At 71.5% G+C, this 55794-nt stretch carries 54 protein-coding genes (1 of these 54 only partly in view); 34 read left to right on the top strand and 20 right to left on the bottom strand.

What is annotated here, in order from left to right; translation table 11 throughout:
- The 3 genes from lptE to JR065_RS16850 all read right to left on the bottom strand — a co-directional run.
- Positions 1–6, bottom strand: partial view of an LPS assembly lipoprotein LptE gene (gene lptE / locus JR065_RS16860; protein WP_429001879.1) — the 5' portion only. Its footprint begins 573 nt before the window's first position; the window shows 6 of its 579 coding nt (coding positions 1–6); its start codon is at positions 4–6; its stop codon lies off the left edge, out of view.
- 145 nt (positions 7–151) lie between these two features.
- Positions 152–2794 carry a leucine--tRNA ligase gene (gene leuS, locus JR065_RS16855; protein ID WP_206235468.1) on the bottom strand — a complete coding sequence of 881 codons (2643 nt, stop codon included), beginning with the start codon at positions 2792–2794 and terminating at the stop codon, positions 152–154.
- Between the two features lie 264 nt (positions 2795–3058).
- On the bottom strand, positions 3059–3682 hold the full coding sequence (locus JR065_RS16850) for a DUF998 domain-containing protein (protein ID WP_241093698.1): 624 nt from the start codon (positions 3680–3682) through the stop codon (positions 3059–3061).
- A gap of 192 nt (positions 3683–3874) precedes the next feature.
- Here JR065_RS16850 and trxA point away from each other — a divergent pair, with 192 nt between their 5' ends.
- From trxA to JR065_RS16835, 4 genes are all read left to right on the top strand, one after another.
- Positions 3875–4738: a thioredoxin gene (gene trxA, locus JR065_RS16845; RefSeq protein WP_206235466.1), complete on the top strand. Its 864-nt coding sequence runs from the start codon at positions 3875–3877 to the stop codon at positions 4736–4738.
- Between the two features lie 154 nt (positions 4739–4892).
- Positions 4893–6581 carry a FecR domain-containing protein gene (locus JR065_RS21565; RefSeq protein ID WP_241093697.1) on the top strand — a complete coding sequence of 563 codons (1689 nt, stop codon included), beginning with the start codon at positions 4893–4895 and terminating at the stop codon, positions 6579–6581.
- On the top strand, positions 6578–8212 hold the full coding sequence (locus tag JR065_RS16840; protein ID WP_343237291.1) for a CHASE2 domain-containing protein: 1635 nt from the start codon (positions 6578–6580) through the stop codon (positions 8210–8212). Before JR065_RS21565 ends, JR065_RS16840 begins: the two co-directional genes overlap by 4 nt.
- Before the next feature lie 319 nt (positions 8213–8531).
- Complete coding sequence (locus JR065_RS16835) at positions 8532–8981, top strand: DUF4442 domain-containing protein (protein ID WP_206235463.1); 450 nt, start codon at positions 8532–8534, stop codon at positions 8979–8981.
- Between the two features lie 62 nt (positions 8982–9043).
- Here the strand turns inward: JR065_RS16835 and JR065_RS16830 are convergent, their stop codons facing one another.
- A complete protein-coding gene (locus tag JR065_RS16830) occupies positions 9044–10366 on the bottom strand; it encodes a hypothetical protein (RefSeq protein ID WP_206235462.1) in 1323 nt (440 codons plus the stop codon).
- An 84-nt stretch (positions 10367–10450) separates the two neighbouring features.
- On the opposite strand from JR065_RS16830, the gene JR065_RS16825 reads away from it, so the two are divergent.
- From JR065_RS16825 to JR065_RS16815, 3 genes are all read left to right on the top strand, one after another.
- Positions 10451–11128, top strand: coding sequence for a DUF502 domain-containing protein (locus tag JR065_RS16825; protein ID WP_206235461.1), 678 nt, complete (start codon positions 10451–10453; stop codon positions 11126–11128).
- A 4-nt stretch (positions 11129–11132) separates the two neighbouring features.
- Positions 11133–11906, top strand: a complete 774-nt coding sequence (locus tag JR065_RS16820; RefSeq protein ID WP_206235460.1) for a queuosine precursor transporter — start codon at positions 11133–11135, stop codon at positions 11904–11906.
- Positions 11907–12268: 362 nt separating this feature from the next.
- Positions 12269–14143 carry a DUF885 domain-containing protein gene (locus JR065_RS16815; RefSeq protein WP_206235458.1) on the top strand — a complete coding sequence of 625 codons (1875 nt, stop codon included), beginning with the start codon at positions 12269–12271 and terminating at the stop codon, positions 14141–14143.
- A 276-nt stretch (positions 14144–14419) separates the two neighbouring features.
- Here the strand turns inward: JR065_RS16815 and mmuM are convergent, their stop codons facing one another.
- On the bottom strand, positions 14420–15382 hold the full coding sequence (gene mmuM / locus JR065_RS16810) for a homocysteine S-methyltransferase (protein ID WP_206235457.1): 963 nt from the start codon (positions 15380–15382) through the stop codon (positions 14420–14422).
- Between the two features lie 161 nt (positions 15383–15543).
- On the opposite strand from mmuM, the gene JR065_RS16805 reads away from it, so the two are divergent.
- From JR065_RS16805 to rnfB, 6 genes are all read left to right on the top strand, one after another.
- Entirely contained in the window at positions 15544–15909 is a 366-nt protein-coding gene (locus tag JR065_RS16805; protein WP_206235456.1) for a VOC family protein, read from the top strand.
- Between the two features lie 2 nt (positions 15910–15911).
- A complete protein-coding gene (locus JR065_RS16800; protein WP_429001880.1) occupies positions 15912–16319 on the top strand; it encodes a VOC family protein in 408 nt (135 codons plus the stop codon).
- A 249-nt stretch (positions 16320–16568) separates the two neighbouring features.
- On the top strand, positions 16569–17015 hold the full coding sequence (locus tag JR065_RS16795; RefSeq protein WP_206235453.1) for a DUF2147 domain-containing protein: 447 nt from the start codon (positions 16569–16571) through the stop codon (positions 17013–17015).
- A 388-nt stretch (positions 17016–17403) separates the two neighbouring features.
- A complete protein-coding gene (gene metG, locus JR065_RS16790) occupies positions 17404–19470 on the top strand; it encodes a methionine--tRNA ligase (RefSeq protein WP_206235452.1) in 2067 nt (688 codons plus the stop codon).
- 98 nt (positions 19471–19568) lie between these two features.
- A complete protein-coding gene (locus JR065_RS16785) occupies positions 19569–20171 on the top strand; it encodes an HAD family hydrolase (RefSeq protein ID WP_206235451.1) in 603 nt (200 codons plus the stop codon).
- Between the two features lie 43 nt (positions 20172–20214).
- Complete coding sequence (gene rnfB / locus JR065_RS16780; RefSeq protein ID WP_206235450.1) at positions 20215–20625, top strand: Rnf electron transport complex subunit RnfB; 411 nt, start codon at positions 20215–20217, stop codon at positions 20623–20625.
- A 249-nt stretch (positions 20626–20874) separates the two neighbouring features.
- On the opposite strand, the gene JR065_RS16775 is transcribed toward rnfB, so the two are convergent.
- Together JR065_RS16775 and JR065_RS16770 are read right to left on the bottom strand one after the other, a co-directional pair.
- Positions 20875–21219: a RidA family protein gene (locus JR065_RS16775; protein ID WP_206235449.1), complete on the bottom strand. Its 345-nt coding sequence runs from the start codon at positions 21217–21219 to the stop codon at positions 20875–20877.
- Entirely contained in the window at positions 21216–21926 is a 711-nt protein-coding gene (locus JR065_RS16770; RefSeq protein ID WP_206235448.1) for a DUF998 domain-containing protein, read from the bottom strand. The genes JR065_RS16775 and JR065_RS16770 overlap by 4 nt, the downstream gene beginning before the upstream one ends.
- A 251-nt stretch (positions 21927–22177) precedes the next feature.
- Between JR065_RS16770 and mprF the strand changes: the two genes are divergently transcribed.
- Positions 22178–24742 carry a bifunctional lysylphosphatidylglycerol flippase/synthetase MprF gene (gene mprF, locus JR065_RS16765; RefSeq protein WP_206235447.1) on the top strand — a complete coding sequence of 855 codons (2565 nt, stop codon included), beginning with the start codon at positions 22178–22180 and terminating at the stop codon, positions 24740–24742.
- A 111-nt stretch (positions 24743–24853) separates the two neighbouring features.
- Here mprF and JR065_RS16760 read toward each other — a convergent pair whose 3' ends face one another.
- From JR065_RS16760 to JR065_RS16740, 5 genes are all read right to left on the bottom strand, one after another.
- Positions 24854–26305, bottom strand: coding sequence for a virulence factor family protein (locus tag JR065_RS16760; RefSeq protein WP_206235446.1), 1452 nt, complete (start codon positions 26303–26305; stop codon positions 24854–24856).
- Between the two features lie 130 nt (positions 26306–26435).
- The gene (locus JR065_RS16755; RefSeq protein ID WP_206235445.1) at positions 26436–26624 is read right to left on the bottom strand and encodes an oxidoreductase-like domain-containing protein; all 189 of its coding nucleotides are present in this window, start codon (positions 26622–26624) and stop codon (positions 26436–26438) included.
- A 70-nt stretch (positions 26625–26694) separates the two neighbouring features.
- Positions 26695–27303, bottom strand: coding sequence for an HD domain-containing protein (locus JR065_RS16750; RefSeq protein WP_206235444.1), 609 nt, complete (start codon positions 27301–27303; stop codon positions 26695–26697).
- Entirely contained in the window at positions 27300–27923 is a 624-nt protein-coding gene (thpR, locus tag JR065_RS16745; protein WP_206235443.1) for an RNA 2',3'-cyclic phosphodiesterase, read from the bottom strand. Before thpR ends, JR065_RS16750 begins: the two co-directional genes overlap by 4 nt.
- A gap of 213 nt (positions 27924–28136) precedes the next feature.
- Positions 28137–28592: a PA2169 family four-helix-bundle protein gene (locus JR065_RS16740; RefSeq protein ID WP_206235442.1), complete on the bottom strand. Its 456-nt coding sequence runs from the start codon at positions 28590–28592 to the stop codon at positions 28137–28139.
- 569 nt (positions 28593–29161) lie between these two features.
- Here JR065_RS16740 and JR065_RS16735 point away from each other — a divergent pair.
- Positions 29162–30241 (top strand): tetratricopeptide repeat protein, encoded by a 1080-nt coding sequence (locus JR065_RS16735; protein ID WP_206235441.1) that lies wholly within the window; start codon positions 29162–29164, stop codon positions 30239–30241.
- Positions 30242–30244: 3 nt separating this feature from the next.
- Here JR065_RS16735 and JR065_RS16730 read toward each other — a convergent pair whose 3' ends face one another.
- Together JR065_RS16730 and JR065_RS16725 are read right to left on the bottom strand one after the other, a co-directional pair.
- Entirely contained in the window at positions 30245–31462 is a 1218-nt protein-coding gene (locus JR065_RS16730; RefSeq protein ID WP_206235440.1) for an MFS transporter, read from the bottom strand.
- A gap of 413 nt (positions 31463–31875) precedes the next feature.
- On the bottom strand, positions 31876–33156 hold the full coding sequence (locus JR065_RS16725; protein WP_241093696.1) for an amidohydrolase family protein: 1281 nt from the start codon (positions 33154–33156) through the stop codon (positions 31876–31878).
- A 174-nt stretch (positions 33157–33330) separates the two neighbouring features.
- Here JR065_RS16725 and JR065_RS16720 point away from each other — a divergent pair, with 174 nt between their 5' ends.
- Positions 33331–33513 carry a hypothetical protein gene (locus JR065_RS16720; RefSeq protein ID WP_241093695.1) on the top strand — a complete coding sequence of 61 codons (183 nt, stop codon included), beginning with the start codon at positions 33331–33333 and terminating at the stop codon, positions 33511–33513.
- Between the two features lie 325 nt (positions 33514–33838).
- On the opposite strand, the gene JR065_RS16715 is transcribed toward JR065_RS16720, so the two are convergent.
- Positions 33839–34738: a LysR family transcriptional regulator gene (locus JR065_RS16715; protein ID WP_206235439.1), complete on the bottom strand. Its 900-nt coding sequence runs from the start codon at positions 34736–34738 to the stop codon at positions 33839–33841.
- A gap of 109 nt (positions 34739–34847) precedes the next feature.
- On the opposite strand from JR065_RS16715, the gene JR065_RS16710 reads away from it, so the two are divergent.
- The 3 genes from JR065_RS16710 (at position 34848) to JR065_RS16700 (ending at position 38481) form a co-directional block, all read left to right on the top strand.
- Positions 34848–36056, top strand: a complete 1209-nt coding sequence (locus JR065_RS16710) for a serine hydrolase domain-containing protein (protein WP_206235438.1) — start codon at positions 34848–34850, stop codon at positions 36054–36056.
- Positions 36053–37264 (top strand): MFS transporter, encoded by a 1212-nt coding sequence (locus JR065_RS16705; RefSeq protein WP_206235437.1) that lies wholly within the window; start codon positions 36053–36055, stop codon positions 37262–37264. Before JR065_RS16710 ends, JR065_RS16705 begins: the two co-directional genes overlap by 4 nt.
- Positions 37265–37677: 413 nt before the next feature.
- Positions 37678–38481, top strand: a complete 804-nt coding sequence (locus JR065_RS16700; protein ID WP_206235436.1) for a hypothetical protein — start codon at positions 37678–37680, stop codon at positions 38479–38481.
- A 52-nt stretch (positions 38482–38533) separates the two neighbouring features.
- Here JR065_RS16700 and JR065_RS16695 read toward each other — a convergent pair whose 3' ends face one another.
- Complete coding sequence (locus JR065_RS16695; protein ID WP_206235435.1) at positions 38534–38875, bottom strand: zinc ribbon domain-containing protein YjdM; 342 nt, start codon at positions 38873–38875, stop codon at positions 38534–38536.
- Positions 38876–39003: 128 nt separating this feature from the next.
- Here JR065_RS16695 and JR065_RS16690 point away from each other — a divergent pair, with 128 nt between their 5' ends.
- The 11 genes from JR065_RS16690 to JR065_RS16640 all read left to right on the top strand — a co-directional run bounded on the left by JR065_RS16690 (position 39004) and on the right by JR065_RS16640 (position 46828).
- A complete protein-coding gene (locus JR065_RS16690) occupies positions 39004–39966 on the top strand; it encodes a cation diffusion facilitator family transporter (RefSeq protein ID WP_206235434.1) in 963 nt (320 codons plus the stop codon).
- A 123-nt stretch (positions 39967–40089) separates the two neighbouring features.
- Positions 40090–40560 carry an FKBP-type peptidyl-prolyl cis-trans isomerase gene (locus tag JR065_RS16685; protein ID WP_206235433.1) on the top strand — a complete coding sequence of 157 codons (471 nt, stop codon included), beginning with the start codon at positions 40090–40092 and terminating at the stop codon, positions 40558–40560.
- 138 nt (positions 40561–40698) lie between these two features.
- Positions 40699–42057, top strand: coding sequence for an Hsp70 family protein (locus tag JR065_RS16680; RefSeq protein ID WP_206235432.1), 1359 nt, complete (start codon positions 40699–40701; stop codon positions 42055–42057).
- Positions 42058–42357: 300 nt separating this feature from the next.
- On the top strand, positions 42358–43038 hold the full coding sequence (locus JR065_RS16675; RefSeq protein ID WP_206235431.1) for a methyltransferase domain-containing protein: 681 nt from the start codon (positions 42358–42360) through the stop codon (positions 43036–43038).
- Entirely contained in the window at positions 43035–43367 is a 333-nt protein-coding gene (locus JR065_RS16670) for a YkgJ family cysteine cluster protein (RefSeq protein WP_206235430.1), read from the top strand. Before JR065_RS16675 ends, JR065_RS16670 begins: the two co-directional genes overlap by 4 nt.
- Positions 43368–43383: 16 nt before the next feature.
- On the top strand, positions 43384–43581 hold the full coding sequence (locus tag JR065_RS16665; RefSeq protein WP_206235429.1) for a hypothetical protein: 198 nt from the start codon (positions 43384–43386) through the stop codon (positions 43579–43581).
- 95 nt (positions 43582–43676) lie between these two features.
- Positions 43677–44474, top strand: a complete 798-nt coding sequence (locus JR065_RS16660; protein ID WP_206235428.1) for an EAL domain-containing protein — start codon at positions 43677–43679, stop codon at positions 44472–44474.
- A gap of 93 nt (positions 44475–44567) precedes the next feature.
- On the top strand, positions 44568–44933 hold the full coding sequence (locus JR065_RS16655; protein ID WP_206235427.1) for a DUF6152 family protein: 366 nt from the start codon (positions 44568–44570) through the stop codon (positions 44931–44933).
- A gap of 13 nt (positions 44934–44946) precedes the next feature.
- Positions 44947–45423, top strand: a complete 477-nt coding sequence (locus JR065_RS16650; RefSeq protein ID WP_206235426.1) for a DUF6644 family protein — start codon at positions 44947–44949, stop codon at positions 45421–45423.
- Between the two features lie 406 nt (positions 45424–45829).
- A complete protein-coding gene (locus JR065_RS16645) occupies positions 45830–46426 on the top strand; it encodes a mechanosensitive ion channel family protein (protein WP_206235425.1) in 597 nt (198 codons plus the stop codon).
- A 126-nt stretch (positions 46427–46552) separates the two neighbouring features.
- Positions 46553–46828 carry a DUF2789 domain-containing protein gene (locus tag JR065_RS16640; RefSeq protein ID WP_206235424.1) on the top strand — a complete coding sequence of 92 codons (276 nt, stop codon included), beginning with the start codon at positions 46553–46555 and terminating at the stop codon, positions 46826–46828.
- A gap of 22 nt (positions 46829–46850) precedes the next feature.
- On the opposite strand, the gene JR065_RS16635 is transcribed toward JR065_RS16640, so the two are convergent.
- Both JR065_RS16635 and JR065_RS16630 read right to left on the bottom strand, forming a co-directional pair.
- A complete protein-coding gene (locus JR065_RS16635) occupies positions 46851–47117 on the bottom strand; it encodes a DksA/TraR family C4-type zinc finger protein (protein WP_206235423.1) in 267 nt (88 codons plus the stop codon).
- A gap of 211 nt (positions 47118–47328) precedes the next feature.
- Complete coding sequence (locus tag JR065_RS16630) at positions 47329–47865, bottom strand: DUF2058 domain-containing protein (protein WP_206235422.1); 537 nt, start codon at positions 47863–47865, stop codon at positions 47329–47331.
- A gap of 109 nt (positions 47866–47974) precedes the next feature.
- Between JR065_RS16630 and JR065_RS16625 the strand changes: the two genes are divergently transcribed.
- Both JR065_RS16625 and JR065_RS16620 read left to right on the top strand, forming a co-directional pair.
- Positions 47975–48490, top strand: coding sequence for a YgjP-like metallopeptidase domain-containing protein (locus JR065_RS16625; RefSeq protein ID WP_206235421.1), 516 nt, complete (start codon positions 47975–47977; stop codon positions 48488–48490).
- Between the two features lie 166 nt (positions 48491–48656).
- On the top strand, positions 48657–49370 hold the full coding sequence (locus tag JR065_RS16620; RefSeq protein ID WP_206235420.1) for an rRNA pseudouridine synthase: 714 nt from the start codon (positions 48657–48659) through the stop codon (positions 49368–49370).
- Between the two features lie 111 nt (positions 49371–49481).
- On the opposite strand, the gene JR065_RS16615 is transcribed toward JR065_RS16620, so the two are convergent.
- Positions 49482–50252 carry an SGNH/GDSL hydrolase family protein gene (locus tag JR065_RS16615; protein ID WP_206235488.1) on the bottom strand — a complete coding sequence of 257 codons (771 nt, stop codon included), beginning with the start codon at positions 50250–50252 and terminating at the stop codon, positions 49482–49484.
- A gap of 227 nt (positions 50253–50479) precedes the next feature.
- Positions 50480–51631 (bottom strand): sensor histidine kinase, encoded by a 1152-nt coding sequence (locus JR065_RS16610; RefSeq protein WP_241093694.1) that lies wholly within the window; start codon positions 51629–51631, stop codon positions 50480–50482.
- 327 nt (positions 51632–51958) lie between these two features.
- Between JR065_RS16610 and JR065_RS16605 the strand changes: the two genes are divergently transcribed.
- Together JR065_RS16605 and JR065_RS16600 are read left to right on the top strand one after the other, a co-directional pair.
- A complete protein-coding gene (locus tag JR065_RS16605; protein ID WP_206235419.1) occupies positions 51959–53593 on the top strand; it encodes a PQQ-binding-like beta-propeller repeat protein in 1635 nt (544 codons plus the stop codon).
- A 652-nt stretch (positions 53594–54245) separates the two neighbouring features.
- Positions 54246–55637, top strand: coding sequence for a trypsin-like serine peptidase (locus JR065_RS16600; RefSeq protein ID WP_206235418.1), 1392 nt, complete (start codon positions 54246–54248; stop codon positions 55635–55637).
- The last annotated feature ends 157 nt before the right edge of the window (positions 55638–55794 follow it).

Raw genomic sequence — 55794 nt, 5'->3', positions numbered from 1 at the left:
GGTCATGGACACAGTCTGGAGGAGCCGGCAGGGCGCGGCAACAGGCGGCTAGCCTGACCGATGCCGCGTGAACAGGGGTTGAGACGCGCAGCGGCGGCGCCGGACCCGGCCGGGCACGTGCCGCCGCCCGCGGCACGCAGGCGGCGCGGCTTCACGCCGCCACCAGGTTCACGATCTTGCCCGGCACGATGATGATCTTGCTGAGGCTCAGACCTTCCAGGAACCTGGCGGCGTTGGGCTCGGCCTGCGCCAGCGCCTCGATCTGCTCGCGCGCCGCATCGGCCGGCACCTCGATGGTGCCGCGCAGCTTGCCGTTGACCTGCACCGCCAGGGTCAGCGCGTCGCGCACCAGCGCCGATTCGTCGGCCCGCGGGAACGGCAGGTCTTCCAGCAGCGTGGGCGCGTGGCCGAGCACCTGCCACAGCGCGTGGCTGGCGTGCGGGGTGATCGGGTTGAGCAGCAGCACCGCCGCTTCCAGCGCTTCCTGGCGCACCGCGCGCGCCTGCGCGCCGGCGTCGTCGAACTTGGCCAGCACGTTGGTCAGCTCCATGACCGCGGCGATGGCGGTGTTGAAGCTGTGGCGGCGGCCGTAGTCGTCGGCGACCTTGCCGATGGTCTCGTGGGTCTTGCGCCGGATCGCCTTGTGCTCGGCGCTCAGCGCGGCCACGTCCAGCGCCGGCGCGGGGCCGTCGGCGACGTGCTTGTGCACCTGCGCCCACAGCCGGCGCAGGAACCGCGCCATGCCGTCGACGCCGGCCTCGTTCCATTCCAGCGACTGTTCCGGCGGCGCGGCGAACATCGAGAACAGACGCACCGTGTCGGCGCCGTACTTGTCGACCATCGCCTGCGGATCGACGCCGTTGTTCTTGGACTTGGACATCTTCTCGGTGCCGCCGATCTGCACCGGCGCGCCGTCGGCGATCAGGGTGGCGCCGACGATGCGGCCGCGCTCGTCGCGCTGCACGTCCACGTCGGCCGGGTTGATCCATTCCTTGCCGCCATCGCCCTGCTCGCGGTAGTAGGTCTCGGCGATCACCATGCCCTGGGTCAGCAGGTTGGTCGCCGGCTCGTCGCTGTCCACCAGGCGCGCGTCGCGCAGCAGCTTGTGGAAGAAACGGAAGTACATCAGGTGCAGGATCGCGTGCTCGATGCCGCCGATGTACTGGTCCACTGGCAGCCAGTAGTTGCCGCGCTTGTCGACCATGTCCTTGGCGCCGGGCGAGGTGTAGCGCGCGTAGTACCAGCTCGACTCCATGAAGGTGTCGAAAGTGTCGGTCTCGCGCTCGGCCGCCGCGCCGCACTGCGGGCAGGTGGTCTGGCGCCACTTCGGGTCGGTCTTCAGCGGCGAACCGGTGCCGCTGAGCTCGACGTTCTCCGGCAGCAGCACCGGCAACTGGTCTTCCGGCACCGGAACCGCGCCGCAGCTGGCGCAGTAGATCACCGGGATCGGGCAGCCCCAGTAGCGCTGGCGGCTGACGCCCCAGTCGCGCAGGCGGTAGTTGATCCGGCGCTGGCCCTGGCCCTTGCGCTCGAAACGCTCGGCCAGCGCCTCGAACGCACCGTGGTAGTCCAGGCCGTCGAACTCGGCCGAGTTGACCAGTTCGAATTCACGGGTCTTGTCGGTGTACCAGTCGCGCCACACCGTCGGCTCCCAGGTGCGCTCCTCGTCGTTGCGCGGCGACTTCAGCGCGATCACCTGGCGGATCGGCAACGCGTACTTGTTGGCGAACTCGAAGTCGCGCTGGTCGTGACCGGGTACCGCCATCACCGCGCCGGTGCCGTAGCCCATCAGCACGAAGTTGGCGACCCACACCGGCACCTTCTCGCCGCTGATCGGATGCACCGCCACCAGGCCGGTGTCCATGCCGCGCTTCTCCTGGGTCTCCAGCTCGGCTTCGGACACGCCGCCGTGCTTGAGCTCGGCCAGCAGCGCGGCCAGCTGCGGGTTGGACTTGGCCGCGTGCAGCGCCAGCGGATGCTCGCCGGCGATCGACACGAAGGTCACGCCCATCAGCGTGTCCGGGCGCGTGGTGAACACGCGCAGCGGGTCCAGCGCCGCGCCGCCGGCGTCGTGCACGTCGAACTGGATCTCCAGCCCTTCGGAGCGGCCGATCCAGTTGCGCTGCATGGTCTTGACCGATTCCGGCCAGCCCGGCAGCTGGTCCAGGCCGTCCAGCAGTTCCTGCGCGTAGTCGGTGATGCGCAGGAACCATTGCGGGATCTCGCGCTTCTCCACCAGCGCGCCGGAGCGCCAGCCGCGCCCGTCGATCACCTGCTCGTTGGCCAGCACGGTCTGGTCGACCGGGTCCCAGTTCACCACCGCGTTGCGCCGGTAGGCCAGGCCCTTGCGCATCAGCCGGGTGAACATGCGCTGCTCGTGCACGTAGTACTCGGGCCGGCAGGTGGCGAACTCGCGCGACCAGTCGATCGCGTAGCCCAGCGACTTGAGCTGGCTGCGCATGTGCTCGATGTTGGCGTAGGTCCATTTCGCCGGCGCGGTCTTGTTCTTGATCGCCGCGTTCTCGGCCGGCAGGCCGAACGCGTCCCAGCCCATCGGCTGCAGCACGTTCTTGCCGGTCATGCGCTGGTAGCGGCTGATCACGTCGCCGATGGTGTAGTTGCGCACGTGGCCCATGTGCAACGCGCCGGACGGGTACGGCAGCATCGACAGGCAGTAGAACTTCGGCTTGTCGGAGCTCTCCTTGACCTCGAAGGCGCGGGAGGCGTCCCAGAACTGCTGGGCGGACGATTCGACCTGCTGCGGGTCGTATGCGGTGGGTTCGACGGCGGACATGGAGACGGGCTAGGGCCAGGCGGCAACAAAGCGGCAAAGGGTACCGCAGCGCAGCAAGCCGCTCCAATCCTGGCGACGAGCGGCGCGCGGCGCGGGCCCCGGCCCCGCCTCATGCGCGCCGGGCGAAACCCGCCTGCGCTGCGACAGGTGCCGGTAAAAGCCGCTTGTGGCGGCCGCCGCCATGCCGCTTCGCGGCCGCCGCGTCGCGCGCCGGCACCGGCGCCGGCGCGGCGTGCAGCGCCGTCCATTGCGCAGAATCGGCGCTCAGCCGCCGCGCGCGACGGCAACCGGCCCACGCCGGCAGGCCAGCCATGCCAGCCACGCCCACCACAGGCCGAACACCAGCCGCTGCGCGATCGCCGGCGACACCAGCGCATCCAGCGCGAACGCGCCCAACGCCGCCAGCACCGCCACCGCCCACGCCGCCTGCGCCCAGCGGCGCGCACCCGGCACGCGCCAGGCGCCGCGGCCCAGCAGCGCCGCCGCCGGCACCAGCGCCACCACCCACAGCAGCCAGGCCGTGGCATGCAGCCGGGTCGCGCGCGCCTGCAGATCGGACGGATCCAGCGGCAGCAGTCCCATGCCGGCATACGCCAGGCCCGCCAGCACCAGCAGCTGGCCGCCCACGCGCAGCGACCAGGCCGCGCCGCGGCCGGCGCCGCGCAACAGCCGCAGCGCCAGCCCGAGCGCCAGCGCGCCGGGCAGCACGAAGACCAGCAGATTGAAGGCCCAGGCATGGGCGATGCCGCGCGCGCCGAGCAGCGCCAGCGGGTGCGACCACGGCAGGTAGCCGGGCAGCGCCAGGCCGAAGCCGGCCACCGCGGCCACCGCCAGCAGCGCCAGCCCCGGCCCGGCGTAGCGCAGCGCTCGTTCGTATCGATCGGCCAATCGGCTCTCCTTGGTTCGTCTGTCGCGCCGGTGCCGCGCGGGAAGGCGGCCATTGTGGCCGCTGCGCCCGTCGCCGGCACCTGCCGCACCGGCGCCGGGCGGTGCTTGCACGGCGGGCCGCGCCGGCGCCACGCCCTTGAGTCGTCCGCGTTTGGCACCATAGAGGCCTTCTTCGCCTTCACGATGAGCCCCATGTCCGACCATCCCCACGTTTTCGACGCCAAGACCGAGACCTTCGAGACCGAGGTGCTGCAGAAGTCGCTGCAGACCCCGGTGCTGGTGGATTTCTGGGCGCCCTGGTGCGGTCCGTGCAAGACCCTGGGGCCGCTCCTGGAGAAGCTGGCCGCCGAATACCACGGCGCGTTCGAACTGGCCAAGGTCGACGTGGACCAGGAGCAGCAGATCGCCGCCGCGTTCCAGATCCGCTCGGTGCCGACCGTGTTCCTGGTCAAGGACGGGCAGCTGGTCGACGGCTTCCCCGGTGCGCTGCCCGAGGGCCAGTTGCGCGAATTCCTCAAGCAGCACGGCATCGAGCCGCTGCCGGCGCCGGAACAGCAGGCGCCCGACGCGCCGGCCGCGCCGCTGGACCCGCACGCCGAGGTGCTGCGCCTGCGCGAGGCGATCGCCGCCGAGCCGGACAAGGCCGAGCTGAAGCTGGACCTGGCGCTGGCGCTGGTGAAGACCGGCGCGGTCGCCGAGGCCGAGGCGCTGATCGACGCCCTGCCCGCCAACCTGGCCACCGACGAGCGCGCGGTGCGCGCGCGGGCGCGGCTGGGCTTCGCCAACGCGCTGAAGGAGGCGCCGCCGATCGAGGCGCTGCAGGCGGCCATCGCGCAGGACCCGGCCGACCTGAAGGCGCGCTACCTGCTCGGGGTGCAACGCCTGGTCGGCGGCGACGACGAGGCGGCGCTGGAGCAGTTCCTGGACATGCTGCGCCAGGACCGCGCCTTCGAGGACGGGCTGCCCCGGAAATCGCTGATCGACGCGTTCCGGGTGATCGAGGACGAGGACCTGGTCGGGCGCTACCGGCGTAAGATGTCGGCCCTGTTATTCTGAGATTCATGTCACGGATGGGATCGGTTGGCCATGATTCCGCGGTTCGGCCACTCCGTGGCCCGGACGAGTCGTCCGGCTCCCTCCGCGACATCACGACCAGGGGAAACATCGGCCCGGCGCCCGGCGTCGCGCACCTGGTCCTTGCCAGGGCCAGATGTTGAGCAGCCAGAACCGCACCCCGTCCCGTCGTCGCCTTCCCCTGTCCGCGTACCGGCTCCTCGCCCTGCTGCTGATGGCCTGCGCGGGCCTGGCGGCCGCGCCGCTGGCCGCCGCCCAGGACTGGGTCTACCGCGTCCGCCCCGGCGACACCCTGTGGCAGCTCAGCGACCGCTACCTCAAGCCCAACCTGGACTGGCGGCGCCTGGGCCGGCACAACGGCGTGTCCGATCCCTATGCGCTGCCGCCGGGGCAGCCGTTGCGCTTCCCGATCGCCTGGCTGCGGGTGCAGCCGGCGCCGGCACGGGTGATCGCGCTGCGCGGCGCGGCCAGCGTGCAGGCCACGGGGGGCGCGGCGGCGGCACCGGTGCACGACGGCATGCTGCTGCCGATCGGCAGCGCGTTGCAGACCGGGGCCGACGCCAGCGTGACCGTGCAGTTCGCCGACGGCTCGCAGATGCAGGTCCGCGAGAACAGCCGCGTGCGCTTCGACCAGCTCGCCCGCTACGGCGCCACCGGCATGGTCGACACCCGCGTGCGGCTTGAACAGGGCCGCGCCAGCAACGAGGTGGTCCCGGCCCAGGGCCCGGCATCGCGCTACATCATCCAGACCCCGGCCGGCACCAGCAGCGTGCGCGGCACCCGCTTCCGCGCCGCCGCCGGCGACGAGGACGGCCAACTGGCCGCCACCGAGGTGCTGCAGGGCGTGGTGCAGGTCGGCAACCCGCGCGGCCAGCGCCTGCTGCATCCCGGCGAGGCCTCGCGCATGGCCGCCGACGCCGCGCCGCTGCCCGAGCGCCTGCTGCCGGCGCCGGTGCTCGACGAGCAGCGCAGCCGCCTGGAAAGCGCGCCGTACCTGCTGGCCTGGGAACCGTTGCCGGGCGCGGCCGGCTACCGGGTCGAAGCGGTGGACGCGCAGCAGCGCCAGGTGCTGCGCTTCGCGCGGCAGACCACGCAGGCGCAGATCGCGCTGGACGACCTGCCCGCCGGACACCTGCTGTTGCTGGTGCGCGGCATCGCCGCCACCGGGGTCGAGGGCGAGGATGCCGAGCGCGCGCTGCAGGTGTGGGCCACGCCGCTGCCGCCGCTGACGCTGCAGCCGTTGCAGCAGCAGCAATTGCGCACGCCGCATCCGCGCTTCGAATGGGCGCGCAGCGCCGACGCCGCCGCCTCGGTACTGCAGCTGGCGCGCGATGCCCAGTTCAGCGACCTGGTGTTCGAACGCCAGACCGACGCCACCCGGCTGCGCGCGCCGCTGCCGCTGCCCCCGGGCGAATACTTCTGGCGCGTGGCCTCGCGCGATGCGCAAGGGCGGCAGGGTCCGTTCGGGCAGCCGCTGCAGCTGCGGATCAGCGATGCGCCGCTGGACCCGGCGCTGCAACCGCCGCAAGCGGCCAAGGGCCAGCTGACGCTGCGCTGGCAACCCGGCGACCCCGGCCAGCGCTACCGGGTGCAGATCGCGCGCAAGCCCGACTTCGACGCGCCGCTGCTGCTCGACCGCACCCTCGACGAGCCGCAGATCTCGCTGCCGCGTCCGCGCGGCGGCACCTGGTACGTGCGCGTGCAGCAGGTGGACGACGACGGCTATGCCGCGCCGTTCTCGCCGCCGCAGGCGATCTCGCTGCCGTGCCGGGGCTGCTATCTCGGCGGCGGCGCCGGGGCGTTGCTGCTGTGGCTGCTGCTGTGAAGGCGACCGCGCCGCTGCGCTGGCTGGTAGCCGCCGCGGCGGCGCTGCTGGCCGCGGCGTTCAGCCTGTCGGACGGATTGTGGCGGCTGGACAACGCGCTGTACGACACGCTGGTCGCGCATTGGCCCTATCCGCCCGATTCGTCGGTGGTGCTGGTGGCGATCGACGACCGCAGCCTGCAGGCGCTCGGGCAATGGCCGTGGCCGCGCAGCACCCACGCGCGCCTGCTCGACCGCCTGAGCGAGGCCGGCGCCAAGCGGGTGGCGCTGGACCTGGTGTTCAGCGAACCGGACCAGGCCGATCCGGACAACGACGCGCGGCTGGCCGCGGCGCTGCGCCGCAACGGCAACACCGTACTGCCGGTGACCACCAGCAGCGCCGACGCCGGCGACATGCCGCAGGAACTGCTGCCGGTGCCGATCATCGCCCGCGCCGCGGCCGGGCTGGCGCATACCGACATCGAGATCGACGCCGACGGCGTGTCGCGCGGCATCTACCTGCGCGCCGGCCTGGGCAGCGCGCACTGGCCGGCGCTGGGCGTGGCGCTGGCCGGCCTGGCCCCGCCCTGGCCGGGCGTGGCCTCGGAGGCCGGACAGGCCGAGGACCCGATCCCCTACCGCTGGTATCGCAACGACTATGTCGGGGTCCGCTATGCCGGGCCGCCCGGCAGCTTCCCGCAGCTGTCCTACGTCGACGTGCTGGAGGGCCGGGTGCCGGCGCAGGCGCTGCGCGGGCGCCGGGTCATCGTCGGCGTCGGCGCCGCGGGCCTGGGCCAGCGCTTCCTGACCCCGATGTCGCACGAAAGCTGGATGAACGGCGCCGAGTACCAGGCCAACGTGGCCGCGATGCTGCTCGGCGGGCATGCGATCACGCCGTTGCCGGACGCCCAGCAGGCCGGCGCCTCGGCGCTGCTGGCGCTGCTCGCCGCGCTGGGCATGACCTATCCCGTGCGCCACCGGCGCTGGCCGTGGCTGGCGCTGCCGGTCACGCTGGCGCTGATCGCCACCGGCAGCCTGCTGTGGGCGCTGGCTAGCGGGCGCTGGTTCGCGCCGGCGGCGTGCCTGGGCGCGGTGACCCTGGTGTCGGCCGGCTGGCTGGGCCTGCGCGTGGCGCACTGGCGGCGCCAGGCGCACCGCGACGGGCTCACCGGGCTGGCCAACCGCCACAGTTTCGAGCTGGCCTTCCGCCAGGAACTGGCGATGGCGCGGCGCAGCGGCAAGCCGCTGACCCTGATCGTCGTCGACATCGACCATTTCAAGCGCTACAACGACACCCTCGGCCACCATAGCGGCGACCGTGCGCTCACCCTGGTCGCCGCGGCGGTCGCGCGCCACGCGCGGCGCCCGCACGATGTCGCCGCGCGCTTCGGCGGCGACGAATTCGCGATGATCCTGCCCGACACCGCGCTGCCCGGCGCGCGCGGCATCGCCGAGGCGCTGCTCGAGGACATCCGCCAGCTGACGATGCCGGGACCCCACGGCCCGGTGCCGATCACCGCCACGCTCGGCGTGCACAGCACCACGGTCGGCGCCGAGACCCGCGACCGCGATTTCTTCGCCCAGGCCGACGCGGCGCTGTACCGGGCCAAGACCGCCGGGCGCGACGGCTACGCCTGCAGCAGCCCCATCTAGGGCCTGTTAACGCTATCGGGATAGGCCGCGCCGTGCTTGGGCGCGTGCGGGGCAAGGAGAGGAAGGGCGCTTGTGCCGATAAGCGACCGAGCGATGGCGCCGCCCATGCGCGCCCAAGCGCGGCCCTTCGGGTTGCCCTGTCCGCCGCCCAGGCGGCCGCGCGCGGCTTGGACAGGCGGCCAGCCTGCCGCGATGCCACGCACGACCCCCTGGACGGCGGACATGACAACGTGGCCCATCCCGATAGCGTCAACAGGCCCCAGCCCACCATACTCATGCGAATGGTAAGCTCGGCGCTTCTTCCCGTCCCGCTCTTGCCATGAAAGCATCGCTGTTCCGCCTGGGCCTGAACCTGTGGCCGCCGTTCCTGTTCACCGGCATCCACGTGCTCGAACTGGACCAGGACTACCGCTACGCGCGGGTGGCGCTGCGCCTGCGCCCGTGGAACCGCAACTACGTCGGCACCCACTTCGGCGGCAGCCTGTTCGCGATGACCGACCCGTTCTGGATGCTGCTGGCGATGCACAGCCTGGGCCGCGACTACTACGTCTGGGACAAGGCGGGCAGCATCGAGTTCGTCAAGCCCGGGCGCAGCCACGTGGTCGCCGAGTTCCGCCTCGACGACGCCACCCTGGCCGAGATCCGCGACGCCACCGCCGGCGGCGACAAGTACCTGCGCTGGTTCGACAACGAGGTCCGCGACGCGCAGGGCGAGGTGGTCGCGCGGGTGCGCAAGCAGCTGTACGTCAAGCGCAAGCCGGCGCGCTGAGCGCAGCGTACGCGGCGGGTGGATCGCGCGCCGCGCCTGCCCGCGGCGCGCCGGCATCAGCGTCAGCGTCGCAGCCTGCTGCCCGGCAACGGCAGGCGCAGGCGGTCGCCTTCGCGCCCGGAGTAGGCCTGCACCTGCACGCCGCCCTCGGTCGCGGCCTGGATCGGGCGGGCGGACCCGCGCAACGGCGCCGGCAGCGCGGCCAGGCGCTGCGGCAACGGTTGCGCATCGGGATGCTCGCGCAGCCACAGCAGCGCCGCGACCAGGCGCGTGGCGGCGGCCGCGTCCTGCAGCGATCGCTGGTACGGTGCCACGTCGGGCGCCGCGGAGGCGGCCAGCACGCATCCCATCGCATTGGCCAGGCAGCCGACCGACCGCGACGCCGATGCCTGCGCCGGCGCCTCGACCGCCGGGCGATCGTGCAGCAGCGCGTCGCGCGCCGTGGCGCCGCAGGACCAGGCGTAGCGCGGCGCCACCATCGCCTTGCTGCGTTCGGCGTCGAACAGGCGCAGCAACGCCGCGTCGTACCAGCGCATCGGCGGTCCCGCGCCGCCGCCGAGTTCGTCGAACGCGGCGAACATCATCCGCGCTTCGCCACGCATCGCCCCGCACAGGCCGATCTCCTCGGCCGCCAGCGGCGCGAACGCCACCGCGCACTGCGCCGGCAGCGGCTGCTGCACCGGCAGTTCGGCCAGCATGCCGGCGAACAGGCGCGCATTGCCGCGCAGCATCGCCGCGCCGACCATCGGCACGATCAGGCTGTCGTCGCTGCGCAACAGGATCCGGCCCAGTTGCGCGTCGTGGCATACGCCGGCCAGCGCCGCGTCGGTACGGCCGTCGGCGAAATCCAGCGCATGGCGCATCGACCCGAGCCGCAGCAGGGAAAGCTCTGGCAGCGGCGTGTCGGCGCGCGCGTCGAACGGACTGCGGTAGTGCGCATCGGCGGGCAGCGCCGCTATCCGCGCCAGCACCGGCGCCTGCGCCTGCAGCGCGTCGGCATAGGCCTGGCGCTGCGCACGCACCTTGTCCAGGCAGTCGCTGTCGCGCCAGCTGCACCGCGGCAGCGTCGCCGGCCACGCCGGCGCGCGCGGCTGCCGCGCCAATGCGCTGCCGAACCCGCCCGCGGCGCGGGACTGGCGAAAGCGCTGCACGTCCTGCTCCAACAGCGCTGGCTGCTGCGCCGCCGGCACCGCGTACGGCAACGCCCACAGCGCCGCGAACAGGTTGGGCCCGCGCAGCGGCGCGCGCGGCTGCTGGAGCAACGCCAGCGCCTCGCGCTGCGCCGGCGGCACCGGCCACAGCCGCGACACCAGGTACGCCGCCAGCACCAGTGCCACCACGCCGCCGGCGCTCCACGCCAGCCACTTGCCGATCCTTGCGCGCATGTTTCCCCAACCGTCCCTGCACCGATGTCGGCCCATCTTAGCCGCATGCCGCCTGCGTGGCCGAGGCTCCACTACACTACGCGGATGTCGCCAGATACCCCCACCCCGCATGCCCGCCCCTCCCTGCAGCGCCTGTTCCTGACCGGCCTGCTGACCCTGCTGCCGATCTGGCTGACCTGGGTCGTGGTCAAGTTCGTGTTCGTGCTGCTGTCGGGCATCAGCAGCCCGTGGGTGGTGCCGCTGTCCGGGCGCATCGCCGCCTCGTTCCCGCAGGCGCTGGGCTGGATCAAGGCGCTGTGGGTGCAGAACACCATCGCGCTGATCGCCACGCTGGCGGTGATCCTGCTGGTGGGCGTGCTCAGCCGGCGCGTGGTCGGGCAGCGGCTGCTGCGCTGGTTCGAGGCGATCATGCGCCGCATCCCGCTGGCCAGCGTGGTCTACGACAGCGCGCGCAAGCTGCTGGACATCCTGCAGACCCAGCCGGGCAGCACCCAGCGCGTGGTGCTGATCGACTTCCCGCATCGCGACATGAAGTCGGTGGGCCTGGTGACGCGGGTGATCAAGGAACAGGGCAGCGGCCGCGAACTGGCCGCGGTGTACGTGCCCACCACGCCCAACCCCACCTCCGGCTACCTGGAGATCGTGCCGGTGGAGCTGCTGACCCCGACCGACTGGACCGTGGACCAGGCGATGAGCTTCATCATCTCCGGCGGCGCGGTGGCGCCGGAGAGCGTGCCGTTCACCCGCACCATGGACCGCTGACGGCATGCGCGACGGCACGCTCGACGACCGCGCCGTTCGCCTGTTCATCGCCCTGGCGGCGTTCTTCTGCGTCAACGCCGCGCTGGCCGAGTTCATCGGGGTCAAGATCTTCGCGCTGGAGGACACGCTCGGCATCGCGCCGCTGAACTGGAACCTGTTCGGCCAGACCGGCTCGCTGAACTTCACCGCCGGCACCCTGCTGTGGCCGCTGGTGTTCATCCTCACCGACACCATCAACGAATTCTTCGGCCGACGCGGCGTGCGCTTCATCTCCTGGCTGGCGGTGGCGCTGATCGGCTACGGCTTCGCCTTCGCCTTCGCCGCGATCGCGCTGGCGCCGGCGGGTTTCTGGGTGGGCGCGGCGCAGGCGCAGGGCGTGCCCGACTACCAGGCCGCGTTCGCCGCGGTGTTCGGCCAGGGGCTGTGGACCATCGCCGGGTCGCTGGTGGCGTTCCTGGTCGGGCAGCTGATCGACGTGACCGTATTCCACCGCATCCGCAACGCTACCGGCGAGAAGCACGTGTGGCTGCGCGCCACCGGTTCCACCGCGGTGTCGCAGCTGGTGGACAGCTTCGTGGTGATCTACATCGCCTTCGTGCTCGGGCCGCAGCACTGGTCGATCCCGCTGTTCCTGGCGGTGAGCACGCTCAACTACGTATGCAAGATGCTGCTGGCGGTGCTGCTGATCCCGCTGCTGTACCTGATGCGCCGCTGGATCGCCGGCTACCTGGGCGCGCAGCGCGCGCAGCGGCTGCGCGAGGAAGCGGCGGCCGACTAGGGCCTGTTAATGCGATCGGGACAGGCCACGCTGTCATGTCCGGCGTCCAGGCGGCCGTGCGTGGCGCCGCGGCAGGCTGGCGCCTGTCCAAGCCGCGCGCGGCCGCCTGGGTGCCGGACATGGCAACCCGCAGGGCCGCGCTTGGGCGCGCACGGGGCGGCGTCATCGCTCGGTCGCTTATCGGCATAAGTTCCCTCCCTCTTCCTTGCCCCGCACGCGCCCAAGCACGGCGTGGCCTGTCCCGATCGCGTCAACAGGCCCTAGCGCCTGCATAAACATTGCGCTCGCTCCGGCGCCGCCATGGGTGGCCGGATGCCGGCGGATCGGGCAAGCTCCCCGGTCTACGTGTGCTGGAGTCGCCGATGCTGTCCCGTCCTTTGTCCCGCCTGTTGTCGCTCGCCATCGCCTCGGCGCTGTTGCTGTCCGTGCCGCCGCCGGCCGATGCGGCCAAGAAGAAGGCCAAGCGCCCGGTCGCGACGCAGACCGGCGCCAAGAGCAAGCCCAAGCCGCGCGCGGTGGCCGCGCCGGTGAAGCAGGACAAGGCGGCGCAGTTGAACCGCCTCTACGACGAGTACTGGGACGCCTCGCTGCGGCTGAACCCGCTGCAGGCCACCTTCCAGGGCGACAGCCGCTACAACGACCAGCTGCCCAACTTCCTGTCGGCCGCGTTCCGCCAGCAGTCGCACGATTTCACCGTGCAATGGCTGGGCAAGGCCGAGGCGATCGGCAAGGACGGGCTCAGCGGGCAGGACCTGCTGAGCTACGAGATCTTCGTGCGCGACGCGCGCAGCGCGCTGGAAGCGGAGCAGTACCCGAGCTGGATGCAGCCGGTGAACCAGTTCTACAACGTCGGCAGCATCATGGTGATGCTCGGCTCGGGCACCGGCGCGCAGCCGTTCCGCACGGTCAAGGACTACGACAACTGGTCGCGCCGCTCGCTCGGCATCCCGGACCTGTTCGACCAGGCCATCGCCAACATGCGCGAGGGCATGAAGGCCGGCGTAGTGCAGCCGCGCGCGCTGATGGAGAAGGTGTTGCCGCAGCTGGACGCGATCATCAAGCCCAGCGCGGAGGAGAGCCTGTTCTGGGGCCCGATCCGCAACCTGCCGGCGGACATGCCCGAGGCCGAGAAGCAGCGCATCACCGCCGAATACAAGCGCATGATCGAGTACCGGATCCTGCCGGCGTACCGGCGCCTGCGCGGCTTCATCGCCACCGAATACCTGCCGGCCACGCGCAGCACCGCCGGCATCGGCGCGCTGCCCGGCGGCGAGGCGTGGTACGCGTACAACGTGCGCCAGAGCACCACCACCGAGCTGACCCCGGCGCAGATCCACCAGATCGGCCTGGATGAGGTGGCGCGCATCCACGGCCAGATCCAGGCGGTGATGAAGCAGGTGAAGTTCCGCGGCTCGATGCAGAAATTCTTCAAGTTCGTGCAGAACGACAAGCGCTTCACCTTCAAGAGCGAGGACGAACTGCTGGCCTACTACCGCGGGCTGGAGTCGAAGGTCGACGCGGCGGTGCCGAAGATGTTCACGCTCAAACCGAAGGCGGCGTTCGAGATCCGCCCGGTGGAGCCGTACCGCGCGCAGTCGGCGGCCGGCGGCTCGTACATGCGCCCCAGCGAGGACGGCTCGCGGCCGGGCATCTTCTACGTCAACACCTACGACCTGCCGACCCGCAAGACCTGGGACGCGGAGGACCTGTACCTGCACGAGGCGATCCCCGGCCATCATTTCCAGCTCGGCCTGCAGCAGGAACTGACCAACCTGCCCAAGTTCCGCCGCTTCGGCGGCGAGACCGCGTACATCGAGGGCTGGGGCCTGTACACCGAATCGCTGGGCAAGGACCTGGGCCTGTATCAGGACCCGTACAGCTACTTCGGCTACCTGCAGAACGAGCTGTGGCGCGCGATCCGCCTGGTGGTGGACACCGGCCTGCACAGCAAGGGCTGGACCCGCGAGCAGGTGATCGACTACATGCTGCAGAACTCCGCCAGCAGCCGCACCGACGCCGAGGCCGAGGCCGAGCGCTACATGGCCATTCCCGGCCAGGCGCTGGCCTACAAGATCGGCGAGATGAAGATCATCCAGCTGCGCGACTACGCGCGCGCGCAGCTCGGCGACAAGTTCGACATCCGCGAATTCCACGCCGAGGTGCTCAAGGACGGCTCGGTGCCGCTGGACGTGCTGCAGGAGAAGATCGAGCGCTGGGTGGCGGCCAAGAAGGGCTGAGCGGGCCGGCACGGCCACCCCACGCTGCGGCGTGGCCGCGTGCGCGGCTGCGATTCACCCAGCAGAGGCATCGCCGAGGCGGCAGGAGCCGAGGCCGGCGCCCGCCTGCAGCCGCACATCGCCGGGCAGCCGGCCATGCCCCTGTAGGAGGGACTTCAGTCCCGACAAAGGCCGTGATGAAGCGCCGCGGCTGACTGTCTGCTGCAACCTCGGCTTGACGCTCTCCTGTACGCCACGCGCATCCAGCCAGCAGCCACCGGCTCCATCGCAGGGACTTCAGTCCCGCCGCGGTCCGCTCGGCGCCGCCGGCGACAGCCGCTGCGCCAGCTGCGCGATGTCGCCCGGCGTGGTGCGGCAGCAGCCGCCGATCAGGCGCGCGCCGGAGGCGCGCCAGGCATCGAGATGCTCGGCCAGCGTGCCGGTCGCAGCGGCGCCGCAGACCCAGGCCTTGCCCTGCGCGTCGAAGCGCTCGCCGGAGTTCGGATACGCCACCAGCGGCTTGGCGGTCAGCGTGGACAGGTGCCGCAGCGCCGCCGTGGCGAGCGGCGGCGCGACGCAGTTGACGCCGATCGCCACCACCTGCCGGTCGCCGTCGAGCAGCGCCGCCACCTCGCGCAACGGCGTGCCGTCGCTCAGGTGCGCCGCGTCGCGCAAGGTAAACGAGAACCACGCCGATGCGCCGGGAAACTCGCCCAGCAGCGCCTGCAACGCGCGTATCTCGGGCGCCGACGGCAGCGTCTCGCAGGCCAGCAGGTCGACGCCGGCCTGCACCAGCGCGGCGATGCGCGGGCGGTGGAAGTCCATCATCCGCGCATGCGGCAACGCATAGTCGCCGCGGTATTCGGCACCGTCGGCCAGGTAGGCGCCATACGGCCCCACCGAGCCGGCCACCAGCAGCGGCCCGGCGTGAGGATGCGCCTGGCGATACTCCCGGCGCGCGTCCAGCGCCAGCTGCGCGCTGCGCGCGATCAGCTGCCGCGCCTGCGCCGGATCCAGCCCGCGCGCGGCCAGGCCGGGCGGCGTGGCCTGGTAGCTGGCGGTGATCGCGCACTGCGCGCCGGCGCGGAAGTAGTCCAGGTGCACCTGGCCGATCAGTTCGGGCCGCTCCAGCAGCACCTTCGCCGACCACAGCGGATCGTCCAGATCGCAGCCGCGCGCCTGCAGCTCGGTCGCCAGCGCACCGTCGAGCACGATGCAGCGCTCGCCAGCGAGCAACGCGGCCAGCGGATTGTCCGGCATGTTCGCTCCATGGCCGACGGTGTGTGCGCGACATTGTGTCAGGCGTGGCGGATATCCGGCGCGCATGCCCCCGATATGCCCCTGCGCGCCGGGCCCGACGCGAAGTGCTGCGTTATGCTCTGCACATGGCTCGTCTTCTCCCTTCCGTACCGGACCGGCGCATGGCCTTGATGGCATTGACCCCGATGCTGCGCTGCGCCGATCTCGATGCGGCACTGGCGTTCTACACCGGCACGCTGGACTTCCGCATCGAAGGCGGTAGCGCGCAGACCGGCTGGACGTCCTTGAGGCACGGCGCGTTGGCCTTGATGCTGGCCGCACGGCAGGCACCGGGCGCCGGTGCGGTCTCCGGCTTCCCAGGTTCGCTGTATTTCCATACCGACGACGTAGATGCCTGGTGGCAGCGGCTGCGGCAGCGCGCGCGCATCGCCTACCCCATCGAGGACTTCGCGTACGGCATGCGTGAGTTCGCGATCCACGATGCGGACGGCCACTTGCTGCAGTTCGGCCAGGCGGTGTGCCGATGAGCCTGACCCTGAGCGGCATGCACCACGTGGCGATCATCGCGTCGGATTACGCGCGGTCGAAGGATTTCTACTGCCGCATCCTCGGCTTGCGCGTGGTCGCCGAAGCGTACCGCGAGGCGCGCGACTCGTGGAAGCTGGACCTGGCCCTGCCCGACGACACGCAGATCGAACTGTTCTCGTTCCCCGCGCCGCCGCCGCGGCCCAGCCGGCCGGAGGCCTGCGGGCTGCGCCACCTGGCGATGCGCGTGGACGACCTGGATGCCGCCGTGGCCCACCTGCAGGCGCACGGCGTGGTCACCGAACCGATCCGGGTGGACGAATACACCGACCGCCGCTTCACCTTCTTCGCCGACCCCGACGATCTGCCGCTGGAACTGTACGAGCAGCCGGCGTCGCCGACGGTGCTCTAGGGCGTCATCCGCCACCGGGCAGTCGCCCGCGCTGCGCCCGCACGCAACACGGAAGGCGAGGAAGCCGGCAGCAGCCGCGCCGAGCGATGGCGTGGCCTGCGCGCGCGGGCGCGGCCGTTCGGGGTTGCCGCGCCGGCGCCGGCTGAACCGCGCGCCGGCGGCGATTCCCAGCACCATACGCTTGGGTATACAGTCGCCCCACGCCGGCACCGCGCCGGTGGTCCTTCGACATCCCTGGGAGGGGAATCCATGCGCACTACCTTCAAAGCCCTGATGCTGGCCCTGCCGCTGGCCGCCGCCGCGTTCCTCGCCCAGGCGGCCGACACGCCGGTCGGCCGCTGGCAGACCATCGACGACGAGACCGGCAAGCCCAAGTCGATCGTGCAGATCGAGCAGGCCGCCAACGGCACCCTGAGCGGCAAGGTGGTCGAGATCCTGCAATCGGACAAGGGCCCCAATCCGTTGTGCGACAAGTGCAGCGGCGCGCTCAAGAACAAGCCGATCAAGGGCATGACCATCCTGTGGGGGCTGAAGCCGGACGGCCAGCAGTGGTCCGGCGGCAGCGTGCTCGACCCGGCCAAGGGCAAGACCTACAAGGCCAAGGTCACCCTGATCGACGGCGGCAAGAAGCTGGAGATGCGCGGCTACGTCGGCATCGAGGCGCTGGGCCGCACGCAGACGTGGGCGAGGGAGTAGGGCCGGGACTCGGGACTCGGGACTCGGGACTCGGGACTCGGGACTCGGGACTCGGGACTCGGGACTCGGGACGGCAGGATGATGTCCCGGGGTAAATCGATGTCAAGCGATTTGATGCAAAAAGGGCCGCTTTTTTTTCAGAAAAAGCGGCCTTTTTATGCGGCTCCGGCGCAACCGCTTTTCTGTAGGAGGGGCTTCAGCCCCGACGCCCTACCGGTAGAGCGTCGGGGCTGAAGCCCCTCCTACAGAAAAGCGCAAATGCAGCGAACTTGCGAAAATCCCGAGTCCCGAGTCCCGAGTCCCGAGTCCCGAGTCCCGAGTCCCGAGTCCCGAGTCCCGGCTTCACGACTAATGCGATAATCGCGATCCCCCTGCATCGCCGTTCGCCATGACCCGCACCGCTCTCGTCACCACCGCCCTGCCCTACGCCAATGGCCCGCTGCACCTGGGCCATCTGGTCGGCTACATCCAGGCCGACATCTGGGTGCGCGCGCGGCGGCTGCGCGGCGACAGGACCTGGTTCGTCTGCGCCGACGACACCCACGGCACGCCGATCATGCTCGCCGCGGAGAAGGCCGGGGTCACCCCGGAGAACTTCATCGCCAACGTCCAGGCCAGCCACGAGCGCGACTTCGCCGCGTTCGGGGTGACCTTCGACCACTACGACTCGACCAACTCGCCGGGCAATCGTGAACTCACCGAGGCCTTCTACGCACGGCTCGATGCGGCCGGGCACATCTCGCGGCGCTCGGTGGCGCAGTTCTACGATCCGGCCAAGGGCATGTTCCTGCCCGATCGCTACATCAAGGGCATCTGCCCCAACTGCGGCAGCGCCGACCAGTACGGCGACAACTGCGAGGTCTGCGGCGCCACCTACGCGCCGACCGAGCTGAAGGAGCCCAAGTCGGTGATCTCCGGCGCCACGCCGGAACTGCGCGACTCGGAGCACTTCTTCTTCGAGGTGAGCCATTTCGACGACTTCCTGCGCCAATGGCTAGCCGGCGACGTGGCGCTGCCGGGGGTCAAGGCCAAGCTCAAGGAATGGCTGGACGCCGAAGGCGGCCTGCGCGCGTGGGACATCTCGCGCGACGCGCCCTACTTCGGCTTCCAGATCCCGGGCCAGCCGGGCAAGTACTTCTACGTGTGGCTGGATGCGCCGATCGGCTATCTGTCCAGCTTCAAGGCGCTGTGCGCGCAGATCGGCGAGGACTTCGAGTCGCACTTGGCCGCCGGCACCGCCACCGAGCTGCACCACTTCCTCGGCAAGGACATCGTCAACTTCCACGGCCTGTTCTGGCCGGCGGTGCTGCACGGCACCGGCCACCGCGCGCCGACCCGGCTGCACGTCAACGGCTACCTGATGGTCGATGGCGCCAAGATGTCCAAGTCGCGCGGCACCTTCGTGATGGCGCGTACCTACCTGGACGTAGGCCTGGAGCCGGAAGCGCTGCGCTACTACTTCGCGGCCAAGTCCTCCGGCGGCGTCGACGACCTGGACCTGAACCTTGGCGACTTCGTCGCGCGGGTCAACGCCGACCTGGTCGGCAAGTTCGTCAACCTGGCCAGCCGCTGCGCCGGCTTCATCGACAAGCGCTTCGGCGGCCGCCTGGCCGACGCGCTGCCGGACCCGGCGCAGTACGCGCGCTTCGTCGCCGCGCTGGCGCCGGTCCGCGAAGCCTACGAGCGCAACGACGCGGCCAGCGCGATCCGCCAGACCATGGCGCTGGCCGACGAGGCCAACAAGTACATCGACGAGCACAAGCCGTGGGTGATCGCCAAGCAGGACGGCGCCGACGCGCTGCTGCAGGCGGTGTGCACGCAGGGGCTCAACCTGTTCCGAGTGCTGGCCGGCGCGCTGAAGCCGGTGCTGCCGCGCACCAGCGCCGAGGCCGAGGCCTTCCTGTCGGCGCCGCTGACCGCGTGGGAGGACCTGGACGCGCCGCTGCTGGCGCACGTCATCCAGCCCTACGCTCCCCTGTTCACCCGAATCGACCCCAAGCTGATCGACGCCATGACCGAAGCCTCCAAGGACACCCTCGCCGCCGCGCCCGCCGTTCAGGCCCCGGCAGCGAAACCCGCAGCCGCCGCCGTTACGAGTCCCGAGTCCCGGGTCCCGAGTCCCGCCTTCGTCGGCATCGACGACTTCGCCAAGCTGGACCTGCGCATCGGCAAGGTGCTGGCCTGCGCGTTCGTCGAAGGCTCGGACAAGCTGCTGCGCTTCGAGCTGGACGCCGGCGAGCTGGGCAAGCGGCAGATCTTCTCCGGCATCCGCGCCAGCTACGGCGAGCCGGAGACGCTGGTCGGCCGCAACGTGGTGTTCATCGCCAACCTGGCGCCGCGCAAGATGCGCTTCGGCATCAGCGAAGGCATGATCCTGTCGGCCGGCTTCGATGGCGGCGCGCTGGCGCTGCTGGATGCCGACAGCGGCGCGCAGCCGGGGATGCCGGTGCGTTGAGGGCCGGCATTGGGGAAGAAGCGGGATTGGGGATTCGTTGAAGCGATCCCCGTTACCGATGCGCTCCATGCCCCGTCCTTGCCGATCCCGAATCCCGAATGTCCAATCCCGGCTCCCTGGCCCTGTTCGACTTCGACCACACCGTCACCACCGGCGACAGCTATTCGGGCTTCCTGCGCCGCGTCGCCACGCCGCAGCAGTTGGCGCGCGCGAAGTGGTCGGTGGGGCCGTGGCTGGCCGGCTATCGGCTGGGCCTGGTGTCGGCGCAGGCGATCCGGCGGCGGGCCACGCGCATGGTGTTCGCCGGGCGCGCGGCCGACGAGATCGCCGCGCAGGCCGAGGCCTACGCGCGCCAGGCGCTGCCGGGGCTGCTGCGGCCGGAGATGATGCAGCGCATCGCCTGGCACCAGGCGCAGGGCCATCGCGTGGTGCTGGTGTCCGGATCGCTGGACCTGTACCTGCGGCCCTGGTGCGAGCAGCACGGGCTGGCGCTGATCTGCAACCGCCTGGAGGCCCGCGACGGCGTTCTGACCGGACGCTACGCCGATGGCGACTGCGGCCCGCACAAGGCGCGGCTGGTCCGCGCGCGCTACGATGTGGCCGCCTGCCCGCGCGTCTACGCCTACGGCGACAGCCGCGAGGACCGGCCGATGCTGGCGCTGGCCCACGAGCGCTGGTACGCCGGGCGCCGCATCGCCTGACCCTCGTCCTGCAGCGCGCCGCACCGGGTGCGCCGAATCGATCATGACTTCCGTCCAACACCCCCTGCTCGAACGCCTGGATCGCCTGTTGCCGCAGACCCAATGCGGCCAGTGCGGCTTCGACGGCTGCCGTCCCTACGCCGAGGCGATGGCGCGCGGCGCGGCGCAGGTGGACCGCTGCCCGCCCGGCGGCGACGCCGGCGCGCGCGCGCTGGCGCGCGTGCTCGGCACCGCGCCGCTGCCCTACGACCGCAGCCGCGGCACGCACAAGCCGGCGCAGGTGGCGTGGGTGATCGAAGCGGACTGCATCGGCTGCACCAAGTGCATCCAGGCCTGCCCGGTGGACGCCATCGTCGGCGGCGCCAAGCACATGCACACGGTGCTGGCGCCGCTGTGCACCGGCTGCGAACTGTGCGTCCCGGCCTGCCCGGTGGACTGCATCGAACTGCGCTGAGCGAGGGCTACGCGCGCATACGGCGGCAGGCGAAGCGGGCGCATCCGTTCGGCGCACCGCTGGCGAAGGCGCCGCCCGCTGCAAGAAAAACGGTCCTCAGCAACTTCGCATCACGACTTCTGTAGGAGGGGCTTCAGCCCCGACGCCTTACCGGTAGAGCGTCGGGGCTGAAGCCCCTCCTACAGAAAAGCACAAATGCGGCGAACTTGCGAAAATCCCGAGTCCCGAGTCCCGAGTCCCGGCTCCTCCTCACACCGCCGCAGTCACCACGATCTCGATCTTCCACTCCGGATTGGCCAGCTTGGCCTGCACGGTGGCGCGCGCCGGGGTGCTGCCCGGGCATACCCATTCTTCCCACACCTTGTTCATCTCGGCGAACTCGGCCAAGTCGGTCATGTAGATCTCCGCGCGCAGCACCTTGCTCTTGTCGCTGGCGGCGCGGCCGAGCAGCTCGTCGATCGCGGCGAGCACCTGGCGGGTCTGCCCGGCGATGTCGGCACTGGTGTCGTCGGCGATCTGTCCGGCCAGGTAGGCCACGCCGTTGTGCACGGTCATTTCCGACATGCGCGGACCGGTATCGAAGCGCTGGATCATGAGGCGGTGTCCTGGTTTGGGAAGTCGCCGCCATTGTCGCGCGATTGCCCACCGCGTGCAGGCGCCGGGCGCCACAGCCGGTAGGCGACCAGCAGCAGCCACGCCACGATCAGCGCGATCGCCGCTTTCTGGGTCAGCCCGCGCGGCGGCGCGCGCCACAGCACATGCACCCACAGTGCGATGAACGACAGCGCCGCCAACGCCATCGCCGCCGTCGCGCTGCCGCGCCAACGCGGCTGCGCGCGCAGCCATGCGCTCTGCAGCAGCATCGCGGTGGTGACGCACAGGAACGCGGTCTGCGCCGACAGCGCATGCACCAGCGGCGCCAGCAACGGCGCGTGCGCCGGCAGGTAGCTGTCGCCGATCGCCACCACGCACAGGCCCGCCGCCGCGGCCACGAACAACAGCGGCGGCGCCGCGCTGCGTGCCGCCGCGGCGGCCTGCACGTACAGCCCCGCCGCGAGCGCGACGATGCCCGCCGCCAACAGCACGTACGCGCAACGCAGCCACAGTCCGCCGCGACCGTGCAGGTACAGGCTGAGCGTGGCGCGTTGCCAGTCCAGGTCGGCGCGCAGCCAGTGCAGCGCCAGCGCCACGCCGGCGAACGCCAGGCTGGCCGCCAGACTGGCGGCGCCGGCGGCGCGCGCTGCGCGCAAGGCGGCGTGCGGCGCGGAAATTTCAGCGGTGCGCAGCGAGGGCGACAGCATGCGGGGGACCTCCGCTTCCATGGGGTTGGGCCGGCGCCGACCGACGCTGCGCCGGCGCCCGATTCCACTATGATGCGCTTCGCCGGCGACGCCGGTACAGCCAAGGCGACGACCATCCCGATGACCCGGCTATTGTTCCGCCCCGCCGATGGCCGCTGCGCCGCCGCGTCCTCCTCGCGCGCACCGCGCCTCCGGCACGGCGCAGCCGCCGTCGTCGGCGCGCTCCGATCCTCCAGCCAGCTTCCCCTGCAATGACCGACGCCGCACCCTCCCCGTCCCCGTCCGCTCCCGGCTGGCGCCGCGCGCTGCCGGTTCTCGTCAGCCTGCTGATCCTGGCGCTGGCGCTGCGCGCGCTGGCCACCGAATTCAGCACCCACGGCTACTCGGCGATCCGGCATGCGTTCAACCAGCTCGGTGTCGGCCAGATCGCGCTGACCCTGCTGCTGGGCTTGAGCAGCTACGCCTGCCTGATCGGTTTCGATGCGATCGGCCTGCGCCGCAGCGGGCGCACGCTGCATCCGGCGCGCATCAGCATCACCGCGTTCCTGGCCCACGCGGTGGGCCAGACCCTGGGCTTCGCTGCGCTCACCGGCGGCGCGGTGCGCCTGCGTGGCTATGGCCGGGTCGGGCTGAGCCTGGCCGAGATCGGCCAGGTGGTGCTGATGAGCACGCTGGGCTTCGTGTTCGGCGCCTGGCTGCTGCTGGCGCTGGCGCTGGCGCTGGAACCGGCGTCGGCGGCATTAGCGCTGCCGCTCGCCGCGCCCGGCGTGCGGGCCCTGGGCATCGCGCTGCTGGCGGGCTTCGCGGCGATGCTGGCGCTGGCCGGTCGCGAAGGACGCACCGTGCGCTGGCGCGGCCACGCGCTGTGGCTGCCGGACCGGCGCACCGCGCTGGGCGTGACCGCGCTCAGCGTGATCGAACTGGGCCTGGCCAGCGCCGCGTTCTACGTGCTGCTGCCGAACGAATCGGGCATCGAGTTCGTCGGCTTCGTCGGCCTGTACCTGGTCGCGGTGGTGGCCGGGCTGGTGTCGACGGTGCCGGCCGGGCTGGGCGTGTTCGAGTGGAGCCTGCTCAAGCTGCTGCCCGGCGTGGCGCCGGCCGCGGTGCTGGCGGCGGCGCTGATCTACCGCGTCACCTACTACGTGGTGCCGCTGCTGCTGTCCACGCTGATGGCCGCGGCATCGGGCCTGCGCCGGCCGCTGCTGGCCGGCGCAGGCGGCGTGCGCGTGGCCTGGGGCACGCTGCGTCCGTGGCTGCCGCAGATCATCGCGGTGGCGGTGTTCGCGGTCGGCGCGGCGCTGGTGATCGACGGCACCCTGCCCACGCCGAAGCGGCGCCTGGGCATGGCGCCGCTGTCGATCGTGGAAACCTCGCACCTGCTCGCCAGCCTCGGCGGCGTGGTGCTGCTGCTGATCGGCCAGGGCCTGCAGCGGCGCAGCCACGCGGCCTGGATGCTGGCGATCGGCATCTGCGTGCTGCTGCCGCTGCCGGCGTGGCTGCGCGGCGGGCACGCGCTGGTGGCGCTGTCCTCGCTGGTGGTGGCGGCCGGCCTGTGGGGCGCGCGCCGCGAGTTCTACCGCCAGGGCGCGCTGCTCGACGAGGCGTGGTCGTGGCCGTGGCTGCGCAACCTGGGCCTGGTGCTGATCGCCACGGTGTGGCTGCTGTTCTTCGTCTACAGCCACGTCGAGTACCAGAACGAGCTGTGGTGGCAGTTCGCCACCTCGGCCAATGCACCGCGCGCGCTGCGCGCGGTGCTGCTGGTCAGCGTGGCGGTGGTGGTGTTCGGGCTGGCGCGGTTGCTGCACAGCACCCGCTCGCCGCTGGCGCCGGCCAGCGCGGGCGAGCTGGACGCGCTGGCGCCGGTGCTGGCCGCGGCCGCCGACACCCAGGCCTGCCTGGTGCTGACCGGGGACAAGGCGCTGCTGCGCGACGACGGCGGGCACGGCTTCGTGATGATGCAGCGCTACGGCGGCTCGCTGGTGGCGATGGGCGATCCGGTGGGCGCGCCGGACACCGCGCGCGCGCTGATCTGGCGCTTCCGCGAGGAAGCCGACCGCATGGGCCTGCGCCCGGTGTTCTACCAGGTCGGCGAACAGTACTGGCAGACCTACCTCGACCTGGGCCTGACCCTGGTCAAGCTGGGCGAGGAGGCACTGGTGTCGCTGGAGGGCTTCCACCTGGAGGGCCGCGAGCGCGCCGACCTGCGCCAGGCCTGGAACCGTGGCAAGCGCGGCGGGCTGAGCTTCCGCATCGTGCCGACCGAGCAGATCGACGCGCTGATGCCGGCGCTGGCCGACGTGTCGCAGCAATGGCTGGAAGAAAAATCCGGCGACGAGAAGGGCTTCTCGCTGGGCAGCTTCGACCCGGCCTACCTGCGCCGCTTCCCGATCGCGGTGGTCGAGGCCGAGGGCAGGATCGTGGCCTTCGCCAATCTGTGGCAGGCGCCGGCCGGCCGCGAGCTGTCGGTGGACCTGATGCGGCACACCGCCGACGCGCCGAAGGGCACGATGGATTTCCTGTTCATCGAACTGTTCCTGTGGGGCCGCGACCAGGGCTACCAGCGCTTCTCGCTGGGCATGGCGCCGCTGTCGGGACTGGCGCAGCACCGCCTGGCCGGACGCTGGAACCGCTTCGGCAACCTGATCGTGCGCCACGGCGAGCGCTTCTACGGCTTCAGCGGCCTGCGCCGGTTCAAGTCCAAGTTCGCCCCGGTCTGGCGCACCCGCTACCTGGCCGCGCCCGGCGGCATGCACCTGCCGGCGGCGCTGCTGGACGTGACCCGGTTGATTTCGCTGGATCCCAGGAAGCCGGAGTGAAGCCGGGACCGGGGACCGGGGACCCGGGGCCCGGAAAGCAACTGCAAAAGCTTGGGGCCTTACCGACATAGGTTCTTCCGGTCCCTGGTCCCCGGTCCCCGGTCCCGGCCTTCAATCGCCCTTCGCCCCGATCCGCTGCAATATCTGCCTGGCCAACTCCCCGTAGTCGCCCTCGAAGTGGTGGTCGCCCGGCAGTTCGACCACCTGCGCGGCGCCGGCCGGCAGTTGCGGGCACAGCGCGTCGTCGTCGTCCTTGCCGTACAGGCACAGCGTCCGCGCGCCGGGCATCTTCGCCACTTCCGGCGCGATCGGCAGGCCGTCGTCGTCGGCGCTGATCCAGTTGGCGACATGGAACTCGTAGTCGGCGCGCTTGCCCACCGACAGCAGCGCGGTCATCTGCACCTGCGCGCGCATCGCCGGCGGCAGCTGGTTGTAGGCCGCCGGCAGCACGTCGGCGCCCTGCGAAAAGCCGATCAGCACCACGCGCCCGCGGCGCCACAGGCCGCTGTAGTGGCGATAGATGCGGTCCAGGTCGGCGGCGAAACCCTGCGGCGTGCGTTCGCTCCAGAAGTAGCGCAGCGAGTCCACGCCGACCACCGGAATCCCGGCCTTGGCCAGCGCGCCGGCCACCTGCTGGTCCAGGCCGGCCCAGCCGCCATCGCCGGAGACGAAGATCGCGAACACCGGCCCACGGGCATCGGCGCCGGCGGCGGCCGGCACTTCGACCACCGGCAGCCCGGCCAGGTCGGCCGGCGTCGGCGGCAGGCTGACCCCGGGCTGCGCCCCCAGCGACCGCGCCGCCGCGCGCAGGCCCGGCAACGGGTCGCCGGCGGCGCCACGGCGGAAACCGCGCGCCTGCGGCACCTGCCGCACGAACGCGTCGGCATCCGCGCTGCAGCGCGCGGACCGGTTCGCGGCGGCCGCAGCGAGCCACGGGATCGGCAGCGGCACCGGCCGCAACGCGCCGCCCAGCCCCGGGCCTGCGGCCGCGCGCGGCGGCGCTGCCGCGTCCGGCGGCGGCGCCGCAGGCGCCAGGCCGGCGCCGCAGATCTGGTCGTCGAGCCGCTGTTGCGGGCAGAAATCCTCGGTCAGCAGCCCGGCGAGCACCTGCCTGGGCGCCTGCGCGGCCACCGCATAGGCCAGCGCCGCGCCGTCGCCGTCGCCGGCAAGCAGCGGCAGGTGGTAGGTCGGCACGTGATAGTAGGCCTGCACGTAGCGCGAGAAATTCTCCACGTCGCCGGCGGAGAAACCGCAGCTGCCGTCGATGCCGGCGAGCACGCGCTGCAGGTGCGCGCTGTCGATCAGCGCGACCATCGCGCCGTCGCGGCGCAGCGCCTCCACCTGGCGCCGGCGCGCCGCGTCGCCGCCGCTGTCGCCGGCGAACCACAGCACCACCCGCTCGGCGTCGCCCTGCGGCAGCAGGACCGGTACCTGCTCGAAGCGGCCGTGGCTGAGTTTCTCGGCCGCGCCGGCATCGCTCGCGGCCGGCGCGGCCAGCGCCAGCGCCGGCAGCAGCAGCCATCCGCAGGCACATCCCCCGCTCCATCGTCCACGCGTTCGCATCGTCCGGCAATCCTGAAAAGGCGTGTAAAGATAAGCCCGAACCGGGAAAGCGCGAAGCGGCGCGGCCGCGGCGGTTCACCGCCGATGCACGGATCGGATGTCCGGCGTCGCCGTGCGGCGCGGCTGACGCTCAACGCGCGCCGTCGGCATCCGGATGGCGCAGCCGCCACGCCTCCAGCGCCGCGCGATAGCGCTCCACTTCCTCGTTGTAGAGATCGTAGATGCACAGCGGGCAGCCGCTGTTGCAGCAATCCCCGGGCGCAGGCGCCTGCGGCGGCTGCGGGCGCGGATCGTCGGGACGGGAGGCGGGATCGGACATCGTTCGTCGGGTCATGCCGCCGGTGGCGGTACCGGCACGGTCCGGCACCGCCGACGCGGCCAGTTCGGGATCATTGGATCGCGCGGCGCAGGTTGGCGCGCGCCGCGGCATCGTAGCGCGCATGGAACCAGTCGCTGAGGAAGATGCGCGGCTGCGCCAGCACCGTCTTCAGGAACGCGCGGCGCTTGCGCCGGTACAGCCAGGCCGGCACCACGCCGCGGTACTCCTCGGCGATGGCGCGGTCGTAGGCGTCGAACGCGGCCGGTTCGGCGCCGAGGATGGCCATGTCGCAATCCAGGAACAGCGCCGCCTGCGCATCCACCGCGTCCACGCCGAGCTGGCCGTGGCGCGCGGTCAGTTCGATCAGCGTCGCCACCCGCGCCGTATCGATGCCGGCATCGGGCCACCACTGCGCGATCGCGGCCTGCGCCAGCTGCGCCGAGCGCGCCTCGTTGTCGCCGCGTCCAGGCTGGTACACCGCGTCGTGGTACAGCACCGCCAGATAGGTTTCGCGCGGCTGCCGCCAGCCGAGGGCGGCGTCGACCTCGGCGTAGTGCGCCAGCACCGCCTGCACATGGCCGAAGTGATGGTAGGCGCGCGGCGGCGTGGCGTAGGCCGCCTGCAGCTGCGCCAGCTGCCCGGCCGGCAGTGCGAGCGGCGCGCCGGCGACTTGGCTCATGGCGCGGCCTGCAGCGGCCACGTGCCTTCGCGCAGATGGCGGCCCTGCCCCTGCAGGCTGCGGACCAGCACCAGCTCGCGCACCGTCCAGGCCACTTCCGGCGCCGCCTGCAACGGCAGCAGGCGTTCGTCGTAGGCCAGCGTCAGGTGCGGCACGTACGCGGCCTCGGCACGCGCGGCCACGCCATGGCGGCCCAGGGCCTGCAGCAAGGCCTGGCGCAGCCGGTGCAGTGCCTGCTGGCACTGCGCATCGCCGCGCAACACCAACGGCCGCGCGCGCGGATTGCCGCTGAAGCTGCCCACCTGGTCGAAGCGCAACTCGAACGGCTCGGCGCGCAGCGCCTGCGCCGCGGCGCGCGCCTGCGCCAGCAGCGCCGGCGGGATGCCGGCGTATTCGCCAAGGTAATGCAAGGTGACGTGCAGCCGCTCGCGCGGCAGCAGCCGGCCGCGCAATCCGTGTTCCTCGCGCAGGCGCGTGCAAACGGCGGCGGCGTGCTCGGCCGCGGCGGCATCGGGCAGCAGCGCGAAGAACAGGCTTTCGCGCGGCGCCGGCTCGGGCAAGCCCAGCGAAAACTGATCGCCTGCGGTGGAGTGGCTGATCATCGGAACGTGGCGCGTCATCGGCGCAGATGGGGAAAGACGATGCGATGGTAGCAAGCCGCGGCGTGCCTCGGCGCTGCCGCGCGTGCGAACGCAAAGGCCGGCGGGAGACGATCCCGCCGGCCTTTGCATGACCGCCGCTTTGCTGACGGGTCTGGGCGCTGTCGCGCCAGACCTGTGGCTCGCCTCAGCCGCGACAATCCGAAAATCGACAGCCGCGGACGAGGCGGCCGATCAGGCCGCGTTCTTCATCGCCAGCTTGCGGTTGCGCATCACGTCGTGGCAGGCGCGCACTTCCGGCAGCAGGCGCGTGGCCGCGTCGCGCGCCGCGACCGGCGTATCGGCATCGGCGATGGTCTCGTTGAACGCCTTCAGCAGGCGGTCTTCGGACTCTTCCAGCTCGGCGACGAAGCCGTACTTGGTGTCGCCCAGCGCGGCGCGGACCCGGCCGTACATCTGCTGCATGCTGCCCACCATGGTGCCGTGCTCCTCCGGCTTGCCGCCGACCGCCTGCACCACCGCGCCGAGGCTGCTGACGATGTCCGACTTGACCCCGGCGATGCGCAGGAACAGCGCCGACAGCTCGGCGTCGCCGACCTTCTGCGCGGCTTCTTCGTAGAACTGCTTGCCATCGCGGGAGATGGCGATGAGATCGTTGAGGCTGTGCTCGGTCTTGCTCTGAATGCTCATGTGAGACTCCTTTGCTGCGGTGGCCGGCGAGATCGCGCAACGGGCACGTGCGGGTCGTGTTCCCGGAGACTTCGCTCGGCCGATGATGAGGTGTTGCCTCGTTGCGTCCGGGGCAATCCTGGGCGCGCCGGCATAAAGTGCATGTGAGCCGGCGCGCGATCGTCCTCACGTCACGCTGTCGCGCATGAACACCCGTTCATCGCCATCGTCGCGACGTCGCGCACGTTGGAGGCGGTGAAATATTCGCCAGTGCCTCGGCCGCGTTGGTGCGCCAGCCTGCCGCAGCCTTATCCACAGCTTTGCCGCTGCGTCGTCCACACCCGCTGTGGATGAATGCGCGTCGCCTCCATGCCCGTTCGGCGACGGCCGACCTGGTGGCACCTGCCCGCGGCCGGCGTCGAGCCGCGAAGACCTCGGCGCAGCGCGCGCACCGGCACCGTGGCGTGCGCCTCCCGGCACAGCAGTGCAGGCAACGGACAGCGCCGCGCCCCAACGAGCGGCACAAGCCGACGTGCCCGAAAAGCGCCTATAGTCGGCGGCAGACCCATGGTGGGTCGTCGAGGTGCGCCATGTCCGCTTGGACCGCGTTCGCCCTGTATGCCGCGGCGGCCATCGCCCCGCCGCCGGCGCCGCCCACGCCCGAGCAGATCACCCAGGTGCCGCCGGCGCTGCACGCGCTGGTGCAGCAGCGGGTGATGCCGGTGGCATCGCGCGAGGGCCGGCTGAAGGCGCTGGTGCACCTGGCCTTCGACGACGACGGCCTGGCCCTGCAGTACGACCCGAAGGCGACCCACACCGTCGCCGAAAGCTACGCCACGCGCCGGGTCAACTGCCTGTCCTTCACCCTGCTGTTCGTCGCCCTCGCCCGCGACGCCGGACTGCAGGCGCACGTGCAGGAAGTGGGCCGGGTGCTGAGCTGGTACCAGGACGGCGATGCGCTGTACAACGCCGGCCACGTCAACGTCGGCGTCCGCGTCGACGGGCGCACCGGCAGCATCGACCTGGACAGCAGCATCCTGATGGACCGGCGCGGCCCGCGCGCCATCTCCGACCGGCGCGCGCTGGCGCACTACTACAACAACCGCGGCGCCGAGCTGATGGCCGCCGGCGACATGGACGCGGCCCAGCAGTACCTGGCGCTGGCGCTGCGGATGGATCCCGGCTTCGCCGGAGCGTGGAACAACCGCGGCGTGCTGGCGCTGCGCCGCGGCGACCTGCGCCAGGCGCGCTCGGACTACGAGGCGGCGCTGGCCGCCGATCCGTCGCATGCCTCCACGCTGTCCAACGCGATCGCGCTGTACCGGCGCCTGGGCGATGCGCCGCGCACCGCGGCGATGCTGGCGCGGCTGCAGCGGGTGCAGAAGACCGATCCGTTCCGCGACTACCTGCTCGGCGACGAGGCCGAACGGCGCGGCGACTACGCCACCGCGATCGGCCACTACCGGCGCGCGCTACGCCTGTACAACGGCGCGCACCCGCTGTACTTCGCGCTGGCGCGCGCGTATTTCCTCAGCGGCGACTACCGCCACGCCGATTTCGCCCTGCAGCAGGCGCTCACGCTCAGCGACGAGGGCACGCAGCCGCGCTACCAGGCCAAGCTGGCCGCGCTGCGGCGGCTGACGCACGCCGGGCCGCAGGCGTCTCGCTGACCCTCAACCGCATCCGCAACCGGCGGTGGCCAGGCGCTGCGCGCGGCGCGCGTCCCGGCGCGCCCACAGGTACACCAGCAGTCCGCCCACCGCGGCGGCCGCGCCGACATAGCCGGTGGAGGTCCAGCCCAGCCCGGCGCTGATCGCCAGCCCGCCCATCCACGGCCCCAGCGCGTTGGCGAAATTGAACGCGGCGTGGTTGGACGCGGCCGCCAGGGTCTGCGCCTCGCTGGCCACGTCCATCAACCGGGTCTGCAGCACCGGCGCCAGCGCGCCCATGGTGCCGACCGCGACCACCGCCGGCAGCACCGTCCACGGCGACAGCGCGGCCAGCGGGAACGCCAGCAGCACCAGCATCGACCACACCAGCACGATCGGCACCGCGCGGAACTGCAGGCGATCGAACAGCCAGCCGCCGGCGAGATTGCCGAGCAGGCCGCCAAGGCCGAACGCGCACATCGCGAACGGGATCCAGGATTCGGATACGCCGGTGACCTGGGTCAGGGTCGGCGCCAGATAGCTGAAGACGCAGAACATGCCGGCAAAGCCGATCGAGCCGATGCCCAGCGCCAGCCACACCTGCGGCCGGTTGAACGCGCGCAGCTCGCGCAGCGGCTGCTGCCGCGGTTCGTGCGGGTCGGCCGGCAGCAGCCGGAACACCAGCGCCACGGTCAGCAGTGCGATCAGCGCGACCAGGCCGTACGCATAGCGCCACTGCGCCACCTGCCCCATCCAGGTGGCCAGCGGGTTGCCGATCAGCACCGCCAGGTTCAGGCCGAGCAGCACCCGGCTGACCGCCGCGCCGCGCTGGTGCGGCGGGCTGATCGACGCGGCGACCAGCGTCGCCACGCCGAAGTACGCGCCGTGCGGCAGGCCGGCGATGAAGCGCACGATCAGCATGCTGTGGTAGTCCGGCGCCAGCGCGCTGGCCAGGTTGCCGACCGCATAGAAGCCCATCAGCGCCAGCAGCAGCGTGCGCCGCGGCCAGCGCGCGCCGACGATCGCCAGCAGCGGCGCGCCGACCACCACGCCCAGCGCATAGGCGCTGATCAGGTGGCCGACCTGCGGCTCGCTGATCGACAGCCCGCCGGCGATGTACGGCATCAGCCCCATCGTGGAGAACTCGCTGGTGCCGATCGCGAAGCCGCCCATCGCCAGCGCGAACAGGATCAGCACATAGCCGCGCCGCGACAGCGGCGGCGCAGGAGTGGCGGTAGGCATGGCAGGCCCCGGAGAAGTGAGGAGGCCGCCTATTATTGTGCATTGCAGCATGAAGGTGAAGCCGCGCGTGCGCAACGCCGCGTTGCAGCCCTCCGGGCGGTACGGGCACGGCGGAGCCTCGGACGCGACGGACATTGCCGGACCGCCTGCCGCGACCAGTCGCTGCTGCGTTCATCTGCGAATCGGTGGAGAAGCGTCTTAGCTGTACCTCTTCAGGGCAGTCCCTCGCCGGGACGGTCGGAGCCCGGAGACGGTTGTTCGCGGCTTCGTCGTGCGCGAACAGCGCCGTCCCTCTGAACGCCGCAACCCGACGCGAGGCCGCACGCCGCCGCACGCGCATCGCGACCTGCCACTCCCCTCGCGCAGCTGCCACATGCACCTACGAAATCGAAGGGCGCAGCGCCCGCACCGCGTCAGCGCGGCGCAGCCGCCGGCGCTTGGCCTGTGGCCGGCGCGGGGTCCTGGCGATGGATCACCTGTCCGCCCCGGATCGTCGCGGCGACATCGGCATAGGCCAGCGGATCGCGCAGCGGGTCGCCGTTCACCAGCACCAGGTCGGCATCGTAGCCGGCCGCGACGCGGCCCTTGCGCTGCGCATAGCCGAAGCGCTGCGCCGGCGCGGTGGTCAGCATCTCCAGCAGCGCGCGGCTGTCCACGCCCGCCGCGCCGAGCAGGCGGATCTCGCGCCGCGTATCGGCTTCGTCGATGAAGCCGACGTCGGTACCGAACAGTAGCGTGCCGCCGGCAGCGCGCAGCGCGCCGACCTGTTGCCGGGCCGCGGCGGCGAAGCGTTCGATCAGCGCCGGCGGCGCGCCTTCGCGGCCCAGCTCCAGCTCGAACAGCGCCAGCGTCGGCACCAATGCCACGTCCTCGCGCGCCAGCCGCTGCGCCAGGCCCTGCGGCCACGGCCCGGCGGCCGGGGTGGTATGCGCCAGCACGTCGACGCCCGACTGCAGCGCGATTTCGATGCCGCGCAGGTCGGTGGGATGGGCGAACACCGGCTTGCCGGCGGCATGCGTGGCTTCGACTACCGCCTGCGCGATCGGCACCGGCATCGGCCGCACGCCCTCGGCACCGCCGACGATCGCGCCGGCGAACAGCTTGCTGCCGTCGGCGCCTGCGCGCAGTTGCGCCTGCGCACGCTGCCGCGCGCTGTCCGGATCGGCCACCTCCGCGCTGGGCACCCGCTGCGCGGCGAGGAAATCGCGCACGTAGACCGGGGTGCCGTGTTCCGGATAGAACGGCGCGTCCACGGTCAGCAGCAGCGGCCCTTGCAGCTCGCCGGCGTCGATGCGGCGGCGCAGCGCCAGCGTGTTGTCCGGCAGGCCGGCCAGTTCGAACACGCTGGTGAACCCCCAGCGGGTCAGCTGCTGGCGCAACTGCGCCTGCGCCGCAGCGGCGGGCGCGCGTGCGGCGTCGAGCAGCGGCGGCGCGAGCAGGTGCACGTGGCTGTTCCAGAACCCGGCCAGCACGGTGCCGCCGCGGCCATCGATCCGCTCCACGTCCGCCGCCAGCGCGACCTGGTCGCGGCGCCCCACCTGCACGATGCGACCATCGCGCACCAGCACCATCGCATCGCGCAACGGTTCGGCCTGCGGCGATGCGATCACCGTCGCGCCGACTATCGCCAGCTCGCCGGCATGCAGGATCGGCGTCGCCAGCAGCAGCGCCAGGAACAGACAATGGATTCGCATCTCGCACCACGTTCGTTCGGGGAATGCCGAAAGTCTATGCCGCGCCGGCCGCGCCGCCACCGGCAAAGCATCATCGCCTGCGCATGACAAACGTCAGCCTTCACGCCCATGCGCACGACGCGCGGTGCGGTACGGCGCGATGCTCCACGTTGCCCGCGACATGCCGTTTGGCGCGTGCTGCGCAGCCGCTTCGTGCTCGGCCGCGCCAGCGACGATCCGCATCGCGATGCCGGCGACGCGATCGGCCTGGGCCTGATGCAGCACTGCTGCACCGCGTTCGCCTTCCTCGCGCGTTTCCTGCCGTCGCTGTACTACGGCGAACACGCCAACGGGGAAGCGGTACCGCTGCCGTGGTGAAGCGTGTCCGCATGGCGTAGCGCTCCAGTTGGAAGGCCGCCGCCGCGTATGGGCGAACCGCTCGCGACCGCATGTCTGGTCGGGCGGGCACGTCCACGCGTGCCGGCGCGGCATCTTCGTCATCGGAAGCAGCGCGCGGATGCGCCGACCCGAAGCGGACTTTGCCGTCGGCGGCGCGCCGCGCCGTCGAGCCAGCGCGACGGCGATACGGCGCGCCACGCGCATATCGGCCACCCGACGCGCCGCGACGCCAGCGCCTCGCGCCGGCCGCGTGGCGAAGCCGGCATGCGCTCCGATGTCGGCCTTCCACCGCGCGTGCCGGCGCCTAGGTGGGATCGATGCCCGGCTCCTGCGGCAGGCGCCGGCCGATGAAGTCGATGAACACGCGCAGCTTCGGCAGCATGTGCCGGGCCGACGGCCACAGCAGATGGAAGGTGCCGGTGGAATCGACGTAGTCGTCGAGCACCGTGCACAACGTGCCGGCATCCAGTTCCGCGCGTACCGAGTGCTCGGGCAGGAAGGCGATGCCGCAGCCGCGCAGCGCCAGGCTCAGCCGCGTCTCGATGTTGTTGCAGACCATCGACACCGGGATCTGCACGCCCTCGGCGGCCGCGCCCAGCGGCCATGCCTCCAGGCGCCCGCTGCTGCGGAAGCGGTAGTGCAGGCAATGATGCGAGACCAGTTCCGCCGGACGCTGCGGCGTGCCGCGGCGCTGCAGGTAGTCCGGCGAGGCGACCAGGCAGCGCCTGAAGCGGCCCAGGCGCCGCGACGCCAGACGCGAATCGTCCGGCTCGGCAACGCGCAGCACCGCATCGAAACCCTCCTCGATCACGTCCACCAGGCGGTCGTCGAAATCCAGGTCCAGCTGCACCTGCGGATAGGCGCGCATGAACTCGGCCAGCAGCGGCAGCAGCACGTTGTTGTTCATCGGCAGGCTGATCCGCAACCGTCCCTTCGGCGTCGCGGCATGGCTGCTCAGCTCGCTGCGTGCCGCTTCGGCCTCGGCCAGGATGCGCCGGCAACGCGCCAGGAACAGCTGGCCCTCCGCGGTCAGGGTCAGGCTGCGGGTGCTGCGGTGGAGCAGGCGTACGCCCAGCGACTGCTCCAGCCGCGACACGCTCTTGGCCATCGCCGAGGCGGACAGGCCCAGCGTGCGCCCGGCCTCGGCGAAACCGCCGCTTTCGACCACCTGTACGAAACCCCGCAAGCTGCCCAGACTGTCCATTGCATCGCCATTACGGACATTGATGTCCTTGTTGCCAGGAACTTTACCCGTCTTTTTCCGCAATCGGCACGCGCCCACGCTGTGACTCCCTCCTCCGCGAACTGCGTCCATGCCCACTTCCCCCACCGATGCCCCCGTGCCCGCGGCCCATGCGGCGCCGCTTTCGCCGCAGCAGGCCGCCCCGCTCGATGCCGCGATCGACGCCGCGCTGCGGCAGCACCGGCTGGTCGGCGCGGTGGTGCTGGTCGCCCACCGTGGCGCGTGCGTGTACCGCCGCGCCGCCGGCTGGGCCGACCGCGAGGCGCAGCGGCCGATGCGCGAGGACGCCACGTTCCGCCTGGCCTCGGTCAGCAAGCCGATCGTCGCGGCGGCGGCGCTGGCGCTGGTCGCGCAGGGCCGCCTGGCGCTGGATGCGCCGATCGCGCGCTGGCTGCCGTGGTTCCGTCCCGCGTTGGCCGACGGCCGGGTACCGGACATCAGCCTGCGCCAGCTGCTCAGCCACAGCGCCGGGCTCGGCTACCGCTTCCTCGAGCCTGCCGACGGCGCGCACGCGCGCGCCGGGGTGTCCGACGGCATGGACGACAGCGGCCTGAGCCTGGAGCAGAACCTGCGCCGCCTGGCCCAGGTGCCGCTGCAGTACGCGCCCGGCAGCGGCTGGGGCTATTCGCTGTCGATCGACGTCGCCGGCGCGGTGCTGGAGGCGGCGGCCGGCCAGCCGCTGCCGGCGCTGGTGCGCGAACTGGTGACCGCGCCGCTGGGCATGCACGCCACCGATTTCCACGCCGACGATCCCGCCCGCCTGGCGGTGCCCTACGTCGGCGGCGAACCGCAGCCGCATCGCCTTGGCGAAGGCGAGAGCGTGGCGCCGTTTCCCGACACCGCCGGCATCGTGTTCCATCCCTCGCGCGCGCTGGACCGCAACGCCTTCGCCTCCGCCGGCGCCGGCATGGTCGGCAGCGCCGGCGACGTGCTGCGCCTGCTCGAGGCGCTGCGCCGCGGCGGCGCGCCGCTGATGCCGGCCGCGCTGGCCGCGGAGATGGGCCGCGCGCAGGCCGGCGAGTTCGGCCCGCCGGACGGGCCGGGCTGGGGCTACGGCCTGGGCTTTGCGGTGCTGCGCGACCCGGCACCGACCGCGACCCCGGAAGCGCCCGGCACCTGGCGCTGGGGTGGCGCCTACGGGCACAGCTGGTTCGTCGACCCGGCGCGGCAGCTGAGCGTGGTGGCGCTGACCAACACCTTGTACGAAGGCATGTCCGGTACGTTCGTGGTCGAACTGCGCGATGCGGTCTACGCCAGCGTGCGCGGCGTGCCGGCATGAGCGGCGAACGCCTCGCGCCGTGCGCGGCCGCGCCCGACCCGGGCAGCGCGGTCGCCGCGCGGCGCCTGCCCTGGGCCGGACTGCTCGCGCTGGCCTGCGCCGGCTTCGTCACCATCCTCACCGAGGCGCTGCCGGCCGGCCTGCTGCCGGCGATGGCGGCCGGGCTGGGCGTGGGCGAGGCGTGGATCGGCCAGCTGGTCACGGTGTACGCGCTCGGTTCGCTGCTGGCGGCGATACCGCTCACCGCCGCCACCCGGCGCCACCGGCGGCGGCCGTTGCTGCTGTTCGCCATCGCCGGCTTCGCGGTGGCCAATACGGTCACCGCGTTGTCCGCCAGCTATGCGCTGATCCTGGCCGCGCGCCTGGTCGCGGGCGTCAGCGCCGGGCTGCTGTGGGCGCTGCTGGCCGGCTATGCCAGCCGGATGGTGGCGCCGGCGCAGCAGGGCCGCGCGATCGCGGTGGCGATGGTGGGCACGCCGCTGGCGCTGGCGCTGGGCGTGCCCGCCGGCACCTTGCTCGGGCAGCAGCTGGGCTGGCGCTGGACCTTCGGCGCGATGTCGCTGCTGAGCCTGGGCCTGCTCGGCTGGGCACGCGCCGCCCTGCCCGATTTCGCCGGCCAAGCCGCGAGCGCCGCACTGCCGCTGCGCCGCGTGCTGGCGCTGCCCGGCATCGCCCAGGTACTGGCGGTACTGCTGCTGTTCGTGCTCGCGCACAACCTGCTCTACACCTACGTGGCGCCGCTGCTGGCGCTGTCCACGGCCGCGTCCGCGGTGGACCGCTACCTGCTGCTGTTCGGCGTCGCCTCGCTGCTGGGCATCGTCGCGGTCGGGGTGTGGATCGACCGCTGGATGCGGCCGCTGTTGCTGGCGAGCATCGTCCTGTTCGCCCTGGCGGCGCTGGCGATGGCGCTGTGGCCGCGCGCGCCGGCGCTTCTGGCCGCGGCGCTGGCGACCTGGGGCCTGGCGTTCGGCGGCTGCGCCACGCTGTTCCAGACCGCGATCGCGCGCCGCGCCGGCGACGCCGCCGACCTGGCGCAGTCGCTGGTGGTCACCGGCTGGAACCTGGCGATCGCCGGCGGCGGCCTGCTCGGCGGCGCGCTGCTGCAGGGCTACGGCGCCGCCCACCTGCCGTGGGCGCCATTGGCGCTGCTGCTCCTGGCGTGGGCGATCGCGCAGCCGCGCCGCGGCTGGGCGGCTGACGCCAGCTGAGCGTCGTGGCGGGCCGGCGAGAACTGCGCCGGCCCGCGGGACCGTGTTCCCGGTCCCGTGACCGCGCAATCGGCTCCATGCGCAGGAGGCGATAGCGGGCGTTGCCGGGCTGCAACACGTCGCCGCTGAGGCGCTTATGCGCCGGCACGGTGGCGGAGCCGAAGCCGTCGCGCTGCCGGCGTGGCGACCGGCCATCCCGCCGCGGACAACGTCGGCACTGAGCTCTCCTGCAGGCTGCATCAGCCTGCCAACCGCGACTCCTGCGAGATCGACCCGCTGGCGCCTTTGCTATCGGTAGCGACGGTCGACGGCCGACGCCCGTCCGCGCACACGCAACGGCAGCCGCGCAGCGCCGGTTGCGCGGCGCGCGCATCCGTCGCATGCTCGGACCACTCCAGCGCAAGGATTGCCTGATGCGACGTTTCCCGTTGTGGTGCTGTCTCCTGCTCGCCGCCCATGCCGGCGCCCAGACGCCACCGGGCACTCCGCCGCGCACGCCGCCGGCCCATGGCTGCCTGGATGCGCGCCAGGTCGGCGAGTTGCACCAGGCCGACCCGCGCACCTTGGCCATCGCCACCACCCAGGGGCGCCATTTCCGCCTGCAGCTGGGCAGCGACTGCCCCGGCATCGAGCAGGACGCGACGGCGCAGCTGCTCGCCGCCGACGGCTGGCTGTGCGGGCAGCCGCGCGAATTCGTGCGGACTTCCGCGCAGCTGTGCCCGGTGGCGGCGGTGCAGCCGATCGCCGCGCGCGAATACGCGATGCTGGCGCGCGCCGGCGACCGCGACGACGTGGCGACGCTGGCGGCGGTGCAGGTGCAGGGCGAGCGCCGGCGCGGCTTCGGCGGTTCCTCCGCCTATTGCTTCAATCCGCGCCAGCTGCGCTCGTGGCACGAGGATGCGCAGGGCCTGGTGGTGGAAGTGGCCCCGCGCCGTTCCGGCGGCCATCGCTACTACCGGGTGGAGCTGGCGCAGCGCTGCTCCGAACTGGACGGCTCGCCGTCGATCCAGTTCGAGTCGGGCATGGGCCTGAACGCGATCTGCGGCAATCCGGGCGATCGCGTCGTCGCGCTCGACGAGATCGCCTTGGCCGCGAACGCGGCGAGCATGGGGCCGAACGCGGCGGGCGACATCGGCCCGCAACGCATGGGACGGCTGCCGCGCGGCAACGCCTGCCAGGTGGCGGCGGTCTATCCGCGCGACGACGACACGCGCTGAGCGCCGACATCATCGAGCCCGGCGCCGGCGCGCCGGCGGCCGCGCCGCGGCGTCAGGCCTTGCGCAGGAAACAGGTCTTCAGCACCAGGCCCTTGATCTTGTCCGAATGGCCTTCGATGTGGTCGGCGTCGTCCTCGACCAGGCGGATGCCGCGGATCACCGTGCCCTGCTTCAGCGGGATCGACGAGCCCTTGACCTTCAGGTCCTTGATCACCACCACCGTGTCGCCGGCGCTGAGCGCGTTGCCGTTGCTGTCGCGCACCACCACCGCGGCGCCGGCATCGCCGGCGGCGGCGGCCGGCCACTCGTAGCCGCAGTCGGCGCACACCCACGACGCGCCGTCGACATAGGTGTTGCGCAGGGTGCATTGCGGGCAGGCGGGTGCGGCGGACATGGGATTCCTTGATACGGCGACGACGAACGGGCCGCTATTGTAGCCGCGTGCCCCTTCCGCCCACGGCGCTGCGCCGGCGCGGTCGCCCGCTCCCGCATCGCAAGCCCCTCGCCCGCAGGCAGCCCCTCATGTCCAAGCCGTCCGGCTCCCGCCTCGCGATCTATGCCGCGCTCGCCGGCAACCTCGCCATCGCCGTGGCCAAGTTCGTCGCCGCGGCGGTTTCCGGCAGTTCGGCGATGCTCAGCGAAGGCGTGCATTCGCTGGTGGACACGATCAACGAACTGCTGCTGTTGTACGGCCTGCGCCGCGCGGCGCGCGCGCCCGACGCGGCGCATCCGCTGGGCTACGGACGCGAGCTGTACTTCTGGAGCTTCATCGTCGCCCTGCTGGTGTTCGCGCTCGGCGCCGGCGTGTCGCTGTACGAAGGCATCGCCCACATCCGCGCGCCCGAGCCGGCGAGCAGTCATACCCTGAACTACACCGTGCTGGGCATCTCGATGCTGTTCGAAGGCGCGTCGTGGTGGGTGTCGCTGCGAGAGTTCCGCAAGCGCAAGGGCAGCAAGGGCTATTTCCAGGCCTTCCGCGACAGCAAGGACCCGAGCCTGTTCACCGTGCTGCTGGAAGACAGCGCCGCGTTGGTCGGCCTGGCGATCGCGCTGGCCGGGCTGCTGGCGGCGCAATGGCTGCGGATGCCCGAACTCGATGGCGTCGCCTCGATCGGCATCGCCGCGGTCCTGGCCTGCTCGGCGTTCCTGCTGGCGCGCGAGACCAAGGGCCTGCTGATCGGCGAATCGGCCAGCCCGGCGCTGGACGCGGCGCTGCAGCGCATCGCACTGGCCGATCCGGACGTGCGCCAGGTCAACGGCGTGCTCAGCGTGCAGATGGGCCCGAACCAGGTGGTCGCCGCGCTCAGCGCCGAGTTCGAGGACGAGCGCCGCACGCCGCAGATCGAAGCGTGCATCCGCCGCATCGAGCGCGCCGCGCGCGCCGAGTATCCGCAGCTGCTGTCGCTGTTCGTCAAGCCGCAGACGCCGGAAGCCTGGCAGGCGCGGCGCGAGGTGTTGCGCAAGCCGCCGCAGGTGGCTCCATGAGCCGCGTTCAGCCTCGCCGCTTGCGGTGGCGCGCGGATTTTCTTAGGGTAGCCGGGCAGTACCCTCTCATCGCGCTGTGACGCTGCCGGCGTATCCACTTCCTTAATTCAAACGAGGTTTCCGATGGAGATCGCCAATGGTCTTGTCGCCACCATCCACTACACCCTGACCGACGATGCGGGCGAAATCATCGACAAATCGGCGCCGGACAATCCGCTGAGCTACCTGCACGGCGCCGGCAACATCGTGCCGGGCCTGGAGAAGGCGCTGACCGGCAAGCGCCCCGGCGAAAGCGTGCAGGCCGACGTGATCCCGGCCGAGGGCTACGGCCCGCGCCACGACCAGCTGGTGCAGCAGGTGCCGCGCAGCTCCTTCCCCGATGCCGACACGCTGGCGCCGGGCATGCAGTTCCAGGCGCAGACCGACCAGGGACCGCTGCTGGTCACCGTCACCGAGGTCGGCCAGGAGCAGGTCACCATCGACGGCAACCATCCGCTGGCCGGCCAGGTGCTGCATTTCGCGGTGGAAGTGGCCGGCGTGCGCGAAGCCACCGCGCAGGAGAAGAACCAGGGCCACGCCGGCGCGGCGCTGTAACGCAACCGCCCGGATGCGCGATCGCCACGAGGCCCGCCGCAGCGCGGGCCTCGTGCGTTTCGGGCCGCTGGCGCACGAAGTTGCGCCACGGCGCGGCTTGCCCCACAGTGCGCGACCCCGCCACGGCCCGCCCGCGACATGAGACTCGGCATCGATTTCGGCACCAGCAATTCCGCCGCCGCCGCGGTCGTCGATGGCCGCGTGGTGCCGGTCGGCTTCGGCGACCAGCAGCAGTTCCGCACCACGGTGTATTTCCCCGAGGTGATGCGCGATCCGTCCGACTTCGAACTGACCCCGGCGCTGGAGCGCCAGGTCGAAGAGCTGGCCGATGCCGGCCGCCGCGACGCGCTCGCCGCCGGCCGCGAGCGCAGCCGAGAGGAACTGCGCCGCGACGCGATCCGGGTGGTACGCAGGCAGTGGATGGAGACGCAGATGCGCGAGCCGCGCAGCTCCGCGGCGCTGCTGCACAACGCGGTGTACGGCGACGAGGCGCTGGACGCGTACTTCGTCGAAGGCGAAGGCAGCCTGGTGCAGAGTCCGAAGTCCATGCTCGGCTACAACCTGCACCCGCGCGCGCGGCAGACCATCACCGGCATCGCCAGCCATATCCTCGAACACATCCGCCTGACCGCCTCGCAGCAGCTGGGCGTGCAGATCCGCCACGCGCTGCTCGGGCGCCCGGTGCAGTTCCGCAGCTCGATCGGCGAGGCCGGCAACACGCAGGCGCTGGAGATCCTGCACAGCGCGGCGATCGCCGCCGGCTTCGACGACATCGCATTCCTCGAAGAACCCGCCGCCGCGGCGATGCACTACCACGCCGGCAGTACCGAACGCCACGACGTGGTGGTGGTGGACATCGGCGGCGGCACCACCGACATCGCCCACGCCAGCGTCGGCGGCAGCGCCGCGCCGCAGGTGCACCGCGCGTGGGGCATCGCCCGCGGCGGCACCGACGTCGACCTGGCGCTGAGCCTGGCCGGCTACATGCCGCTGTTCGGCCGCGGCCTCACCCGGGTGCCGGCGCACCACTACGTCGAGGCGGCGATGGTGCAGGACACCACGCGGCAGCGCGACTTCCGCCAGCACCGCTACGACGACGCGCCGGCGCCGTACGACGCGCGACTGCGCGCGCTGCAGGACACCGGCAACACCGCGCGCCTGTACCGCGCGGTGGAACGCAGCAAGATCCGGCTCAGCGACGCCGCGCTGCACGAGGAGCGCCTGGACTACATCGAACCCGGATTGCAGGTGCAGGTGCGCGACAGCGAACTGCGCCAGGCCGCGCGCACCTACCTCGATGCGCTGGCCGAACTGCTGGCGCAGGTCCGCGCCGACATCGGCCGCGAACCGTCGGCGCTGTTCCTGACCGGCGGCATGTCGCGCGCCGCCTATATCCAGCAAGTGGTCGCCGACGCGTTCCCGCAGGCACGGCGGGTGCATGGCGATCCGTCGTTCGGCGTGGTGCAGGGCCTGGCGCTGGCCGCCGCGCAGCACTGAGCGTCGCACTGGCCGGCTTTGCGGCCCGACGCCCGCGGTTGTAGCGGCAAGGGCATGCAGGACGGCGGTGCATGCACGATGCGCGCGCAACCGGCTGCGGCGAATGCGCGCCGAGTGCCAAGCGCAGTGCCGGACGGCGGGCGCATGCGCAGGCACCGTTCATACGCCAGCGCGGAGATAGGCGTAACATGCCCGGTTACGTTTCTACGCGCGTCTCGCCCGGCCGTTCCTGTCGCCGACTCGCTCCTCTTCTCGCGTCAGCCTCCGTCCCGTTTCGGGCCGGAACCACCGGGAGCGCCTGTGTCCGGCTACGCCACGCATATCCATACCCTCAGCCTGGGCGGGCAGGACTACCGAATCCGTTCGCTGGTCGACACCCAGCAGTTTTCCGATCCCGATGCGCTGGCCGAGCACGCCGGGATCTCGTCGGCGCAGTGGAGCCTGTTCGGCAACGTGTGGCCGGCCGGGCGCCTGCTGGCCGAGACCATGGCGCATCACGACATCGCCGGCAAGCGCATCCTGGAAATCGGCTGCGGCCTGGGCCTGGCCAGCCTGGTGCTGCGCCGCCGTGGCGCCGACATCGTCGCCAGCGACCGGCATCCGCTGACCGAAGTGTTCCTGGCCTACAACGCCGCGCTCAACGCGATGGACGCGGTGCCGTACCGGCGCCTGAACTGGGATCAGCCCAATGCTTCGCTCGGCCTGTTCGACGTGATCATCGGCAGCGACGTGCTGTACGAGCGCCAGCATCCGGCGATGCTCGGCAGCTTGCTTGCGCGGCATGCCGCCCCCACCTCGGAGGTGCTGATCACCGATCCGGGCCGCGGCAACAGCGGCGCGATGACGCAGGTGCTGGCGGCGCAGGGATACACGCTGAGCGAACAGCGCGAGATCAGCCTGAGCCCGGACGACGTGGCGCCGTTCCGCGGCCGCATGCTGCGCTACCGGCGCACCGCCGTGCTCGACGGCGTGGCCGCATGAGCGCGCAGCCGGTGGTTGCCGCCGCGCCGCGCGAGAAGGTGTCGTGCGATCGTTGCGATGCGATCTGCTGCCGCCTGACCGTGCTGCTGATGCCCGACGACCGCGTGCCCGAGCACCTCACCGACCACACCGCCGACGGCCTGCACGTGATGGCGCGCGACGAGGACGGCTGGTGCGTGGCGGTGGACAGCAAGCGCATGTGCTGCTCGATCTACGAACAGCGCCCGGCGATCTGCCGCAAGTTCACGATGGCCGGCCCGTATTGCCGCGACATCCGCCGCATCCACAACGATCAGTTGGCGCGCGGCATTCCCCTGACGATGTACTGACTCCAGGAGATTCACCATGGCACGTCCCACCAGCAAGACCCCGCCGCCTACCGCCAAGACCGCCCGCAGCGGCAGCGGCGACAAGGCACAGAAAGGCCTCAGCCGCGAGCGCATCGAAGCGGACATGGACGCGTTCCGCAAGGCCGGCGGCCGCGTCGAAGTGCTCGGCACCACCCGCGTGCTGAAGAAAGTCGACGAAGCCGAAGCCGGCTGATCCGTCCCGGCGCGCCGTGAACCGTTCACGGCGCCGCTACAGCCTTCGCCGCGCGGGCCGATAGATCTGGCCACGTCCCCCGCGGTGCAAGCGCCATGCTGTTGCGTACCCTTTTCGGCGACATAGGCCATCCCCAGCCATGCGTCAACTGCCATAACGGCGACGAGCTCGACTTCGCGGTGCGCATGGCGTTCCAGCCGATCGTCGATGCGCGCGACCGTTCGATCTACGCCTACGAAGCGCTGGTCCGCGGCGAGGACGGCGCCGGCGCGGCCAGCGTGCTCGCCCGGTTGCGGCCGGAGCAGCTGTACCGCTTCGACCAGACCTGCCGCGTGCAGGCCATCGCCACCGCCGCCGGCTTGGGCATGCGCACGCACCTGGCGATCAACTTCATTCCCAACGCGGTGTACGAGCCGGCGACCTGCATCCGGCTGACCCTGGCCGCGGCCGAGCGCTACGGCTTTCCCGCGCAGCGGCTGATCTTCGAGTTGAGCGAATCCGAGCGCATCCGCGACCTGCCCAAGGTCGTGCGCATCCTGCAGGACTACGCGCGGCGCGGCTTCCAGACCGCGATCGACGACTTCGGCGCCGGCCATTCGGGGCTGAACCTGCTGGCCGACTTCCAGCCGCACCTGGTCAAGCTGGACATGGCGCTGCTGCGCGGCATCGACGCCGATCCTGCGCGGCACACCATCGTCGCCGGCATCGTGGCGATGTGCCGCAGCCTGGGCAGCGTGGTGCTGGCCGAAGGCGTGGAGACGGCCGCCGAGTACCGCGCGCTGCGCGCGCTGGGCATCGACCTGTACCAGGGCTACCTGTTCGCGCGGCCGGCGCTGGAAGCGCTGCCCACGGTCGCCGACGCGTTGTGGGACGAACTGCAACAAGCCGCCTGAGCGCGCGCACCGGCCGCCGGACCGCGGCGGTTTTGCCGCCGCGTTAACGCGCGCGATGCTATCGCAGCGTCACCCGGATAGCGGAGTCGATCCATGCGCAGGTTCCCGTTTCCCTCCATCGCGTTGCCGGCCATCGCGCTCGCCGCGCTGCTGGCCCTTCCCGCCAGCGCCCACCACGGCTGGAGCTCGTACGACGCGCAGCGTCCGCTGCGGTTCTCCGCGCAGCTGCAGTCGGTGCAGTACCGCAACCCGCACGCCGAGGTCGAAGTGATGTACGAAGGCAAGCGCTGGAACGTGGTACTGGCGCCGATCGCGCGCCTGAGCGCGCGCGGCCTGAGCGAACAGCAGCTCACCGTGGGCAAGACCATCGACATCGAAGGCTATCCGCGCAGCGACGGCGCGCCCGAGCTGCGCGCCGAGCGCGTGACCGTGGACGGCAAGGTGATCGAGCTGCGCTGATCGGCGCGTCGCGATGGATATCGCCGCCCTCGCCGCGTGGCTGGAGCAGTCCGCGCTGGGCCAGACGATGCGCGGCGGCTGGGCCTATCCGCTGGCCAACGTGCTGCACCTGGCCGGGCTGGTGCTGCTGCTCGGGCCGATCCTGCTGCTCGACCTGCGCCTGCTCGGCTACGGCAAGCGTTTCCCGGCCGCCTCGGTGTCGCGCGCGCTGACGCCGTTCGCGGTCGCCGGCCTGCTGCTGTCCGTGCCCAGCGGTCTGGCGCTGTTCGCCGCCGATGCGCAGGCGCTGCTCGGCCACCGGCTGATGCAGCTGAAGCTGCTGGCGATCGCGCTGGCGCTGGGCAACGCGCTGCTGTTCCGGTTGCTGTTCGAGCGTCAGCTGATCGGCTGGGATCGCGCAGCACCGCTGGGCGGGCGGATCTGCGCGCTGCTGTCGCTGCTGCTGTGGCCGGCGGTGATGGTGGCCGGGCGCTGGATCGCCTACGCCTGAGCCGGCTGCGTCCGATGCAGGCGGATTGTCGGCATTCGGACAGGCCCGGCGCGCGCAGATAATGCGTGCCGGGCAATGAAACGGGGGTCCCGCTATGCGAACGCTGGCACAGCGCCGTCGCTGTGCCACGCAGGGGCGCCGGCGTCCCCAGCACCGCATCGCGCGGTCTGGCCCGCGCCTGCCGCTGCGCGCCATGCACGCGGCGCCAGCACGACAAGACGCGAAGACAGGGTGCACAGTCCTGACCGGCGGACCAGCCAGGCACCGACGGCAGGGCAAGCGACCACATATCGACGCTTCCGCCGCGCGCCGGCGCCGCGCGCGCGGCTGGCGTGGATGCAGTGCGTCCACGCCGGCCCACCCCTTGCCCGACGCGGCAGCGGTTGCGACCATCGCCGTCCCCCGCATGCAGAACCCGCCGATGGCCTCCCCGATCCACACCCTGTTGCCGCCCTGGGCCCACCGCTGGCTGGACCTGATCGTGCCGGCAACGGAGATCGCGCTGATCGTGCTCGGCGCCTGGCTGTTGCGCACGCTGCTGCGGCTGCTGATCCGGCGCCTCGGCGCGCGCTACACGTTCCCGTCGGAACTGGCGATCCTGGCGCGGCGCGGCACCGGCTTTGCGATCTACACCGCCGCGCTGCTGCTGATCCTGGACCGGCTCGGCGTGTCCGGCACGGTGCTGTGGACCGCCTTCACCGGCTTCGCCGCGGTCGCGGCGGTGGCGTTCTTCGCCGCCTGGAGCGTGCTGTCCAACATCTTCTGCGCGTTGCTGATCTTCACCACGCGGCCGTTCCGCCTGCACGACCACATCGAACTGCTGGAGAACGGCGACAAGCCCGGGCTGAAGGGCCAGGTGATCGACATCAACCTGATCTACACCACGCTGCGCGAACGCCACGACGGCGACGCCGAGACCGTGCTGCAGATTCCCAACAGCCTGTTCTTCCAGCGCAGCACGCGACGCTGGCGCGACCAGCCGGTGCCGGCCGGGTTGGGCTGAATCGCCGGCGGGCGCCGGCATGCGCACGTCCTAATAAGACACTGATCGCCGCGCCGGTATCGTAGGCCGCCGGCCGGACCCGCCGCCGCGGCCGCGGCGGTCTTCCCTCCCACGATCGAGGCTCCCATGGAACACCCCGTCCACCCGTTCGCCGAACTGTTCGCCCAACTCGGTCTGCCCAACGCAGAAAGCGACATCCGCCAGTTCATCGCCCGCCATTCGCCGCTGCCGGACGTGATGCGGCTGGAAGAGGCGCCGTTCTGGACGCCCGCGCAGGCGCAACTGCTGCGCGAGGAACGCCTGGACGACGCCGACTGGGCGATGGTGGTGGATCAGCTCAACATCGCCCTGCACGCGCGGCCGGTGCCGCCGGTGGCGGCCGCCGCCAACGACGACGCCTGAGCGGCGCCTGCCCGCAGCCGGCTCAACGCAGTTGGCTGTCCTTGCTGCCGCGGCGATTGTAGCCGCTGTGTTCCTGCTGCTCGCGGTCGTGCGCCTCCTGGCAGGCCACGCACATCCGCACGCCGGGCACGGCCTTGCGCCGTGCCTCGGGAATCGGCGCATCGCACTGCTCGCACTGGCTCAGGCTCGGCCCCTGCGGCAATTGGCTGCGCGCACGCTTGATCGCATCGTCGACGGTGGCATCGATCTGGTCCTGCACCGCGCCGTCGCCCGCCCATCCTGTCGCCATGACCGTCTCCGCGTTTGACCTTTTTGCATGATGCGGGCGTCCACCGGCATTGCAATGCCGCGCGGCTTCACATTGGCCAGTGGATTCAGCGACTTGAACGGAGCGTAGCGATGCGTTCGGCGGACTGCGCGATGCATGCCGCGTCGGGGCGCCCTGCGGCGGCATGCGCCAACGCCGGAGTCCCCAGGCTGCGTCCCTACCAGATCAGTCCCTACCAGATCAGGTCGTCCGGCACCTTGAAGCGGCTGTAGTACGCGTCGTCTTCGCCGTCGGCGCCTGGCGCCGCGTGGCTGGCATCGAACACGATCGCCTGCGGGTCGCGCGCCTGGATCTTCTCCACCACCGCGCGCGGCACCAGCGCATAGCCCGTGTCCAGCCGCGCGATCACCAGCGCACCGGCGATCAGCTGCGCGCGCAGCGCCGGGTTGACCTGCAGTTGCCTGATCTTGCCGGCGTCGCTGAAGTGGTAGTCGATCTCCCCTTCGGCCTTGACCTTGTGGCTGTCCACGATCTGCCGCACCTGCGCGCGCTGCTCCTGCGCGCGCGCCTGCGCATTGCGTTCGGCGGCCAGCGCGCGGTCGCGCTCGACCCGTTCCAGCCGCAGCCGTTCGGTCTCCAACTGCTCGGCGCTGGGCGACGGCGGCGCCTTGCCGTGGCGGGCCTTGGCCTGTTCGCGCGCGACCTGCGCCACCTGGCTCTTCTTGACCAGGCCGGCCTTGAGCAACTGTTCCTGCAATGGATTGCGCATCGGAGAAAACCTGAGCGGGGCTGACGTTCGGCTCGCATGATACCCGGCGCGCGGCCGCGGTTCCCGCCACCGGCGCGTGGCGCGCGCCGCGGCGCGGTATCGTGGCGGCATGCAACCGCTGAAATACCTGACCGGCTATCCGGAACCGCTGCTGGCCCAGGTCCGCGAACTGATCGCGCAGGGTCGCCTGGGCGAGTTCCTGCGCAAGCGCTATGGCCAGCCCCATGCGGTGCGCAACGACCGCCAGCTGTACGAGTACACGCTGGCGATGAAGGAGCGCTACCTGCGCAAGGCCGAACCGCTGCACAAGGTGGCCTACGACAACCGCCTGCAGGTGGTGAAGCACGCCCTGGGCACCCACACCGCCGTTTCGCGGGTACAGGGCAGCCGGCTCAAGGCCAGCCGCGAGATCCGCATCGCCAGCGTGTTCCGCGACGCGCCGGCGGAGTTCCTGAAGATGATCGTGGCGCACGAACTGGCGCACCTGAAGGAGAGCGAGCACAACAAGCCGTTCTACCAGTTGTGCGTGCACATGGCGCCGGACTACCACCAGCTGGAATTCGACCTGCGCCTGTACCTGACGCATCTGTCGCTCGGCGCCGCGGACGGCACGCAGGCGGACTGAGCGGCACGGCCGCGTACCGCCTCCGGCACACACCACGGCAGGCGACAGGGGTGTCGGCATTCCGTCCGCCGACACCTGCGATGCCACGCAGGTCCATGGCCGCGGCACGGTCGCCGCGCGCCGGCCGCAGCACGTACACTTCTCCGCCCCGCCGCAGAGTCCGCACATGTCCGCTCCCGTCCGTCTCGACAAGCACCTCGCCGCGCTGGTCCAGTGCTCGCGCAGCGAGGCGCAGCAGTACATCGAGGGCGGCTGGGTGCAGGTCGACGGCGAGATCGTGGAGACGCCGCAGACACCGGTGACCGCGACGCAGCAGGTGGAACTGCTGCCCGGCGCGCACCTGGGGGCGGTGGAACCGGCCACGTTGCTGCTGCACAAGCCCGCCGGCCTGGATACCGCGGCGGCGCTGGCGCTGGCCACGCCGGCCACGCACAGCAGCGGCGATGCGTTCCATACCCGCGTGCTCAAGCGCCATTTCCTGCGCCTGAGCGTGCCGATGCCGCTGGAAGCGCAGGCCAGCGGCCTGCTGGTGCTGAGCCAGGACGGCCGCGTGCTGCGCCGGCTCAACGAGGACTATGCGTCGATCGAGCAGGAGTTCGTGGTCGAGGTCGCCGGCGAGCTGCGCCCGTACGGCATGATCCGGCTGGCCCATGGCCTGGTCTACCAGCAACGCACGCTGCCGCCGTGCAAGGTCAGCTGGCAGAACGAGGACCGGCTGCGCTTCGCGATCAAGAACGTGCAACCGGGCCAGTTGCGCTACATGTGCGGCGAAGTCGGGCTGGACGTGGTCAGCGTGCGCCGGCTGCGCATCGGCCGCGTCCCGCTGGGCAAGCTGGCGCCGGGCGAATGGCGCTACCTGCCGGCCGGCGAGCGCTTCTGAACCTGGATGGCCGCCGCCGCGCGCGCACGGCGCGCCGCGGACGCGCATGGCCGCATGCGACGCCCAGCCTGCGATCGCGCGCGGCGCCGACACGCGCCGCGCCACCTGCGGTCACCGCTTCGCCAGCGCCCGCTCCACCGCCTGCTGCGCCAGCGGCGCCATCACCGCGTAGCCGGCGGCGGTGGGGTGCACGCCGTCGTAGGCCAGCGTCTGGTCCAGGCCGCCGTCGGCATTGCTCATCTTGCCGTGGTAGTCCAGGTACACCAGGCCGTGTTGCCGCGCGTACTGCTCGATCCACGCATTGAGCGCGCGGATCTTCGCCGCCGGCTGCAGGCCCGGGCGCCACGGATAGTCGCTGACCGGCAGCACCGACGCCAGCACCACGGCGATGCGATGGGCCTGCGCCAGTTCCACCATGGAGCTGAGGTTGTCTTCGATCATCGCCTGGGTCGACAGGCCGGTATTGCCGGCCAGGTCGTTGGTGCCGGCCAGGATCACCACCGCCGCCGGCTGCAGGTCGATTACGTCCTGGCGGAAACGCACCAGCATCTGCGCCGTGGTCTGCCCGGAAATGCCGCGGTTGACGTAGGGCTTGCCGGGGAAGAACGCGCTGCCCTGGCTGCGGCCCCACATGTCGGTGATCGAATCGCCGTAGAACACCACGCGTCGCTCGCCTGCCGCCGGCGGCGCCAGCGCCGCGTTGTCGGCGCGGTAGCGCGCCAGCTGCGCCCAGTCCAGCAGCCGCTGTTGCAGCGAGGCGACGTCCTTGGGTTCCAGCGCCTGCGGCGCGCGCGTATACAGCGGGTCCACCTTGCCTTGCAGCGCGCCATCATCGGGCGCAGCCGCGGGTGGGGCCGCCTGCGCTAGCGCGACAGTGGCCATGCCCAGGGACAGCGACAACACCGCGGCGACCGATAGCCGTTTCACGATTCCACCTCCACGCGTCGGAAAGCGCATCACCCTAATGCAAATCGCGACAGCGCGCGAAGTCCCGTCGCGCTGGCCGATGCCGGCGCAGCCCACGTCGGCGCTCGCCGCCGCTGCCGCGATGCAGGCGGCGCAGGACGGCGCAAAACATCGGCGCCATGCTGGCGCGCACCGCCCCGCGCTCAGTCGCTGGCCTGCGCCTGCCGCGGCAGCGTCGCCACGAAACGGGTGCCGTACTGCGCCGACGAGGTGACCTCGACGCGCCCGCCATGCGCACGCACGATCCGGTCGACGATGTACAGGCCCAATCCCAGGTTCGCCCCGGCGAGCTGCGGCGTGCCGTCGAGCGAGGCGGTGGTGGTCAGCGGCTCGAACAGCGAATCCAGCCTCTCCGCGGCGATCGGCGGTCCCATGTTGTGCACGGCCACGCCGACCTCTTCGGCCTGGGTGCCGGTCAGCGCGATCGTGATCGGCGCAGCGCCGTCGCCGTACTTCATCGCGTTGGTCAGCAGGTTCGCCACCACCCGGCGCAGGCGCATCGCGTCCCAGCTGCCATGCATGTCGCCGCTCACGCTCACCTGCACCGCGGGCTTGGGATAGATCGCGGCCATCTCGCCGACCACTTCGCGGACCAGCACGTCCAGCACGGCCGCTTCCGGGCGCACCGAATTGACCACGCCCAGGTTCTCGCCGGTGAACTCCATCAGGTCGTCGAGGATCGCCTTCATCTGCTGGGCGCTGCGCAGCAGCACCTGCGCCTGCGGCACCAGCCCCTCACCGCCGAGCATCAACTCGGCGCAGCTCATGATCGTCGACAGCGGCCCGCGCAGGTCGTGGCCCAACACGCCCATGAACAGGTGCCGGGTCTGGTCCATGCTTTCCATGAACGCGCGCAGCGAATCGGCCAGGATCTGGTCCAGCGCCTCGTTGAAGCGGGTCATGTCCGGCAGGTCCTGCGGTCCCGGCGTGTGCCCGGACTGCTTCCACAGGCGCAGCACGCTGGCGCGCAGCGCACGGAATTCGGACACCAGCTGCACCATGCCGAAGCCGTGCTGCGCGCGCTGCCTGGCGTGCAGGCTGGCGGCGCCTTCGGCCTGGAACGTCTCCGGCCCGGCATCGAGCGAGCGCAGCCGCTGCTGCGCCGCGCTCAGCGGCGCGCGCATGTCCTCGACGATCTCGGCGAGCAGCTGCGCGGCATGGTCGCGCAGCTGGTAGGCGCTCATCGCCTCGCCTTCCTCGCCACGCGTGCGCGCAAAGGCCACCCAGTCGCGGCACAGCGGCTCGATGTTGGCTTCGATGAAATCGGCCAGGTTCATGCCAGCGCCCTGGCGCATGCACCGCAATGCAGCGCCGACGGCGCGCGCCGGATCGCCCCTTCGCTGCCGCCCTGCCTTGCGCCGGCGCACGCGCCGCCAGCGCGCAGGCACCACGTCGGCGCCCCACCCCATTCCCGGCACAGCCCCGGCATCGCAGCGTCTCCCCAGCGTCAATGCAGCAGCTTAAGGGTTTGCCGCCGCCGGGTGCACAAACATCGCCGCCGCGCGCGGGGCGGCGCCGCCGCCGGCACCCTAACCTTTTTGTAAGTACCTGACATTCAAGGAATTCGCCCCCTACCATGGGCACCGGAACGCCGGGGGGACCGCACCCATGAAGGACGACCCATGAACAGGCAATACGCTCATCGGCTACATTCCCGCCCCTGGTGGTCGCTGCTTCCCGCACTGGCGCTCAGCGCGCTGGCGTCGGCGCAACCGTCCGCCGACGCCCTGCGCTTCGGCTACGGCTTCGACGCCGGCATACCGTTCGCCACCCGCACCGCCTGGGAGAACGCGGGCGGCGGCTACCTCAACAGCCGCAGCGCGCCGGCCGAATGGCGGATCACGCCGCTCAACGCGCCGAAGCTGAGGACCGCCTGGACCTTCACCACCCGCGGCGACGTATCCGCCACGCCGACCGTGCAGGGCTCGGCGCTGTACGTACCGGACTGGGCCGGGCAGCTGTACCGCATCGACACCGACCTGGGCACGGCGGTGTGGCAGGTCAAGCTGTCCGACTACACCGGCAATGCCAACTCGCTGTCGCGCAACAGCCCGGCGATCGCCAAGGACCGGCTGCTGCTCGGCGACCAGGCCAGCGGCACCGTGATCGCGGTCGACAAGAGGAGCGGCAAGCTGCTGTGGAAGACCCTGGTCGAGGCCAACCCGCAGGCGCGCATCACCTCCTCGCCGGTGGTCTACGGCGACCGCGTCTACGTGGGCGTGTCCTCCGGCGACTGGGCCGGCGCGACGCCGGGCTACCGGTTCTCGTTCCGCGGCAGCGTCGCCGCGCTCGACCTGAAGACCGGCAAAGTGCTGTGGACCTTCCGCACCGCGCCCGAGGGCTATACCGGCGCCTCGGTGTGGGGGACGCTGGCGATCGACCCGCTGAAGCGGCGCGTCTACGCCACCACCGGCAACAACTACTCGGTTCCGCTCGACGTGGCCAGCTGCGTCAAGAACGCCAACGGCGACAAGGACGCGCAGCTGGCATGCATGGCGCCGGACAACTACGTCGACTCGGTGCTGGCCCTGGACATGCGCACCGGCAAGCCGGTGTGGACGCGCCGCCTGCAGGGCGCCGACGCGTGGTCGCTGTCGTGCCTGATCGCGCCGACCGCCGGCGTCTGCCAGGACCCGCAGGGCCCGGACTACGACTTCAGCGGCGGCGGCGCCAACCTGTTCACCGTGATGCGCAACGGCAGGCCGCAGTCGCTGGTCGGCGCCGGGCAGAAGAGCGGCATCTACTGGGCGCTGGACGCCGACAGCGGCAAGACCGTGTGGTCCACCCAGGTCGGGCCCGGCGGCACCACCGGCGGCATCGAGTGGGGCTCGTCGTTCGATCCGTCCAGGTCGCGGGTCTACGTTGCGATCAACAACAGCAGCAACACCAGCTACACCCTCGCCCCGGGCAATACCGAAACCTGGAACGCCGGTTCGTGGGCGGCGCTGGACGCCGGCACCGGCAAGGTCCTGTGGCAGGTGAAGGTGCCCGGGGTCAACCCCGTCAGGCCAGGGGTCGGCGCCGGCGGGCAGGGACCGGTGGCGTCCTCGCCCGGCCTGGTCTACGCCGGCTCGATGTCCGGCGCGATGGTCGCGCTGAACGCCGACACCGGCGCGACGCTGTGGAACTTCAACGCCGGCGGTTCGGTGGCCAGTGCGCCGTCGATCGTCGACGGCGCGTTGTACTGGGGCGCCGGCTACAGCCGCTTCAACTTCGGCACCGGCGTGCACAAGCTGTACAAGTTCGTTCCCCGGTAAGCGCGCGAAGCCGCCGAGTGATGTCGTATCGCCCCTCCCGCCTCGGCGGGAGGGGCATTCCACGATACCCGCTGCGCGTGCCGCACGGCCCCGGCAACCGGCTGAAGAAGGTCTGCGTTCGCCTCTCGCACCGCGACCTCCGATCCGTCATTTCCTTCACCCACCGGGCGGCCGCTTCGGCCTTCGGCAGGTGCGGCCAAGCGTCGCGTCCACCGGCCATGCACGCCGCGCAGCCGCCCTGCATGGCATGCCGACCGCAGGCGCCTCTCGAACGGTCGAGCAGGCGCTCGGCGTTGATCGTAGGCCAGGCGCGTCGCTGTCGCATCGCCTCCGCGCATGCACGCATCCTCTCGATCGGCCCTCGCGACGCCGCGCCGCGTTGCGGCGTTACCGATACCGGCGCGCCGCACAGCGCATCGCCTCATGGCCTCATGGCCATTCCACAGCACGCGATGCGATACGCCACCGGGTATTCGCGCATGCACGCCGACGGCACGCGCTTGTCCACGAATTCGACCGTCTAGCGCGAACTGGCGCACGACTTCACCCACGTGCATTTGCGTAGGCTCGGACTGCGCCACGGACGCTGGTGCACGCATCGTCCGGACCCTTGCCGGATGGATCCCGTTGTTCCCAGACAGAAGGAACGTTCATGAACCGCAAGAACGCGCTGTATCTTGCCCTGCTGGCCAGCATCTCCCCCGGTGCGATGGCCGCCATTCCCCCCGCTGCCGAAATGGACTCGGCGCCCGTCGAAGCCAGGCCCGATGCCACCGCGCTCGGCGCCGCCGAACTGCGCAGCGCCCGGCTGGGCGGCCGCAGTGCCCCGCGCCTGATCGATCTGGCCGCGCCGAGCGCCGACCAGGCCGCGAAGATGAAGCGGTTGCGTGGCGAACAGGTCAAGCAGGGCCTGCCGTTGCAGATCGGTTTCTCCCGCGACATCGCCAGCCCGGCGGTCAATCTGCGCCGCCTGAGCTGGCAGCCGCTGCCCAGCGGCGCGCAGGTGACCAGCTTCGAAATCGCCTCGGCCGGGGCCTCGGCGCTGCGCGCGGCGATCCAGCTCAGCGGCGCCGGCGCGCAGCCGGGCGATCCGTCGCAGGCGGTGCTGCGCTTCGCCGGCGACGACGGGCGCGTGTTCGAGCAGCGCGGTACCGACTTCGCCGGCGCCGAGCCCGGCTGGTCGGCCGCGGTGTCGGGTTCGACCTTGCTGGTGGAGATCGAGTTGCCGGCCGGGCAGTATCCGCAGGGCTTCGCACTGAGGATTCCGCAGATCTCGCATCTGGACATCAACCCGGTGGCCAGCGAGGAAATGATGCGGCCGATGATCGGCGAGAGTGATGCGTGCGAGCGCGACATCGTCTGCCGGACGAACCCCAGCAGCGGCTTCACCTCGGCGGCCAAGTCGGTGGCGCGCATGGTGTTCAGCACCAGCGCCGGCTCGTACCTGTGCACCGGCACCCTGCTCAACAACAGCCATTCGCCGAAGAAGTACCTGTTCTGGACCGCCGCGCACTGCATCAGCACGCAGACCGTGGCCAACACCCTGCAGACCTACTGGTTCTACGACGCGACCAGCTGCAACGGCTCGACGGTGAATTCGGCGTACACCACGCTCACCGGCGGCGCCTACCTGCGCCATGCCAACACCACCCGCGACACCTCGCTGCTGGAACTGAAGACCGCCCCGCCCAGCGGCGCGTTCTACGCCGGCTGGAACAGCGCGGCGATCGGCTCCACCGGTACCGCGATCGAGGGCATCCACCACCCGGCCGGCGACGTGAAGAAGTACTCGCTCGGCAGCGTCACCGGCCTGTCCACCTCGATCGACGGCAAGTCGCCGCTGTACCGCGTGGTCTGGACCAGCGGCGTCACCGAGGGCGGGTCCTCCGGCTCGGGCCTGTTCACCGTCAACAGCTCCGGCGCCTACCAGTTGCGCGGCGGCCTGTACGGCGGCTACTCGTACTGCTCCGCACCCAGCGATCCGGACTACTACTCGCGCTTCTCCGACGTGTACTCGAGCATCCAGACCTACCTGAGCCCGTAACCGGCGCCGATGCGCCGCGGCGGCGGCGCGTTCTCGAGGCCATGCACTGCGCATGGCCTCTTTGTGAACGAACTCCGCCCGGCGCAGGGGCGAGCGATCCGCGACCGTTGCAGGCCCAAGCCAGGCCATCGCTGCCGCGCGTCCCCCACGACCGCCC

Origin of the sequence: Xanthomonas sp. (assembly GCF_017163755.1) — a bacterium.
In the GTDB taxonomy this organism is placed as follows: domain Bacteria; phylum Pseudomonadota; class Gammaproteobacteria; order Xanthomonadales; family Xanthomonadaceae; genus Xanthomonas_A.
This window is presented reverse-complemented; position numbering and strand designations above follow the sequence as displayed.

Coding starts and splice junctions, on each gene's coding strand:
- leuS (WP_206235468.1), bottom strand. CDS start 2,794: ATGTCCGCCGTCGAACCCACCGCATACGACCCGCAGCAGGTCGAATCG.
- trxA (WP_206235466.1), top strand. CDS start 3,875: ATGTCCGACCATCCCCACGTTTTCGACGCCAAGACCGAGACCTTCGAG.
- JR065_RS21565 (WP_241093697.1), top strand. CDS start 4,893: ATGTTGAGCAGCCAGAACCGCACCCCGTCCCGTCGTCGCCTTCCCCTG.
- JR065_RS16835 (WP_206235463.1), top strand. CDS start 8,532: ATGAAAGCATCGCTGTTCCGCCTGGGCCTGAACCTGTGGCCGCCGTTC.
- JR065_RS16830 (WP_206235462.1), bottom strand. CDS start 10,366: ATGCGCGCAAGGATCGGCAAGTGGCTGGCGTGGAGCGCCGGCGGCGTG.
- JR065_RS16825 (WP_206235461.1), top strand. CDS start 10,451: ATGTCGCCAGATACCCCCACCCCGCATGCCCGCCCCTCCCTGCAGCGC.
- JR065_RS16820 (WP_206235460.1), top strand. CDS start 11,133: ATGCGCGACGGCACGCTCGACGACCGCGCCGTTCGCCTGTTCATCGCC.
- JR065_RS16815 (WP_206235458.1), top strand. CDS start 12,269: ATGCTGTCCCGTCCTTTGTCCCGCCTGTTGTCGCTCGCCATCGCCTCG.
- mmuM (WP_206235457.1), bottom strand. CDS start 15,382: ATGCCGGACAATCCGCTGGCCGCGTTGCTCGCTGGCGAGCGCTGCATC.
- JR065_RS16805 (WP_206235456.1), top strand. CDS start 15,544: ATGGCCTTGATGGCATTGACCCCGATGCTGCGCTGCGCCGATCTCGAT.
- JR065_RS16795 (WP_206235453.1), top strand. CDS start 16,569: ATGCGCACTACCTTCAAAGCCCTGATGCTGGCCCTGCCGCTGGCCGCC.
- metG (WP_206235452.1), top strand. CDS start 17,404: ATGACCCGCACCGCTCTCGTCACCACCGCCCTGCCCTACGCCAATGGC.
- JR065_RS16785 (WP_206235451.1), top strand. CDS start 19,569: ATGTCCAATCCCGGCTCCCTGGCCCTGTTCGACTTCGACCACACCGTC.
- rnfB (WP_206235450.1), top strand. CDS start 20,215: ATGACTTCCGTCCAACACCCCCTGCTCGAACGCCTGGATCGCCTGTTG.
- JR065_RS16775 (WP_206235449.1), bottom strand. CDS start 21,219: ATGATCCAGCGCTTCGATACCGGTCCGCGCATGTCGGAAATGACCGTG.
- JR065_RS16770 (WP_206235448.1), bottom strand. CDS start 21,926: ATGCTGTCGCCCTCGCTGCGCACCGCTGAAATTTCCGCGCCGCACGCC.
- mprF (WP_206235447.1), top strand. CDS start 22,178: ATGACCGACGCCGCACCCTCCCCGTCCCCGTCCGCTCCCGGCTGGCGC.
- JR065_RS16760 (WP_206235446.1), bottom strand. CDS start 26,305: ATGCGAACGCGTGGACGATGGAGCGGGGGATGTGCCTGCGGATGGCTG.
- JR065_RS16755 (WP_206235445.1), bottom strand. CDS start 26,624: ATGTCCGATCCCGCCTCCCGTCCCGACGATCCGCGCCCGCAGCCGCCG.
- JR065_RS16750 (WP_206235444.1), bottom strand. CDS start 27,303: ATGAGCCAAGTCGCCGGCGCGCCGCTCGCACTGCCGGCCGGGCAGCTG.
- thpR (WP_206235443.1), bottom strand. CDS start 27,923: ATGACGCGCCACGTTCCGATGATCAGCCACTCCACCGCAGGCGATCAG.
- JR065_RS16740 (WP_206235442.1), bottom strand. CDS start 28,592: ATGAGCATTCAGAGCAAGACCGAGCACAGCCTCAACGATCTCATCGCC.
- JR065_RS16735 (WP_206235441.1), top strand. CDS start 29,162: ATGTCCGCTTGGACCGCGTTCGCCCTGTATGCCGCGGCGGCCATCGCC.
- JR065_RS16730 (WP_206235440.1), bottom strand. CDS start 31,462: ATGCCTACCGCCACTCCTGCGCCGCCGCTGTCGCGGCGCGGCTATGTG.
- JR065_RS16725 (WP_241093696.1), bottom strand. CDS start 33,156: ATGCGAATCCATTGTCTGTTCCTGGCGCTGCTGCTGGCGACGCCGATC.
- JR065_RS16715 (WP_206235439.1), bottom strand. CDS start 34,738: ATGGACAGTCTGGGCAGCTTGCGGGGTTTCGTACAGGTGGTCGAAAGC.
- JR065_RS16710 (WP_206235438.1), top strand. CDS start 34,848: ATGCCCACTTCCCCCACCGATGCCCCCGTGCCCGCGGCCCATGCGGCG.
- JR065_RS16705 (WP_206235437.1), top strand. CDS start 36,053: ATGAGCGGCGAACGCCTCGCGCCGTGCGCGGCCGCGCCCGACCCGGGC.
- JR065_RS16700 (WP_206235436.1), top strand. CDS start 37,678: ATGCGACGTTTCCCGTTGTGGTGCTGTCTCCTGCTCGCCGCCCATGCC.
- JR065_RS16695 (WP_206235435.1), bottom strand. CDS start 38,875: ATGTCCGCCGCACCCGCCTGCCCGCAATGCACCCTGCGCAACACCTAT.
- JR065_RS16690 (WP_206235434.1), top strand. CDS start 39,004: ATGTCCAAGCCGTCCGGCTCCCGCCTCGCGATCTATGCCGCGCTCGCC.
- JR065_RS16685 (WP_206235433.1), top strand. CDS start 40,090: ATGGAGATCGCCAATGGTCTTGTCGCCACCATCCACTACACCCTGACC.
- JR065_RS16680 (WP_206235432.1), top strand. CDS start 40,699: ATGAGACTCGGCATCGATTTCGGCACCAGCAATTCCGCCGCCGCCGCG.
- JR065_RS16670 (WP_206235430.1), top strand. CDS start 43,035: ATGAGCGCGCAGCCGGTGGTTGCCGCCGCGCCGCGCGAGAAGGTGTCG.
- JR065_RS16665 (WP_206235429.1), top strand. CDS start 43,384: ATGGCACGTCCCACCAGCAAGACCCCGCCGCCTACCGCCAAGACCGCC.
- JR065_RS16660 (WP_206235428.1), top strand. CDS start 43,677: ATGCTGTTGCGTACCCTTTTCGGCGACATAGGCCATCCCCAGCCATGC.
- JR065_RS16655 (WP_206235427.1), top strand. CDS start 44,568: ATGCGCAGGTTCCCGTTTCCCTCCATCGCGTTGCCGGCCATCGCGCTC.
- JR065_RS16650 (WP_206235426.1), top strand. CDS start 44,947: ATGGATATCGCCGCCCTCGCCGCGTGGCTGGAGCAGTCCGCGCTGGGC.
- JR065_RS16645 (WP_206235425.1), top strand. CDS start 45,830: ATGCAGAACCCGCCGATGGCCTCCCCGATCCACACCCTGTTGCCGCCC.
- JR065_RS16640 (WP_206235424.1), top strand. CDS start 46,553: ATGGAACACCCCGTCCACCCGTTCGCCGAACTGTTCGCCCAACTCGGT.
- JR065_RS16635 (WP_206235423.1), bottom strand. CDS start 47,117: ATGGCGACAGGATGGGCGGGCGACGGCGCGGTGCAGGACCAGATCGAT.
- JR065_RS16630 (WP_206235422.1), bottom strand. CDS start 47,865: ATGCGCAATCCATTGCAGGAACAGTTGCTCAAGGCCGGCCTGGTCAAG.
- JR065_RS16625 (WP_206235421.1), top strand. CDS start 47,975: ATGCAACCGCTGAAATACCTGACCGGCTATCCGGAACCGCTGCTGGCC.
- JR065_RS16620 (WP_206235420.1), top strand. CDS start 48,657: ATGTCCGCTCCCGTCCGTCTCGACAAGCACCTCGCCGCGCTGGTCCAG.
- JR065_RS16615 (WP_206235488.1), bottom strand. CDS start 50,252: ATGGCCACTGTCGCGCTAGCGCAGGCGGCCCCACCCGCGGCTGCGCCC.
- JR065_RS16610 (WP_241093694.1), bottom strand. CDS start 51,631: ATGCGCCAGGGCGCTGGCATGAACCTGGCCGATTTCATCGAAGCCAAC.
- JR065_RS16605 (WP_206235419.1), top strand. CDS start 51,959: ATGAACAGGCAATACGCTCATCGGCTACATTCCCGCCCCTGGTGGTCG.
- JR065_RS16600 (WP_206235418.1), top strand. CDS start 54,246: ATGAACCGCAAGAACGCGCTGTATCTTGCCCTGCTGGCCAGCATCTCC.